Below are 56,110 nucleotides of genomic sequence, written 5' to 3' on the forward strand. Positions count from 1 at the left end.
GGCGAAGGCGGCGAGCGAGGACCACCGCACGCTGTACGTCACGGCCGAGGAGTCCGCCAGTCAGGTGCGTCTGCGCGCCGACCGGATCGGCGCGCTCAACGATCATCTGTACCTCACCGCCGAGACCGACCTGTCCGCCGTGCTCGGCCACCTCGACGCGGTCAAGCCGTCGCTCCTGGTCCTCGACTCCGTCCAGACGGTCGCCTCGCCCGAGATCGACGGCGCGCCGGGCGGCATGGCCCAGGTGCGGGAGGTCGCGGGCGCGCTCATCCGGGCGTCGAAGGAGCGCGCGATGTCGACGCTCCTGGTCGGTCACGTCACCAAGGACGGGGCGATCGCCGGTCCGCGCCTCCTTGAACACCTCGTCGACGTCGTGCTGTCCTTCGAGGGCGACCGGCACGCGCGGCTGCGGCTCGTGCGCGGGGTCAAGAACCGTTACGGCGCGACCGACGAGGTCGGCTGCTTCGAGCTGCACGACGAGGGGATCACGGGCCTCGCCGACCCGTCGGGGCTGTTCCTGACCCGGCGCGCCGAGGCCGTGCCGGGGACGTGCCTGACCGTCACGCTCGAAGGCCGCAGGCCGCTGGTCGCCGAGGTGCAGGCGCTGACGGTGGACTCGCAGATCCCCTCCCCCCGGCGCACCACCTCGGGTCTGGAGACCTCCCGGGTGTCGATGATGCTCGCCGTGCTGGAGCAGCGCGGGCGCATCACCGCCCTCGGCAAGCGCGACATCTACAGCGCGACGGTGGGCGGCGTGAAGCTCACCGAGCCCGCCGCCGACCTCGCCGTCGCCCTCGCGCTGGCCAGCGCCGCCAGCGACACCCCGCTGCCGAAGAACCTCGTCGCGATCGGTGAGGTGGGCCTCGCGGGCGAGGTCAGAAGGGTCACCGGCGTACAGCGCCGGCTCGCCGAGGCGCACCGTCTGGGGTTCACGCACGCGCTGGTCCCGGCCGATCCGGGGAAGGTCCCGGCCGGCATGAAGGTCACCGAGGTGGCCGACATGGGAGACGCCCTCAGGGTCCTTCCCCGTCGCACTCGCGCACAGGCCCCACAAGGCGAGGAACAGCGCCGGTAGACTTTGCCCTGGTCTCGCCCACCCGTACGAGTACGCGAGGCGAAGTTCAGTGCCCCAAGGGCACCGCAACCGTGTGACCGGAGGAGTGCAGTGGCAGCCAACGACCGGGCAGCAGCATCCGGGAAGTCCGGCGGAGGCTCGGGCACCGAAGCGCTGATGCGCGCCTCGCTGAGCGCCGTCGCGCCCGGCAAGGGGCTGCGTGACGGCCTGGAGCGCATCCTCCGCGGCAACACCGGCGGCCTGATCGTCCTCGGTATGGACAAAACCGTCGAATCCATGTGTACCGGCGGATTCGTCCTGGACGTGGAGTTCACCGCGACCAGACTCCGTGAGCTGTGCAAGCTGGACGGCGCGCTGATCCTCGACAAGGACATCACCAAGATCCTGCGGGCCGGCGTCCAGCTCGTGCCGGACGCGTCGATCCCCACCGAGGAGACCGGCACCCGCCACCGCACGGCGGACCGCGTGTCGAAGCAGTGCAACTTCCCCGTGGTCTCCGTCTCCCAGTCCATGCGCCTGATCGCGCTGTACGTCGACGGGGAGCGCCGCGTCCTGGAGGAGTCGGCGACGATCCTGTCGCGCGCGAACCAGGCGCTGGCCACCCTGGAGCGCTACAAGCTCCGCCTCGACGAGGTCGCGGGCACGCTGTCCGCCCTGGAGATCGAGGACCTGGTGACGGTCCGCGACGTGACGGCGGTGGCGCAGCGCCTCGAGATGGTGCGGCGCATCGCCACCGAGATCGCCGAGTACGTGGTGGAGCTGGGCACCGACGGGCGTCTGCTCTCCCTCCAGCTCGACGAGTTGATCGCGGGCGTGGAGCCGGAGCGCGAGCTGGTCGTGCGGGACTACGTGCCGGAGCCGACGGCGAAGCGTTCGCGCACGGTCGACGAGGCGCTGACCGAGCTGGACGCGCTGCCGCACTCCGAGCTGCTGGAACTGCCCGTGGTAGCACGGGCGTTGGGGTACAGCGGTTCGCCGGAGACGCTGGACGCGGCGGTCTCGCCGCGCGGCTACCGGCTGCTGGCCAAGGTGCCGCGGCTGCCGGGCGCGATCATCGAGCGGCTCGTCGAGCACTTCGGCGGCCTGCAGAAGCTGCTGGCCGCGAGCGTCGACGACCTGCAGACGGTCGACGGGGTCGGAGAGGCGCGGGCGCGCTCGGTCCGTGAGGGTCTTTCCCGCCTGGCCGAGTCGTCGATCCTGGAACGCTACGTCTGATCCGGCCGCCCTCGCGGCTGTCGCGGCGGGCGCCGTGTCGCGGTACGCCCCGGGCGGGGCGTACCGCCGCTGTCAGTCCTTCTTGAGGGTGAACGTCGCCGGGGACTTGGCGCCCGGCAGCTCCAGCAGATAGGTCCCGTCGTCGACCGTGGCGGCGGACGGCGTCGCGCAGCGCGGCGCGCTCTTCCTCAGGTCCCAGTCGACGGTGTGCGTGACGGTGCTGTGCGCGGGGACGCGGAGCAGCAGGTTGCCGGGTCCCTCGGGGCAGTCCTTGGAGGACCAGACCGTCTTGTTGTCGTCGTCGGTGATCGTCAGCACGGCGGCCTTCGGGCCGAAGTCCATCTTGCAGGCGGCGCCCGAGGTGTTCTCCGCGATCAGCTCGAACGTGGGCTTCTCGCCCGCCTCGTACTCGTTCTTCACGCTGCGCAGGGACAACTCCACCGTGGCCGCGTTGCAGTTGGGGAGGGTGGAGTTAGCCGGTACGCGCTGACCGCCGCCACCGCCGCCGCCGAGCGCGCTGCCGCCGCCCGCCCCGGAACCGCCGGACGCACCGGAACCGGAGCCCGAGCCGGAGCCGTCGCCCGCGCCGGCGTCGGCCGCGCCGTCACCGCCGCTGCCCGCGTCCGCGCCGGAACCGCCGTCCTCCCCGCCGCCACCGTCGCCGCCGCCGTCGCCGCCGCCGTCACCGCTGCCGCCGTTGTCGGCGCCCGTACCGCCCGCGTCGTCACGGCCGCCCGGGTCCTCGCTGATCGCGGGGCCCGAGGAGTCCGGTCCGGGGGTGATCGTGGAAGGGGCGGGAGTGGCGCCGCCGCGGGCGCCGTCGTTCTTCGCGTCCTCGCCTCCCGCGGACATGACGACCCATAGGATCACCAGTGCGATCAGCACCACCAGGGACAGCGCGACTGCCCTCCGGCGCCAGTAGATGGAGGAGGGAAGCGGCCCGACTGGATTGCGCATAGATCCCACGGCGCAAACTGTACGAGAGATCACGGCCAACTCCCGCCCCACCCGCCGCCCGTTCCCCAACTTTTCACGATCATCATTCCGGGACGCCGCGATCACCGCTGCCCTTCGTCGGGGTACGGCACGAAACGTGTCAGGATCGGTGGTGCCATGACTGCGACAAGCGAAACCCACCCGAACACCGCCACCGCCCTCCACACCCCCGTCATCGCGTGGTTCGACGCGAACGCGCGCGACCTGCCCTGGCGCCGCCCCGAGGCGGGCGCCTGGGGCGTGATGGTCAGCGAGTTCATGCTCCAGCAGACCCCCGTGAGCCGCGTGCTCCCGGTGTACGAGCAGTGGATGGAGCGCTGGCCCCGCCCCGCCGACCTGGCCGCCGACGCCCCCGGCGAGGCGGTCCGCGCCTGGGGCCGGCTCGGCTATCCGCGCCGCGCGCTGCGGCTGCACGGGGCCGCCGTGGCCATACGGGACCGGCACAGCGGCGAGGTGCCGAGCGACCACGCCCAGCTCCTGGCGCTGCCCGGGATCGGCGAGTACACGGCCGCGGCCGTCGCCTCCTTCGCGTACGGGCAGCGGCACCCGGTCCTCGACACCAACGTCCGCCGCGTGTTCGCCCGTACGGTCACCGGCGTGCAGTACCCGCCGAACGCCACCACCGCCGCCGAACGCAGGCTCGCGCGCTCGCTCCTGCCCGAGCAGCGGGCGACGGCGGCCCGCTGGGCCGCCGCCTCGATGGAACTCGGCGCGCTCGTGTGCACCGCGAAGAGCCCGGACTGCGGGGCCTGCCCGGTCTCGGAGCAGTGCGCGTGGCGGCTGGCGGGCAAGCCGGCCCACGTGGGGCCGCCGCGGCGCGGTCAGACGTACGCCGGTACGGACCGCCAGGTGCGCGGCAAGCTCCTCGCCGTGCTCCGGGAGGCGGACGAACCGGTTCCGCAGAGCGTGCTCGACGCGGTGTGGCACGAGCCGGTGCAGCGCGCGCGGGCGCTCGACGGGCTGGTGGCCGACGGGCTCGTGGAGCCGCTGGAGAACGGCGTCTACCGGCTGCCCACGAGCTGAGCACACCACCGTTACACAACCGATGGACAGCCGTGCGTCCGCCGAGGGCTGGACCGCACAGTGCCGTGACAACGCCTCCGTAGCGTCATCGCCGTAAGCAAGCAGGTCACGGGGTCTGTTTGGCAGTGGGACGGAGGCGGTTCAGACATGGCGCACGGCGAGGTGCTCGAATTCGAAGAGTACGTACGCACTCGGCAGGACGCCCTGCTGCGGAGCGCCAGGCGTCTGGTCCCCGACCCGGTGGACGCCCAGGACCTTCTCCAGACCGCGCTGGTGCGCACGTACGGCCGCTGGGACGGCATAGCGGACAAGTCGCTCGCCGACGCCTATCTGCGCCGGGTCATGATCAACACGCGGACCGAGTGGTGGCGGGCCCGCAAGCTCGAAGAGGTGCCGACCGAGCAACTGCCCGACGCGAGCGTCGAGGACGGCACGGAACAGCGCGCGGACCGCGCCCTGCTGATGGACGTCCTCGGCGTACTGGCGCCCAAGCAGCGCAGCGTGGTCGTCCTGCGACACTGGGAGCAGATGAGCACCGAGGAGACGGCCGCGGCGCTCGGCATGTCGGCGGGTACGGTCAAGAGCACGCTGCACCGGGCGCTGGCCCGGCTCCGGCAGGAGCTGGAGAGCCGCGCGCTGGACGCACACGCCCTGGAGCGTGCGGAGCAGGGTGACGAACGGGGGATGGAGCGTTGCGCGGCGGCCTAGGCAGGGGCGGCAGGTTCACCGTGGCGGCGGGTGGCACGGCGGTGGCCGGCGTCGCCGCCTTCTGCCTGTTCGTGGTGGCGTGCAACGCCGGGGGGACGGGCGCGCGCGACGCGGGTCCGGCGCGTACGGACCCGGTGGCCCGGGCCACTCCCTCGGTGGGCGAGTTGGCTCCGCCCGGCGCGAAGCGGGTGGACCCGGTGGCGCTGCTGCGCCGCGACCCCGAGGTCAGCGAGACGGTGAAGCGGGACCTGAAGCCGTGCGTGAGGGACGAGTACCCGGTCGACACGTCGTACGGCAAGCTGACCGGCGGGCCCGCCAACGACGTCGTGGTGAATGTGATGACGTGTGGGGACGCTGTGGGCGTCGGCACGTACGTGTACCGCGAGAAGGGGGACACGTACCAGAATGTGTTCGCGGCCGAGGCTCCCGCGGTCTACGCGGAGATCGACCGCGGCGACCTGGTGCTGACCAAGCCGGTGTACCGCAAGGACGATCCGATGGCGTACCCGTCCGGCGAAGAAGTGATCACGTACCGCTGGACGGGGGCCGGGTTCGTCGTGCGCGACCAGGTGCACAACGACTTCAGCCGCGCGGTGGGCGGGGACGGCGACGTGGACGCGTCCGAGCCCGGCGCGAGCGTTCCGACGGAGAACTGAGCAGCCCGAGACCCGAGACCGGGCCGAAGAGAGCAGAAGGCAGCGGAGATGGCCGAGACCCATGTCCTGTTCGTGGAGGACGACGACGTCATTCGCGAGGCGACCCAGCTCGCGCTGGAGCGCGACGGCTTCGTTGTCACCGCCATGCCGGACGGGCTGTCCGGTCTCGAGGCGTTCCGCAGGGACCAGCCGGACATCGCGCTGCTGGACGTGATGGTGCCGGGCCTGGACGGGGTGAGCCTGTGCCGGCGCATCCGGGACGAGTCGACGGTACCGGTGATCATGCTGTCGGCGCGCGCCGACTCGATCGACGTCGTCCTGGGCCTGGAGGCGGGGGCCGACGACTACGTGACGAAGCCGTTCGACGGTGCGGTGCTCGTGGCCCGCATCCGGGCGGTGCTGCGCCGCTTCGGGCACGCGGGCGGGCCGGCGGGCGGGTCGTACGACGACGGGGGCTCGCCGGACGGCGGGCTGCTCGTCTTCGGCGACCTGGAGGTCGACACCGAGGGCATGGAGGTCCGCAGGGGCGGCGAGCCGGTCGGTCTGACGCCGACGGAGATGCGGCTGCTGCTGGAGTTCTCGTCCGCGCCGGGCACGGTGCTGTCGCGCGACAAGCTGCTGGAGCGGGTCTGGGACTACGGGTGGGGCGGCGACACCCGGGTCGTGGACGTCCATGTGCAGCGGCTGCGCACCAAGATCGGCCAGGACCGGATCGAGACGGTCCGGGGCTTCGGCTACAAGTTGAAGGCATGACGCTCCCGCGCGTCCGCGCCCGCGTCCCTGCCCGCGCACGCGGCGCCCACAGCCGGGTCCGGACACAGAACGGGGCCCCCGCGCCATGCGTCTAGCCCTGCGCACCGGCGTCCGCTGGAAGATCAGCATCGCCATCGCCGCCGTCGGCGCGCTCATCGCCGTCGCGCTCAGCCTCGTCGTGCACAACGCCGCCCGCGTCTCGATGCTGGACAACGCGCGCGACGTGCAGATCGAGCGTCTGCAGTTCGCCCAGCGGTGGTACGAGTCGTCGCGCGAACCCCGGTTCGGCACCAAGCTCAACGACCCGGCCCTGCCCGAAGAGCTCAAGGCGAGCATGGCGAACGGCCGCCGGGCCACCTTCGTGTCGGACCGGCCGGGCGGCGTGCCCGACGTGTGGGCCGCCGCGCCCCTCGGCAACGGCGACGTGCTGTCGCTGCACACCCGCTTCACCGACCGCAGCGCGGCCATCATGGACGAGGTCGACCGGGCCCTGGTCATCGGTTCGGTGTCGGTGGTCTTCGGCGGCTGCGCGCTCGGCGTCCTGATCGGCGGCCAGCTCTCCCGCCGCCTGCGCAAGGCGGCCGCCGCGGCGGGCAAGGTCGCGCAGGGCAACACGCAGGTGCGGGTGCGGGACGCGGTCGGCGGTGTGGTGCGCGACGAGACGGACGAGCTGGCCCGCGCCGTCGACGCCATGACCGACGCGCTCCAGGAACGGCTGGAGGCGGAACGGCGCGTCACGGCGGACATCGCCCACGAGCTGCGCACTCCGGTGACCGGCCTGCTCACGGCGGCCGAGCTGTTGCCGCCGGGCCGCCCGTCCGAGCTCGTACGGGACAGGGCGCAGGCGATGCGCACGCTCGTCGAGGACGTGCTGGAGGTGGCGCGGCTCGACAGCGCGGCCGAGCGGGCCGAGCTCCAGGAGATCGCGCTGGGCGAGTTCGTCGGCCGCCGGGTGGCGCTCCTCCACCCGGACGCGGAGGTCCGCGTGGTGCACGAGTCGTGGGTGAACACCGACCCGCGGCGGCTGGAGCGCATCCTCGGCAACCTCCTCGGCAACGCCGCGAAGCACGGCCGGGCCCCCTTCGAGGTCACCGTCGAGGGGCGGGTCGTACGGGTGAGGGACCACGGGCCCGGGTTTCCCGAGGCGCTGCTCAGGGAGGGGCCGAGCCGGTTCCGTACGGGCAGCACCGACCGCGCCGGGCACGGGCACGGCCTGGGCCTGACCATCGCGGCCGGCCAGGCGCGCGTCCTCGGCGCGCGGCTGACGTTCCGCAACGCGCACCAGGAGGGCGGCGCCATCGCGGTGCTGTGGCTGCCGGAGCACGCGCCGACGGCGACGGGCAGCTTCCCGGCGGTGCGGCTGCCGGACGCCGAGCCGCGACGCTAGCGGCGGGACGGGTGTACGGGCCGTACCGCGGGGCACGGCGAGGACGGCACCGAACGCGCCGCGGCCCCCGGCATTCCGCCGGGGGCCGCGGCGCGTTTCCGTACCGATGGGACCGGCTCGGCTCAGGCGGCGCGCGTCACCCGCGTCCGCCCCGTCCGGCGGTGACGGCGCTCTCGCGGGACCCGTCACCGCCGGGCTCCGCGTCGGGCGGTGACGGGTCCGGCCCCGCGCCCCGCAGCGGCACCTCCTTGACGAAGAAGGCGGCCACGAACCCGGCGACCGCGATGATCCCGCCGAGCAGGAACGCCGCCTGCGTACCGGAGGCCACCGCGAACTGGTACGCCTCCCGCACGTTCTCCGGCAGCTTCGCCAGGCTTGCCGCGTCAAGCTGCGCCGACTGCTGGGTGGCGGCGCCCCCGCCCCGCTCGGCCATGGCGTCCTGCACCCGGCTGGTGAACAGGGCGCCCATGACCGAGACGCCGAAGGAGCTGCCGAGCGTACGGAAGAGGGTCGTCGAGGAGGACGCGACGCCCATGTCCTTCATCTCGACGCTGTTCTGCGCCACGAGCATCGTGATCTGCATCAGGAAGCCCATGCCGGCGCCGAGCACGGCCATGTAGAGGCCCGAGGTCAGCCGCGAGGTCCCGGTGTCCATCTGCGCGAGCAGCAGCAGGCCGGCGACCATCAGCCCGCCGCCGATGATCGGGAAGATCTTGTACTTGCCCGTGTTGGTGGTCATCCGGCCCGAGATCAGCGAGACGACCATCATGGACAGCAGCATCGGCAGCAGGAGCAGGCCGGAGTTCGTCGCCGAAGCGCCCTGGACGGACTGCTGGAACAGCGGAAGGAAGAGCACCGCGCCGAACATCACGAAGCCGGTCAGGAAGCCGATCACCGACATGAGCGTGAAGTTGCGGTTGCGGAAGATGTGCAGCGGCATGATCGGCTCGGCGGCCCGTGCCTCGACGAAGAGGAAGCCGACGAGTGCGGCGACACCGAGCGCGACGAGTTCCATGATGACGGCCGAGGACCAGGCGTACTCCGTACCGCCCCACGTCGTGACCAGCACGATCGCCGTGATGCCGACGGTCAGCAGCCCCGCGCCGAGGTAGTCGATCCGTGCCTTCGACCGCTCCTTCTTGGGCAGGTGCAGTACGGCGGTGACCATCGCCAGCGCGACCGCGCCGAGCGGCAGGTTGATGTAGAAGCTCCAGCGCCAGCCCAGGTGGTCGGTGATGGTGCCGCCGACCAGCGGCCCGCCGATCATGGCGAGCGCCATCACGCCGGCCATCATGCCCTGGTACTTGCCGCGCTCGCGCGGCGGGATGAGGTCGCCGATGATCGCCATGACGCCGACCATCAGACCGCCCGCGCCCAGTCCCTGCACGGCCCGGAACCCGATCAGCTGGCCCATGTCCTGGGCCATTCCGCTGAGGACCGAGCCGAGGAGGAAGACGACGATGGCGGTGAGGAATACGCCCTTGCGTCCGTACAGGTCTCCGAGCTTGCCCCAGATCGGCGTGGAGGCGGCCGTGGCCAGGGTGTACGCCGTGACCACCCAGGACAGGTGCGCCAGGCCGCCGAGCTCGCCCACGATGGTCGGCATGGCGGTGCCGATGATCATGTTGTCGAGCATGGCGAGGAGCATCGCGATCATGAGCGCGAGGAGCACGACGCGCACACTGCGCGGCTGAGCCGCCGCCGCCTGTTTCTTCTCTTCCCGCTGCTTCGCCCTGGCCTGCCGCTTCGTCGCGCCCATGATCCCCGTCCCCGGTCACTTACTTGCCGCCCGGCAAGCTGACTACACTCGGGGAAGGTAGACCCCTGACTAGCCGGGCGTCAAGTAAGTTTTCTTGGGAGAGCAGCGTGTCCAGAGGCAACACTCGTCAGCGCATTCAGGACGTCGCCATGGAGCTGTTCGCCGAGCAGGGCTACGAGAAGACCTCGCTGCGCGAGATCGCCGAGCGGCTCGACGTCACGAAGGCGGCGCTCTACTACCACTTCAAGACCAAGGAAGACATCATCGTCAGCCTCTTCCAGGACCTCACCCGGCCCATGGACGAGCTGATCGCCTGGGGGCAGGAGCAGCCGCGGACCCTGGAGACGAAGAAGGAGATCCTGGTCCGCTACAGCCAGGCCCTCGCCGCCGCCGCTCCCCTCTTCCGCTTCATGCACGAGAACCAGGCGACGATGCGCGACCTGAGCATCGGCGAGACGTTCAAGGAGCGGATGTTCGTACTCCTGGAGCTGGTGAAGGACCCGGACGCCGTGCTGACCGACCAGGTCCGCTGCGTCAGCGCGCTCTTCACGATGCACGCGGGGATGTTCGTGCTCAGGGACGCCGAAGGCGACCCCGAGGAGAAGCGCAAGGCCGCTCTCGAGGTCGCCATCGATCTGGTGAGCCAGGCGCACGGCCAGGCTCCGGGGGTCACGCGGTGACGGGGATCAGACGCTGACGCCCTCGGCACGCAGGAACGAGACCGGGTTGATCGCGGTGCCGTAGTTCGGCGTCGTACGGATCTCGAAGTGCAGGTGCGGGCCGCTGGAGTTTCCGGTGTTGCCGGAGAGGGCGATGCGCTCGCCGGTCTTGACCGTCTCGCCGAGGTTCACCTGGATCTTGGACAGGTGCGCGTACTGCGAGTACGTGCCGTTGGCGTGCTTGATCACGATCGCGTTGCCGTACGCCGGCCCGTCTCCGCCGCCGTTGGGGCCTGCCTTGACGACGGTGCCGCCGTGCACGGCGTCGACCGGGGTGCCGACCGGTACCGCGAAGTCCTGGCCGGAGTGCTTGCTGGCCCACATGCCGCCGCCCTTGCCGTACGTGGCGCTGAGCGAGTAGCGCTTGACGGGCTTCTCCCAGGCGCTGGCCTTCTTGGCCTTCGCCTTCTTCGCGGCCGCCGCCTTGGCCTTGGCCGCGGCCTTCTTCACGTCGGCTGCCTTCTTGGCGTCGGCGGCTGCCTTCTTCGCGCTGTCGGCGGCCTTCGCCTGCACCTGGGCCTGCTTCTCGACCGCCGAGGCGGCGGTCCCCTCGGCGGCGAACGCCACGCCTGCCGTGCCGAGCATCATCGACGCGCCGAGCCCGGCGGCCACGACGGCGTTGCGGCGGGTGCGGACGGACGAGGTGCGGGCGCGGGAGAACATGTCGAACTTCGTCATACGGGGGGAACCTCCGGGGTGAGTGAACCCGGCAGTCCGCCGGGCTGGCTTCACATTGGTAACCCGTGCTCCCGCCACTCCCAAAACGGCCCATCTACTACCAAGAGCCGTATGAGAGGCATCAACTATTCGACTCTTGACGCTATCTGCCAGACCTCTCCGAAGTATCGAAATAGGCTCACTTTGACCGGTTTAAGCCCATGCCAGAGGGGCCGAATCCGGCCACCCGCGCGGGCTCGCCCATCGCTGCCCCGCACCGCCCGAAGGTCCCGTCCCCCTTGGCCCGAAAGTCCCCCGCCGCACGGGCCCGGAGGCCACTAACGGCCTTCGTAGACCCCAAAACGCCTGTGCGCCTTGTCACCGCCGGACCCCCCGATACGCTGATCCACTGGACTGCACAGGCCCCGGGGGGACGGCGCGTGGATGCCGCAGCAATCGGTACGCGACTCGCATCGAGCGTGGTCGGACCGCTGGTCAAAAGCCTCTTCGTCACGGAGGGACCGGGGGCGGGCCTGGTCGACAGACCGGTCCGCCTGGCCGGGTACGTGTCCTTCCGGGGCGAGAAGCGCACCCTCACCCGCGCCGACCTGCGCAACCTCTCCGCCGAGCTGGTCCGCCAGGCCCTGCGCACGGGCGAGCGGCCCCTGCCCGCCGACGAGGAGCAGGCCGTCACCGACGCGCTGACCAGCACCCTGTACGCCCTCGGCGACCTCACGCTGAGCGACGTGGAGGCCGTGGAGCTCGGCCACAGCGCCCTGGCCCGCCGGCTGCGCCGGGAGAGCGACCGCCCCGAGCGCCACCTGTCGGCCGACGCGACCTACTTCTACGAGCGCCTGCTCGACGCCACCTGTCTCCACATCCTGCACTTCTTCACCCAGCGCTCGGCCTTCGTCGCGGCGACCCTCGTCACGCAGAGCCGCCGCCAGGGGGAACTGGTCGCCAAGGTGGACGAGCTCATCGCCCGGCATCCGCTGCCGGGCGCGCAGGACGTGGCGTTCGAACAGCGCTATCTCGCGTACGTGGCGAAGAAGCACGGCAAACTCACGATCTTCGGCATCGACCTCAGCAACTCACCGGGCAAGTGGCCGCTGGACGCTGCCTATCTGAGCCTGGAGGCGACCGCGCGTACCGTGCCCGGCGCCGGGCACGGGCCGCTCTCCGACGACGATCTGCACCGGCTGGTCCGGGAGTCCGCCGACCGCTACCGGGAGCACGCGGGTTTCGTGGCGGCCCGGCTCGGCCACGGACCCGCCCGGGACACGCGCCCCCCGCAGGACCCCTCCGGCCTGCTGCCTCCCACCGCCGTCACCCCCCGCCCCGCCGACCAGGCCCTCGCCGGCCACGAGCGCGTCCTGCTGCGCGGCGAGGCCGGCTCGGGCAAGACCACGCTCGTCCAGTGGCTCGCGGTCTCGGCCGCCCGCCCGGACCTGGACGACCGGATGGCCTACCTCCGCGACCGCGTCCCCTTCGTACTCCCCCTGCGCACCCTGACCCGCCACGGCGAGCGCCTCCCCGCCCCCAAGGACTTCCTGGCCGCCGTCGGCTCCCCGCTCGCGGGCGAGCAGCCCGCGGGCTGGGAGTCCCGCGTACTGCGGGCCGGGCGCGCCCTGGTCCTCGTCGACGGCATCGACGAGATCCCGGACAGCGAGCGGGCCCGCACCCGTGCCTGGCTGAGCGACCTGATCGACGCCTGTCCGGGCAACCGCTGGCTGGTCACGTCCCGGCCCTCGGCGGTACGGGAGGACTGGCTCGCCGAGGAGGACTTCACCGAGCTGACGCTGTCCTCGATGAGCCCGGCGGACGTCACCGCGTTCATCGAGCGCTGGCACGCGGCGGCCCGTACGGGCTCGGACGAGGACGACGCCGACCTGCTGTCGTACCGGACCCAGCTCCTCGCGGCCGTACGCGCCAAACCCGACCTGGGCCGCCTCGCCACCAACCCCCTGATGTGCGGCCTGATCTGCGCCCTGCACCGCGACCGCCGCGGCTTCCTGCCGCTGGGCCGCAAGGACCTCTACACGGCGGCGCTGTCGATGCTGCTCGTACGCAGGGACCGCGAGCGTGACATGGGCGTGCCGGAGCTGCGGGAGGAGCCGCAGGTCCAGCTCCTCCAGCGCCTCGCCTACTGGCTCATCCGCAACGGCCGTACGGAGATGGACCGTTCGCGGGCCGAGAGCGTCATCGCCGACAGCCTGCCCGCCGTCCCGGAGATGGCGGCGCTCGGCGACGCGAAGGCGGTCTTCGACCACTTCCTGCACCGCAGCGGCCTGCTGCGGCAACCCGCCCCCGGGACGGTCGACTTCGTCCACCGCACCTTCCAGGACTTCCTCGGCGCACGGGCCGCCGTCGACGAGGGCGACTTCGGCGTGCTCGTCGGGCACGCGGCGGACGACCAGTGGGAGGACGTCATCCGCATGTCCGTGGCGCACGCGCGCCCACGGGAGCGGGCGGAGTTCTTCACCGACCTCCTCGCGTACGGCGACCGGCACGCGGACCCCGCCGCCCGGACGCGCGTCCATCTCCTGGCGGCGGCCTGCCTGGAACACGCCGCCGAACTCGCCCCCGCCGTACGCCGGCAGGTCGAGAGCCGCGCGGCGGCGCTGATCCCCCCTGCCGACGCCGGGGCGGCACGCGAACTCGCCGCCGCCGGACCGGTCATCCTCGACCTGCTGCCGGGGCCGCAGGCCGTGGACGGCGACGCGGCGGCGCTCGTCGTCACCGCCGCCTCCCACGTCGGTTCGGACGCCGCGATCCCGTTCCTGGCCCGGTTCCGCGAGCAGAGCGCGAAGGCGGTCCGTACGCAACTCGTCTGGAGCTGGTACCGGTTCGACACGGACCAGTACGCCGACGAGGTCATCGCGCACCTCGACCCGCGCCAGCTGTACTTCACGGTCGCCTCCGACGCGCAACTGGCCGCTCTGACCCGGCTCGGCGGCCGGCCCTGGCTCGAAGCCAGGGGCGACCTCGCGCCGGACGGACTCGTCGCGTACGCGCGCACCACCGGACTGGACAGCGTCAGAATCCGGGAGAACGACCGGCTCACCTCCCTGGAGTTCCTCCGGGGGCAGAAGGACCTCGGCCACCTGGACATCTCCGACTGTCCGGCTCTCACGGACCTGTCGGCGCTGGCGGGGACGGGTCTGCACACCGTGTACCTCGACGAGGTCCCCCACGCTGACGTCGGCGTCCTGTCGTCGCTGAGCCGGCTGCACACCCTGCGGCTCGGCGGCGCCGGCCTCCCCCCGGTGGCCGGGCTGCCGGCCACCGCGTCCCTGGTCGACCTCAGCCTGCAGCCCGACGGCCCGCCGGCCGACGGCCTGCGCGGACTCGGCGGACTCCAGCGGCTCCAGGTACTGACGCTGGGACAGTTTGGCGGCCCGTACGGCGCGGCGGACTGGGAGGAGCTGGCCCGCCTGAAGGACCTGCGGCTCCTGCACCTGTACGCCCGGTACCTGGAGTCGGCGCCGTCCTCGTTCGCGGCGCCGGCGGTCCAGCAGCTCGTTCTGCGGGGGGCCGTCGTCCAGAGTGGCCTGGACAGCGTCGTGCGGTCCTTTCGCGGGCTCCGTACGCTGACCGTCGCCTCGCTGGAGAAGGAGATCGACGTGTCGCCGCTGGCCGCGCTGCCCGGCCTGCGGCGCATCGCCTTCCCGTTCGGGGACAGGGACGGACGGCTCCGGGGCCTGGACTCGCTCGGCCCCGCCGTGGAGGTGACCGGCCTCGACGACGTCAGCGCCGACTGACCGCGCCCGGCGCGCGCCCCGCTGTGCCCACCACGCCCGGCACGCGCCTCCTTCCCCCCGCCACGCCCGTCCGGGATGCTCCTGAGCCATGAGTAGACCCGTGATCCGCGCCCCGCGCCGCACGATCCCCGCGTTCCGCTCCCCCTCCCCCACAGCCGTCCGCACCCGCCCGCGCGCCCGCACCCGCGCATGGACCCTGGCCGTCGTGCTCGCCGGTGCGCTGGCCTGGGGCTCGTCCGGCGCCACCGTCGCCGGGCCTTCCGACACCGGCCTCAAGGGCGCCATCGACACCATCCTCACCGACGCCCGCCTCGACGGCGGCGCCGCGAGCGTCGTCGTCGCCGACGCCGCGACCGGCAGAACGCTCTACCAGCGCGACAGCGGCGACCGGCTCATGCCGGCCTCCAACACCAAGCTGCCCACCTCCGCCGCCGCCATGGCCGTCCTCGGGCCCGACCACCGCTTCCGTACGGACGCCCTGGCCACCGGCGTCCGCCACGGCTCCGTGCTGCGCGGCGATCTCTACCTCCGCGGCTCCGGGGACCCCACCACCCTCGCCGCGGACTACGACGCACTCGCCGCCGAGGTGGCCGCCTCCGGCATCAAGCGCGTCACCGGCCGCCTCGTCGCCGACGACACCCGCTTCGACACCCAGCGCCTCGGCCGCTCCTGGGCCGCCGACGACGAATCCTCGTACTACTCCGCACAGATCTCCGCGCTCACCGTCGCACCGGACACCGACTACGACGCCGGCTCCGTCATCGTCGAGGCGGCCCCCGGCGCCGAACCGGGAGCCGAACCCGAGATGCGCCTCACCCCGCGCACCGACTACGTCGACCTCGACGTCCGCGCCACCACCGTCCCCGCGGGCCGGCCCGACACCCTCACCGTCGAGCGCGAGCACGGCTCGAACACGATTGTGGTCAGCGGTGACATCCCCGTCGGCGCCGACCCGGCCAAGGAGTGGGTCAGCGTCTGGGAGCCGACCGGTTACGCCGCCGCCGTCTTCGCCGACGCGCTGAAAGCCCACGGCGTACGCGTCAGCGGCCCCACCCGCCTCGGCCGCGCCACCCCCGCGAACGCCGAGCCGCTCGCGTCGCACACCTCCATGCCGCTGAGGGAGATGGTGCGCCCCTTCATGAAGCTGTCCAACAACATGCACGCCGAGGCCCTCACCAAGGCCATCGGCTACGAGACGACCGGCCGCGGCACCTGGAGCGCCGGCCTCGCGGGCATCTCCGCGTACCTGAAGAAGGAAGGCGTGAACACGGCCGCCCTCCGTCAGGTCGACGGCTCCGGCCTCTCCCGCATGAACAACATCCCCACCGCCCAGCTCACCGAGCTGCTCCTCGCCGTGCGCACCGCGCCCTGGTACGCCGACTGGTACGCGTCCCTCCCCGTCGCCTGCGCCCCGGACCGCGCGACCGGCGGCACGCTGCGTTCGCGCATGTGCAAGACCCCCGCCGCCCTGAACGCCCGGGCCAAGACGGGCACCCTGACCGGCGCGTCCGGCCTCTCCGGGTACGTCACGGACGCGGGCGGCCGCGAGCTCGTCTTCAGCATCGTCCTCAACAACCACCTGGCGGCGTCGGTGAAGTCCATCGAGGACGCCATCGTGACCACCCTCGCCTCCTCGACCACCGACCGCACCGTCCTCGTGCGCCCGACCGCCCCCCGGGCTGTCGCTCCCCCCGCCGTCGGGGCCGCCGACGCGTCCCTCGAATGCTCCTGGCGCAAGCCCGCCCTCTGCTGAGCGGAACGCCAAAAACGCCAAAAAAGGGGTGGCCCCGGAACTCTCGTTCCGGGGCCACCCCTTCAGGCGCTCAGAGCGCGGTCACGCGTCCTTCGACAGGTTCGGGCCGGCGCTGCCGCCCGTGGCCTGCTCGATCGGGGGGACGTCGGGCAGAGCCGACTTCTCCTCGCCGCGGAAGGTGAACTTCTTCGCTTCACCCTCGCCCTCCACGTCGACGACCACGATGTGGCCGGGACGCAGCTCGCCGAAGAGGATCTTCTCGGACAGGATGTCCTCGATCTCCCGCTGGATCGTCCGGCGCAGCGGCCGGGCGCCCATGACCGGGTCGTAGCCCTTCTTCGCGAGCAGCGACTTGGCTTCCGAGCTCAGCTCGATGCCCATGTCGCGGTCCTTCAGGCGCTCGTCCACCTTGGCCAGCATGAGGTCGACGATCTGGATGATGTCTTCCTCGGTGAGCTGGTGGAAGACGACCGTGTCGTCGACACGGTTGAGGAACTCGGGACGGAAGTGCTGCTTCAGCTCTTCGTTGACCTTGTTCTTCATCCGCTCGTAACCGGTCTTGACGTCCCCCTGGGCGGCGAAGCCCAGGTTGAAGCCCTTGGAGATGTCCCGGGTCCCGAGGTTGGTCGTCATGATGATGACCGTGTTCTTGAAGTCCACGACCCGGCCCTGGGAGTCGGTCAGGCGACCGTCTTCCAGAATCTGGAGCAGGGAATTGAAGATATCGGGGTGGGCCTTCTCGACCTCGTCGAAGAGAACGACGGAGAACGGCTTGCGGCGCACCTTCTCGGTGAGCTGTCCGCCCTCTTCGTATCCCACGTAACCGGGGGGAGAACCGAAGAGACGGGAAACCGTGTGCTTCTCGCTGAACTCCGACATGTCGAGGGAGATCAGTGCGTCCTCGTCGCCGAAGAGGAATTCGGCGAGCGTCTTGGAAAGCTCGGTCTTACCGACACCGGACGGACCGGCGAAGATGAACGAGCCACCGGGGCGCTTCGGGTCCTTCAGACCGGCTCGCGTACGGCGGATCGCCTGCGAGAGGGCCTTGATGGCGTCCTTCTGGCCGATGACGCGCTTGTGGAGCTCGTCCTCCATGCGCAGCAGGCGGGAGGACTCCTCCTCGGTGAGCTTGAAGACCGGGATGCCCGTGGCCGTGGCCAGGACCTCCGCGATCAGTTCCTCGTCCACCTCGGCGACGACGTCCATGTCGCCGGCCTTCCACTCCTTCTCGCGCTTGGCCTTGGCCGCGAGGAGCTGCTTCTCCTTGTCGCGCAGGGAAGCCGCCTTCTCGAAGTCCTGCGAGTCGATCGCGGACTCCTTGTCCCTGCGGACACCGGCGATCTTCTCGTCGAACTCACGGAGGTCCGGCGGTGCGGTCATCCGGCGGATGCGCATCCGGGAACCGGCCTCGTCGATCAGGTCGATCGCCTTGTCCGGCAGGAAGCGGTCCGAGATGTAGCGGTCGGCCAGGGTGGCCGCAGCGACCAGCGCCGAGTCCGTGATGGACACGCGGTGGTGCGCCTCGTAACGGTCGCGCAGGCCCTTGAGGATCTCGATCGTGTGGGGGAGGGAAGGCTCCGCCACCTGGATCGGCTGGAAGCGGCGCTCGAGGGCCGCGTCCTTCTCGAGGTGCTTGCGGTACTCGTCGAGCGTCGTGGCGCCGATGGTCTGGAGCTCACCGCGGGCGAGCATCGGCTTCAGGATCGAAGCCGCGTCGATCGCGCCCTCGGCGGCGCCCGCACCCACCAGGGTGTGGAGCTCGTCGATGAACAGGATGATGTCGCCGCGGGTGCGGATCTCCTTGAGGACCTTCTTCAGGCGCTCCTCGAAGTCACCGCGGTAGCGGGAACCGGCGACGAGCGCGCCGAGGTCGAGGGTGTAGAGGTGCTTGTCCTTGAGGGTCTCGGGCACCTCGCCCTTGACGATGGCCTGCGCCAGGCCCTCGACGACCGCCGTCTTTCCGACGCCGGGCTCGCCGATGAGGACCGGGTTGTTCTTGGTACGGCGGGACAGCACCTGCATGACCCGCTCGATCTCCTTCTCGCGCCCGATGACCGGGTCGAGCTTGGATTCGCGGGCGGCCTGCGTCAGGTTGCGGCCGAACTGGTCCAGCACGAGGGAGGTCGAGGGCGTGCCCTCGGCCGGACCGCCGGCGGCGGCGGTCTCCTTGCCCTGGTAACCGGAGAGCAGCTGGATGACCTGCTGGCGCACCCGGTTCAGGTCGGCGCCCAGCTTCACGAGGACCTGGGCGGCGACGCCCTCGCCCTCGCGGATCAGGCCGAGCAGGATGTGCTCCGTACCGATGTAGTTGTGGCCGAGCTGGAGGGCCTCGCGGAGCGAAAGCTCCAGGACCTTCTTGGCACGGGGGGTGAAGGGAATGTGACCGGACGGGGCCTGCTGGCCCTGACCGATGATCTCCTCCACCTGCTGGCGGACCGCCTCGAGCGAAATCCCGAGGCTCTCCAGGGCCTTAGCGGCGACACCCTCACCCTCGTGGATAAGGCCCAGGAGGATGTGCTCGGTGCCGATGTAGTTGTGGTTGAGCATCCGGGCTTCTTCCTGAGCCAGGACGACAACCCGCCGCGCGCGGTCGGTGAACCTCTCGAACATCGTTAATCGCTCCTCAGAGCGGTCGGTCAGTGAGGGGTCGGTCCCCTCCCAGTCCTTCCGCATGCTAGTCCCGCAGGACGGGACAGCTCATTCCAACTGCCGACATCCGTCCGGATCACCCCCGCATCCGCGGGGAATCGAGCTGCCGAACAGCCGACACCTGCTCCAACCTGATGGTGGGAGACGATGTTCCCGCAGGCCAAACAGATACCCGTTCATCCACTACGCCCATGGCGAACGTGAGACGGTTCAGCAGGCGTGTCGACCCTTCCCACTAGGAATGTCTTACCCGTGGGCACTGACACTCCATGCGGCGCGCGCCGGTTCCCTCAGCTACGGGCGAACATCCTTGCGCCGCCGAATGCCCCTGCACGCCCCCGCGAGATCAACGCACCGCAACCGTTGGGCCACCGAGCGTAACCCCGGAGCCGTTCAGGAGTTGGTCCGGACATGACGCCCACGGTCCCGTTCCCGCGCACGCCGCCGTCACAGCCGCCGCCGTCGCAGCCCCTGACGCCCGACGGTGTCGCGCGCTGGTACGAGAACGAGCTCGGCTGGGCCACCGCGGCGAGCGCCGACGGCCGCACGGTGCGGCTGCTGACCGGCCTGCGCTTCGACGTGCTGGAGCTTCCCGCGGACGCGGGTTTCGCTGTACTGCGGCGTCACGCGGGGCTCACGGGTCCCGTCGCGCTCATGGGACGGCGGATGCGGCTGCTGGTGGCCGCGGGGAGCGCCGAGGAGCTCCCCGGACTGCTCGACTGGCTGGAGTGGGGCGGCGTGGCCCTCGACCTGCGGGCGCTGGGAGCGGGCGGGCGGATGACCGCGCCCTCACCGCCGGGCCGGGCCTGCGCGCAGGGGGCCGCCGTATGGCTGCGGCCCCCCGAGCCGCGGCACGAGGTGGAACCGACACTTCCGGTCATCGCCGGACTCGGGTGTCGTGGGGAAACACCCGATCTCGTACGTCTTGTGGGCACGGCGGCGACGGAATGCCACCGGGCCCGGTTGTCGCGTACGAATTCCGCTCACGCGAATGCTCAGCCGTTGGCCTTCTCGTAGGCCTCACGGATGTCGGCCGGGACGCGGCCGCGGTCATTCACGTTGTAGCCGTTCGCCTTGGCCCACTTACGGATCTCGGCGGTGTTCTGGTTGCCGCCCGTCGCGGCGCGCGTCTTGCCGCGACCGGAAGCCGCACGGCCACCGGTGCGCCGGCCGCTCTTGGTGTACGGGTCGAGCAGACCGCGGAGCTTGTCCGCGTTCGCGGTGGTGAGGTCGATCTCGTAGGTCTTGCCATCCAGAGCGAACGTCACGGTCTCGTCCGCCTCGCCGCCGTCGAGGTCATCGACAAGAAGGACCTGAACCTTCTGTGCCACCGGATTTCCTTTCATCGAAAATGCAGTACGCGGAAAGGAAACCGCTTTTCTCTGGAAAACACAAACCCCTGGTGGAGGTTCAGTACCGCGAGAAGACGGGAAACGTGCGCGTTTCGGACATAGGGCTCCGTCGGCTTCTGACGATCACAGGTGCAGAAGCATCCGACTGTTGCCCAAGGTGTTCGGCTTCACCCGTTCGAGACCCAGGAACTCCGCCACGCCCTCGTCATAGGAACGCAGCAGCTCGCTGTAGACATCTCCGTCGACCGGAGCCTCTCCGATCTCGACGAAGCCGTGCTTCAAGAAGAACTCGACTTCGAAGGTGAGGCAGAAAACCTTGCGGACTCCCAGCCAGCGCGCGGTCTGGAGCAGCTTGTCCAGCACCTGGTGCCCCACTCCGGCGCCCTTGAACGCGGGATCGACGGCGAGAGTGCGCACTTCGGCGAGGTCTTCCCACATCACGTGCAGCGCGCCGCAGCCGACCACGGCGGCGTCCTCGTCGCGTTCGGCGACCCAGAACTCCTGGATGTCCTCGTAAAGCGTCACGTTCGCTTTGTCGAGCAGGATCCGCTTCTGCGCGTAGGTGTCGACGAGACTGCGCACGGACGGCACATCACTGGTCCTCGCACGCCGGACGGTGATGGCTTTTCGCTCTGACGGCATACGTCGACGCTATCGCCCCGGACCCCCGGGGCTCTCGTCACCCTCTGCGGGTGCGCCGCCCTCGGCGGGCGCCGCGGGTTCGGCGGCTGCAGGGGCTGCAGGGGCTTCTACCGGATCGGTGCGCTGTACGACGCGCATCGCGTCCTCCAGCGCCTCGCGCTGCTCCGCCGACATCATGCCGAAGAAGGCCACCAGTGCCGCCGCGGGGTTGTCACTCGTCGACCAGGCTTCGTTCATCAGTGCGGCCGAGTAGGCGGCACGGGTGGAAACAGCCGTATATCGATAGGCGCGGCCTTCGACTTCCCTGCGGACCCAGCCCTTCTGATGGAGATTGTCCATTACGGTCATGACCGTCGTGTAGGCGATGGACCGTTCCTTCTGAAGGTCTTCCAGGACTTCCCTGACGGTGACCGGACGGTTCCACTGCCACACGCGCGTCATGACGGCGTCTTCCAGCTCTCCCAATTGGCGAGGCACAGCGCCACCATAGTAGGAGAAATCGGTAATGGCTGGTTATTTGCGCAGCGAAAAGGGCGTACGACTCGAAATGAGCCGTACGCCCTCGTGAGGCAAGGGACCGGTCAGGCGTCGCCGGGGGTCGGCCGGCCTGCCTGGCGGGTGCTCTCCGCCCGGGCGAGCGCGGCGTCCACGGCCGCGTCCTCCTTGGCCTTGTGGGAGCCGCCCTGCGTCTTGACGATCGTCGTGACCAGAGCGATGAAGAACGCGGCCATCACCACGGGGGGCAGGAGCGCGGAAACGTAGTCCATGCGGTCCAGGGTAGCTACCCCGCCGCCCTCCGCTGCCGCGGGGGCTCGGGGCGCTTGCGGGGCGGGAAGACCTCGGAAGGCTTCGGCATAGGGCGCTCCAAAGGATCGCGGGAGGGCTCCGGCTGCTTGGGCTTCGGCGGCTCGTCGGCGCCCGGGGCGCGGCCGCCCGCGATGGCCAGCAGCCGGGTGCGCGGGAGGGGCGCGGCGGTGCGGCCGGCCAGGCGCGCCCGCACGGACCGCTCGGCGACGGCCCGGCAGCGGTCGAGGAGCGCCGCGCCGGCCGGCGTGCCGCGCAGCCCGCGCAGGGCCACGAGATCCTCGGGGACGGGCTGGTAGCCGGTGGCCAGGGCGTCCTGGAGCAGCCCCAGATAGCCGCCGGCGGCCGCGGGGAGTGCGTCGCGGTAGCGGACGAGGTCGGCGAGGAGGAACGCGCGCAGCCGGTCCGCCTCGCGGACCGCCTCGTCCAGGGAGCCGGCGAGGCGCAGGCAGTCCTGGACGTCTTCGTCGGAAAGTGACGCGGGATGGAGGGCGATGGCGAGGGCGCGTCGGAGCACACGCAGCTCGTCCGCGCCGAACGCCATTCCGCCACGTGATCCGTAGGGCGTGGGCATGAGGTGACAATACGCACCAAACGGACAAAATCGGTTTAATGGATCTACGACGGCGCGGCGCGGCCGCCCGGCCGGGGCAGGGGCGGACGCCGCCCGCCACCACCCCCGCCGGGGTCACATCCGGGAGACGTTCCGCTCGTACACCAGCCGCAGGCCGATCAGGGTCAGCCACGGCTCGTGCTCGTCGATCTCCGAGGACTCGCCGAGCACCATCGGGGCCAGGCCGCCCGTGGCGATGACGGTCACGTCGTCCGGGTCGCCGTCGGGCCCCACGAGCTCGCGGGCCATGCGCCGCGTCACGCCGTCGACCTGGCCCGCGAAGCCGTAGACGATGCCGGACTGCATGGCCTCGACGGTGTTCTTGCCGATCACGCTGCGCGGCCGGGCCAGCTCGATCTTGCGGAGCTGGGCGCCCTTGACGCCGAGCGCCTCGACCGAGATCTCGATGCCCGGGGCGATGACGCCGCCCGTGTACTCGCCGCGCGCCGACACCGCGTCGAACGTCGTCGCCGTACCGAAGTCCACGACGATCGCCGGACCGCCGTAGAGCTCGACCGCCGCGACCGCGTTGATGATGCGGTCCGCGCCGACCTCCTTCGGGTTGTCCATCAGGATCGGCACGCCCGTCTTGATGCCGGGCTCGACGAGCACGGCGGGGACGTCCCCGTAGTACCGGCGGGTCACCTCGCGCAGCTCGTGCAGCACGGACGGGACGGTCGAGCAGATCGCGATGCCCTCGATGCCGTCGCCCAGTTCGTCGCCCAGCAGCGGGTGCATGCCCATCAGGCCCTGGAGGAGTACGGCGAGCTCGTCGGCCGTGCGGCGGGCGTCGGTGGAGATGCGCCAGTGCTCGACGATCTCCTCCCCGTCGAACAGACCGAGGACGGTGTGCGTGTTGCCGACGTCGATGGTGAGCAGCATGGGTTACTTCGCCTCGCGCAGGTCGAGGCCGATGTCGAGGATCGGGGAGGAGTGCGTGAGCGCCCCGACGGCGAGGAAGTCGACACCCGTGTCCGCGTACGCGCGGGCGTTCTCCAGGGTCAGGCGGCCGGAGGACTCGAGGATCGCGCGGCCGTTCACGAGAGCGACCGCCTCGGCGGTCTGCTCCGGGGTGAAGTTGTCCAGGAGGATCAGGTCGGCGCCCGCCTCCAGGACCTCGGTCACCTGGGCCAGCGTGTCGACCTCGACCTCGATGGGGACCTCGGGGAACGCCTCGCGCACGAGCGTGAACGCCTCGGCCACGCCGCCCGCCGCGACCACGTGGTTGTCCTTCACGAGCGCCGCGTCCGAGAGGGACATGCGGTGGTTGACGCCGCCGCCGCAGCGGACCGCGAACTTCTCCAGGGCGCGCAGCCCGGGGGTCGTCTTGCGGGTGTCGCGGACCTTGGCGCCGGTGCCTTCGAGGGCGTCCGCCCACGCGCGGGTGGCCGTCGCGATGCCCGAGAGCCGGCACAGCGCGTTGAGCGCGCTGCGCTCGCCGGTGAGCAGGTCGCGGGTGCGGGTGGTGACGCTGATGAGCTTCTGCCCGGCCTCGACCCGGTCGCCGTCCTCGACGTGCCGCTCGACCTCGAACTCGTCGGTGCAGATGACCGAGAGGATCGCTTCGGCGACGCGCAGACCCGCCACGGTGCCGGCCTCGCGGGCCGTGAAGTCGCCGGTCGCGACGGCGTCCTCGGGGACGGTCGCGACACTCGTGACGTCCACCCCGTGCGCCAGGTCCTCGGCGAGGGCGACGTTCGCGATGTCCTCGACCTCCAGCGGGTCGAGGCCCGACGCGACGAGGAGCTGCACGAGGTCGGGGTCGAGGCCGCACTCGGCGGTGTCGAGTTCGTACGTCTCCTCACCGCCGCAGCCGCAGGCGTCGCCGCAGCCGCCGGAGGCGGTCGGCAGGAGCTGGGGGTTGTCGGGCGTACTCACGGTTACTGCTCCCTCTGAGCTGGTACGGGGCCGGGTTCTACGGGCGGGAACGATGCGGTTTCGGTGCGGTGCACGGCGAGCGTGCGGCCGGGTGCGAGCCGTACGACGAGGTGGCGGCGCCAGGTGTCGTCGTCGCGGTCGGGGCGGTCCTCGCGCCAGTGGCAGCCGCGGGTCTCCTCGCGGGCGCGGGCGGCGGCGACCAGGACGCGCGCCACGAGGAGGAGGTTGGTGGCCTCCCAGGCATCCACGCCGGGTTCTGCGTCCTTGGCGTCATTGGCGTCGCTCCCGTGCTCCCGGTCCGCCGCCGCGGCGTCTCCTCCGGCCGGGTCCGCCGCGGTCCGGTACAGGAGCTCCAGGGCGTCGGCCGCGTGGTCGAGGCTGTCGGCGGAACGCAGCACTCCGGCGCCCGCCGTCATGATCCGCTGGATCCGGATGCGGGTGGCCGGGTCGAGGAGCGGGCCGGGGGCCTCCTCGCCGCCCACCGCCGGGCCGGGCGAGGCGGGGTGGGCCGCGATGTCGTCGGCGATGCGCTCGGCGAAGACCAGGCCCTCCAGGAGGGAGTTCGAGGCGAGCCGGTTCGCGCCGTGCACGCCCGTGCAGGCCACCTCGCCGCACGCGTAGAGCCCCGGGACCGTGGTGCGTCCGTGGAGGTCCGTGCGTACGCCGCCGGACGCGTAGTGCGCCGCCGGGGCGACCGGAATGGGCTGGGTGACGGGGTCGATGCCGTGCGAGCGGCAGGCCGCCAGGATGGTCGGGAAGCGGTTCTCCCACATCTCGGCGCCGAAGTGGCGGGCGTCGAGGTACATGTGCTCGGCGCCCTGCTCGCGCATCCGCCGCATGATGCCCTTGGCGACGATGTCGCGCGGGGCCAGCTCCGCGAGCTCGTGCTGCCCGACCATGAAGCGCACGCCGTCCGCGTCGACGAGGTGGGCGCCCTCGCCCCGTACGGCCTCCGACACCAGGGGCTGCTGGCCCTCCGCGTCCGCGCCCAGGAAGAGCACCGTCGGGTGGAACTGGACGAATTCGAGGTCCGAGACCTCGGCGCCCGCGCGCAGCGCCAGCGCGACGCCGTCGCCGGTCGAGACGGACGGGTTCGTGGTGGCCGAGAAGACCTGCCCCATGCCGCCGGTCGCGAGGACGACGGCCGGGGCGCGGACGGCGCCGACGCCGTCGTGCTGGCCCTCGCCCATGACGTGCAGGGTGACGCCCGCCGTACGACCGTCGGCGTCCGTCAGCAGGTCCAGGACCAGGGCGTTCTCGATCGTACGGAGGGACGCGAGCCGTACGGCCTCGACGAGCGCCCGGGAGATCTCCGCGCCCGTGGCGTCGCCGCCGGCGTGGGCGATGCGGCGGCGGTGGTGGCCGCCCTCGCGGGTGAGCTGGATGACGCCCGACTCGGGGTCGGTGTCGAAGAGGGCGCCGGTGTCGATCAGGCGGCGCACGGCGTCGGGCCCCTCGGTGACCAGGGCCCGTACGGCCTCCTCGTCGCACAGGCCCGCGCCCGCGACGAGGGTGTCGTCCAGGTGCTGTTCGGGGGTGTCCCCCTCGCCGAGGGCGGCGGCTATGCCGCCCTGCGCCCAGCGCGTGGAGCCGTCGTCCAGGCGGGCCTTGGTGACGACGACCGTACGCAGGCCGGCGGCGGCGCACCGCAGGGCCGCGGTCAGGCCGGCGACGCCGGAGCCGACGACCACGACGTCCGCGTCGACGGTCCAGCCGGGGGCGGGGGCCTTCAGCCGTATACCGGTTCGGGTCATGCCGGGGCTCCCTGCTCGCGGGCTTCGCTGTCTGGGCCGGCCTCGTGGACGAAGGTCAGCGGGATGTTGTCGATGAGGCGCGTGGCGCCGACCCTGGCGGCCACGGCGAGGATCGCGTCGCCGCTGTAGGCGTCGGACACCTCGGTGAAGTCGGACGGGTCGACCAGGGCGGCGTAGTCGAGGACGAGCGGCGGGTCGAGGCGCGCCGCCTCGTCGAGGACGGCGGCCGCCGCCGCGCGGACCGCCGCCGGGCCGCTGAGGTCCGCGTGGCCCGCCTGCTCGACGGCGTGCGCGTCGGCCGCCGCGCGGGCCTCCCCGAGGCCGGCGAGGGCCGCCACCCGCGCGGGGGTCGTCGGCGCGCCCTGGGCCGCCGCGCGCGCGTGCAGGGCCTCGAGGGCGATGAGCCGGTCGCGGGAGGCGAACAGCGCGCGGGAGAGGGCGAGCGCGGTGCGGCGCTCGTCGGGGGCGAGGTAGCGGTTGCGGCTGGACAGGGCCAGGCCGTCCTCCTCGCGGACCGTCGGTACGCCGACGATCTCGACGGGGAAGTTCAGGTCGCGCGCCATGCGGCGGATCAGGGCGAGCTGCTGGGCGTCCTTCTGGCCGAAGAAGGCGACGTCGGGCGCGGTCAGGTGCAGCAGCTTCGCGACGACGGTCAGCATGCCGTCGAAGTGGCCGGGGCGGGACGCCCCTTCGAGCCGCTCGCCCATCGGGCCGGCGGTGATACGGACCTGCGGTGCGCCGCCCGGGTACACCTCGTCGGCGGACGGGGCGAACACGGCGTTCGCACCGGCCCGTTCGGCGAGCGCGAGGTCGGCGTCGAGGGTGCGCGGGTAGCGGTCGAGGTCCTCGCCGGCCCCGAACTGGAGCGGGTTGACGAAGACCGTGACGACGACGAAGCCCGTGGGCCCGACGTGCCGCCGCGCGGTGCGGATCAGCGTCGCGTGGCCCTCGTGCAGGGCGCCCATGGTCATGACGACGGCGGTGCGGCCGGGCGCGCCGGAGTGCTCCAGCGCGTGGCGGAGGTCCTCGCGTGTGGGGACCAGCTCGAAGGCGGCGCTCATCGGTCCTCTCCCCCGGCCCCGTCGGCCGTGTCCCCGTCGGGGCCGGTGGCGCCCCCGTCGGCCAGTACGTCCAGCAGGTCCTCGGCCAGCTCCGCCTTGAGCAGGCCGTGCGCGAGGGCGCGGTCGGCGGTCGTACGGGCCATGGCGAGGTATCCCGCGACGGCCTGCGGCGCATGCTCGCGCAACTGCGCGACGTGCGCGGCGACCGTTCCCGCGTCCCCGCGGGCGACGGGGCCGGTCAGGGCCGCGTCGCCGGAGCGCAGCGCGTTGTCGAGGGCCGCGCCGAGGAGCGGTCCGAGCATCCGGTCGGGCGCCTCGACGCCCGCGGTGCGCAGCAGTTCCATGGACTGGGCCACCAGGGTGACCAGGTGGTTCGCGCCGATGGCGAGGGCGGCGTGGTAGAGCGGGCGTGCCTCCTCGGCGATCCATTCGGGCTCGCCGCCCATCTCGATGACCAGGGCCTCGGCCGCGAGGCGCAGCTCCTCGGGTGCGGTGACGCCGAAGGAGCAGCCCGCGAGCCGCTGCACGTCGACGGACGTTCCCGTGAACGTCATCGCGGGGTGCAGGGCCAGGGGCAGCGCGCCGGCGCGCAGGGCGGGCTCCAGCACGCGCGTTCCGTACCGTCCGGAGGTGTGCACGAGGAGCTGTCCGGGGCGTACCGCGCCGGTCTCCGCGAGCCCCTCGACGAGGCCCGGCAGGGCGTCGTCGGGAACGGTCAGCAGGACGAGTTCGGCGCGGGCCAGGACTTCGGCGGGGGTGACGAGCGGGACGTCGGGCAGGAGCGCCGCCGCTCGGCGTACGGACGCGTCCGAGACGCCGGAGACGGCGACCGGGCGGTGGCCCGCGAGCCGCAGCGCGGCGGCGAGGGCGGGGCCCACCCTGCCCGCGCCGACCACGCCCACGGTGAGGCGGGCTGGGCGGTTCCTGGCATCCAGGGGCTCATGTGCTGCGTGTGGTGCGTTCACGTTCACGCGGGGACGGCCTTCCGTTCCAGTCCGCGGGGGGTACCGGACGATTTCTGGTCATGCTACGCCAGCGTTTCGTCCGATTGCCTCGCTGTCCACAGGCTGTGGGCAGGGGCCGCACGGTACGCGATGATCGTCCGATGACGGACAGCAGCGAGCAGGACGAGCGCCGGCGCAGGCTCACCGCCTGGAGAAAGTCCGGGCGCACTCTCTGGCGTGCCCCGGTCGAGTCGACGGTGGCCGAGCGGCTGGCGGCGCTGGCGGACGCCGGCGGCGTGTACGACCTGGACGAGTGGTCCGACGTGTACGGCGACGGCGTGGTCGCCGAGCTGGAGCGGCGCGTCGCGCGGACGCTGGGCACGGAGGCGGCGGCGTACTTCCCGACCGGCACGATGGCGCAGCAGGTGGCGCTGCGGTGCTGGGCGGGGCGTACCGGCAGCGCGACGGTGGCGCTGCATCCGCTGTCGCACCCGGAGGTGCACGAGGGCGGCGCGCTGTCGGCGGTGAGCGGGCTGCGCACGACGCATCCGACGGTCGCGCCGCGTCTTCCCACGGCGGACGAGGTCCGCGACTTCGACGAGCCGTTCGGCACGCTGATGCTCGAACTGCCGCTGCGCGACGCCGGTTTCGTCCTGCCGTCGTGGGAGGAGCTGACGGCGGTCGTCGAGGCGGCGCGGGAGCGGGATGCGGTGGTGCACTTCGACGGCGCCCGACTGTGGGAATGCGCCCCCCACTTCGGGCGCGCGCTCCCGGAGATCGCGGAGCTGGCGGACAGCGTGTACGTGTCGTTCTACAAGTCCCTGGGCGCCATGTCAGGGGCGGCGCTGGCCGGACCGGCCTCCCTGGTGGCGGAGGCGCGCGTGTGGCGGCACCGGTACGGCGGGCAGGTCTTCCAGCAGTACCCGGCGGCGCTCTCCGCCCTGATCGGCCTGGAGCGGGAGCTGCCCCGGCTGCCGGAGTACGTCGCCCACGCGAAGGTGGTGGCCGCGGCGCTCGCCGACGGATTCCGGGCGGCGGGCGTGCCGTGGTTCCGGGTGCACCCCGAGCCGCCGCACACGCACCAGTTCCAGGTGTGGCTGCCGTATCCGGCGGATGTCCTGACGGAGGCGTCGGTGCGGCAGGCGGAGGAGACGGGCGTGACGCTGTTCCGGAGGTGGTTCGAGGACGCGCCGCCGGGGCTCTCCTGCACGGAGGTGACGGTGGCGGCGGCCGGTTTGAAGTGGACGGCGCGGGACGTTTCGGCGGCGGTGGCGGACTTCACCCCACGCCTGGCGCCGGCCGGCGGCGCCTCCTAGCCGCACGGACGCGGCGTCCCCGCGCCCACCGGGCGGGGGCGGCGTGCCGTGCGGGCGCCGGCGGAGGCGAGCAGGGCGGCGAGGGCGGTCCGCAGCCGACAGGCGCGCGGCGGCCGGCCCTCGACCACCGCCCACAAGCGCCGGTACTCGCGGACCTCGCGCACCGCCTGCCAGTCGTGGCGGCCGGGCGCCGGGGGCGCGGGGGCTGCGAGACGGGCGGCGCGGTGGACGTCGAGCATGTGCTGCTGGATGGCGTTCATGTCCTCCACCCTGCGCGGGCCGCCGCCCGCGGCGCGCTTCGTTTGACGAGCCCCGTCAATCGGCGGCCGTCCGGTCGGCGACAGCGGGCACGATGGGCGCATGAGCGTGTCCATCGACATCACCGGCCTGCCCCCCGAGCGCATCACCTTCGAGACCTCCCCGCTGGCGGAGCTCGGCATGGCCCTGCACGCGCTGTCCGAGCCCGGCCACCACCCGGGGCTGCACGGCTGGGCGACCGCGGCCGCCGCGTCGCTGAAGCCGGACCTCGCGGACCGGATGAGCGAGGCGGAGTTCCTGTGGCGCAGCACGTTCTCGGACGTCTTCATGCCGTTCGCCGGGGTGCGCGGCGGGGACGGCAGGACGGGCGCCACGCTCGCCGAGGACCTGGACGCGCTGGACCGGCTGGACGACGAGCGGTTCGTCTCGGCCGCGCTGGAGTTCACCTGCTCCAGTACGTACGGCATCGCGGGTCCCTCCCCGCTCGTGGACGCGGCGACGCGCGAACGGGCCCTGGACCTGGCCGCCGCGCGCGGCCCCCGGCAGACGGACTTCGCCCGGCGGCTGCTGGCCGACCCCGCCTCCGTACGGGCCTGGCTGCGGCGCCTGTTCGAGGACTGCGACCAGGCGTTCTTCGCGGACACCTGGCACCGGACACGGGTCCAGCTGACCACCGCCGCGCGGCATCACGGCGAGGTGCTGCGCCGCAAGGGACTCGCGGAGGCGCTGCGCGCGGTGTCCCCCGCGCTGACGCTGGAGACGGGCGGCAGCCCGGGCGGGGCGAGGACCCGTATCCACGTCGACAAGCTGGCCGAGGGCCGGACGAGCGCCGTCGAGCCCGGCGTCGGCGCGGGGCTCACCCTCGTGCCGTCGAGTTTCGGCCGGCCGCACCTGTCGGTCCTGCACGCGCCCGGCTGGCGCCCGGTGATCCACTATCCGGTCGGCGCACCCGAGCTCTCCTCCCCCGCCTCGGTCGACCTGCTGAAGCTGCGGATGGAGGCGCTGGCGCACCCGATGCGCATGCGCCTGTGCCGCAATCTGGCCCGCTCGCCGTACACGACGGGCGAGCTGGCCGACTCGCACGGCATCACCGCGCCCGAGGTCTCGCGCCATCTGACCGTCCTGCGCAAGGCCGGGCTGCTGACGACCCGGCGCCGTGGCCGCTACGTCCTGCACAGCCTCGATCTCCAGGTCGTGTCCCGGCTGGGCAGCGACTTCCTGGAGGGCGTGCTGCGCTAGCCGGTCACTTGTCGATGTCGCCGACGACGAAGAAGAGCGATCCGAGGATCGCCACCATGTCGGCGACGAGCGTGCCCGGCAGCAGTTCCACCAGGGCCTGGATGTTGTTGAAGGAGGCGGAGCGCAGCTTCAGGCGGTACGGCGTCTTCTCGCCCTTGGAGACGAGGTAGTAGCCGTTGATGCCGAGCGGGTTCTCGGTCCAGGCGTAGGTGTGGCCCTCGGGGGCCTTCAGCACCTTCGGCAGCCGCTGGTTGATGGGGCCGGGCGCCAGGTCCGCCATCCGGTCCAGGCAGGCGTCCGCGAGGTCCAGGGCGTTGTGGGTCTGTTCGAGCAGGACCTCGAAGCGGGCGAGGCAGTCGCCCTCGGTGCGGGTGGCCACCTTCAGGGTGTCCTGGAGTTCGCCGTACGCGAGGTACGGCTCGTCGCGGCGGAGGTCGAAGTCGACCCCGGAGCCGCGGGCGATGGGGCCGCTCACTCCGTACGCGTGCACGGCCTCGCGCGACAGGACGCCGACGTCGCGCGTGCGGCCGCGGAAGATCTCGTTGCCGGTGACCAGGTCGTCGTACACGTCCATGCGGGACCGGACGTCCGCCACGGCCGCGCGGGCGCGGCCGAGCCAGCCGGCGGGGAGGTCCTCCTTGAGACCGCCGACCCGGTTGAACATGTAGTGCATGCGGCCGCCGGAGACCTCCTCCATGACCGCCTGGAGCTCCTCGCGCTCCCGGAACGCGTAGAAGACCGGGGTGATGCCGCCCAGTTCGAGGGGGTACGAACCGAGGAACATGAGGTGGTTCAGGACGCGGTTCAGCTCGGCGAGGAGCGTACGGGTCCAGACGGCGCGCTCGGGGACCTCCATGCCGAGCATGCGCTCGACGGCCATGACGACGCCGAGCTCGTTGGAGAACGCGGACAGCCAGTCGTGGCGGTTCGCGAGCATCACGATCTGGCGGTAGTCACGGGCCTCGAAGAGCTTCTCCGCGCCGCGGTGCATGTAGCCGATGACCGGCTCCGCGTGCTGGATGCGTTCGCCGTCGAGCACGAGCCTGAGGCGGAGGACGCCGTGCGTGGAGGGATGCTGGGGGCCGATGTTGAGCACCATGTCGGTGCTCTCCGCCGCGCCGCCGATGCCGACCGTGGTCTCCGTCATGCGGCCAGTATCCCCTGTACCGGCAACGGCCCGGGCTCCGGCCCAGGGGGCGGACGCGGGACGTCTCCCCGGGTGCCGAACCTTCGGGCAGCGCCGCGGTCCGAAGGCGGCGGTTGCGTTCGACACCCTGCGGGGAGCGCCCCGGCACGTCCCTTCCGCCACTGGTCGAGAAGGCCGGGCGGGCCGGCGGTCATCGGGGAATCGGCTGCCTCAGCCAGGTGAAGTCGCCCAGGCCGCCGCGGGCCGTCAGCTCCGCCGCCTCACCGGCCGCCGACAGCGCCCGTACGTACGCCGCCGGGTCCGTGCCCGCCAGCGCCAGCGGCGGGCGGGCGGCCGTCACGCCCAGCCGGTGCAGCGCCTCGCGCTGCGACACCAGCTCGGCGCCCGGCAGCGCGCAGGCGTCCAGGGCGACGTGGGAGGTGAGGTCGCAGGTGCCGTCCGGGACCGGGCGCACCTCGCGGCCCGCCCGGAAGCCCGTCAGCGTGCCGAAGGGGGGCCGCGCCGCGCTCTCGTGCGCGTAGTCCACCGCGACCGCGAGGCCGGCGTCGAGTGTGGCCACCGCCGCCGCCCACGCCGCGTCGCGGGGGCGGCCGATCTCGGCCCGCAGCCCCGGTTCGCCGCCCGGCGCGAGAGGCCACCAGCGCGCGAGCCAGTCCGCGTCCGGACCGGCCACCGGGTCGCCCAGGCGCTCCTCGCCGTCCTCACGTCGTACGAGGACGTACCGCGCGACGCCCGCCGCGTCGGTCTCGGCCACGTCCACCGGGACGTTGTCCAGCCACTCGTTCGCGAACAGCAGCCCGCTCACGCCCGCCGGGGGCTCGGCGAGCCACTCGATGCGGTGATCGAGGCCCGGTGGCCGGGGCGCGCGTTCCACGCCGTACGCCCTCACCCGCGCCGCCGCTTCCGCCGGCAGCGCCGCCAGGACCGCCGACAGCAGCTCGCCCCGCCCCGCCCCCACGTCGACCAGCGCGATCTCGGCCGGCCGCCCGAGCGACGCGTCCACCTCCGTGAGCAGCCGCGCGACCGCCCCCGCGTACAGCGCGGACGCGTGCACCGACGTACGGAAGTGGCCGGCCGGCCCGCTGCCCCCGGACCGCACGTAGAAACCGCCGGGGCCGTAGAGCGCCTGCTCCGCGGCTTCACGCCACCCCTGCCACTCATCCGTCACGGCACCAAGTCTCCACCTTGGGGAGTAGGCTCCGGCCCACTGGATCGCTCCTCCGGTTGACCCCTGCACCCATCTGCTTTCCTTACGCTGGGTTACGTGCAACGCCTCTACGATTTCCTCCGCCGGCACCCGACGACTGTCGACAGCTTCTGGGCTGTGATGCTCCTCGGGTTCTCCCTGGTGTGGGCCGTACAGGCGTCGATGGGGACCGAGCCGCGCATCGCGGCCGTCCCGATCGTCACGCTGCTGTCCCTCGTGGTGGCCCTGCGCCGCCGCGCTCCGGAGAAGATGCTGCTGCTGGCCGTCCTGATGGGCGTGGCGCAGCTGGTGCTCGACGTGGAGGTCAATCCCGCCGACTGGGCGATGCTCGTCATCATCTACACGGTCGCCGCGAGCGACGGGCCCCGCTGGGCCTCCCGCGTCGCGCTCTTCGGCGGTCTGACGGCGGCGCCGCTGGCGGCCCTGCGCTGGCCCGCCGACAGTGGCGGCGGCTCGGTCCTCGCGTCGGTCTTCTTCGTGATCGTCATGGCGCTGCCGTTCGCGCTGGCGTGGGTCCTCGGGGACTCCATGCGCACCCGCCGGGCGTACTTCGCCGAACTGGAGGAGCGCGCCGCCCGGCTGGAGAAGGAGCGCGAGGCGCAGTCGCAGGTGGCCGTCGCCGCCGAGCGGGCCCGTATCGCCCGCGAGCTGCACGACGTCGTCGCGCACAACGTCTCGGTCATGGTGGTGCAGGCGGACGGCGCGGCGTACGTCATGGACGCCTCGCCCGCGCAGGCCCGGCAGGCGCTGGAGACGATCTCCACGACCGGCCGCCAGGCGCTCGCCGAGATGCGGCGGCTGCTGGGCGTGCTGCGGACCGGTGAGCACCAGGAGAGCGGCGAGTACGTGCCCCAGCCGGACGTGGAGCAGATCGAAGATCTGGTCGAGCAGGTCCGCACGGCCGGGCTGACCGTCGATTTCAAGATCGAGGGCACGCCGAGGCCGCTGCCGAGCGGGGTGGAGCTCACGGCGTACCGCATCGTTCAGGAGGCGCTCACCAACACGCGCAAGCACGGCGGGCCGGAGGCTGGCGCGAGCGTGCGCCTCGTGTACTTCGACGACGGGCTCGGCCTGCTCGTCGAGGACGACGGGCGGGGCGCGGCGCACGAACTGTACGAGGACGGCGGCGCGGACGGGCGGGGCCACGGCCTGATCGGCATGCGCGAGCGCGTCGGTATGGTCGGCGGCACGCTCGACGCCGGGCCGCGGCCGGGCGGCGGCTTCCGGATCAGCGCGCTGCTGCCGCTCAAACCGGCCCACTGAGGCCACCCGTCCATGACTCGCTACGCCGACGAAAGGCACCCCACCCCATGTCCATCCGCGTGATGCTCGTAGACGACCAGGTGCTGCTGCGCACCGGCTTCCGGATGGTCCTGGCGGCCCAGCCGGACATGGAGGTCGTCGCGGAGGCCGGTGACGGGGCGGAGGCGATCGAGGTGCTGCGGTCCACGGCGGTGGACGTCGTCCTGATGGACGTACGCATGCCGCGGCTCGACGGCGTGGAGGCGACGCGGCGCATCTGCGCGGCCCCCGACGCGCCCAAGGTGCTCATCCTGACCACCTTCGACCTGGACGAGTACGCCTTCTCCGGGCTGAAGGCGGGGGCCAGCGGATTCATGCTGAAGGACGTGCCGCCGGGTGAACTGCTGGCCGCCATCCGGTCGGTGCACAGCGGCGACGCGGTCGTGGCGCCGTCCACGACGCGGCGTCTGCTGGACCGGTTCTCCCCGATGCTGCCGAGCACGGGCAAGGAGACGCGGGCCGCCGACACCGCGCTGGCGCGGCTGACGGAGCGCGAGCGCGAGGTGATGCTGCTGGTGGCGCAGGGCCTGTCGAACGGGGAGATCGCGGCGCGGCTGGTGCTGTCGGAAGCCACGGTCAAGACGCACGTCGGCCGCATCCTGACCAAGCTCGGCCTGCGCGACCGGGTCCAGGTGGTGGTGCTGGCGTACGAGTCGGGACTGGTGCGCGCGGGCGGTGGCGGCGCCCTGTCGTAGGCCGCGTCGCCGCCTTTCCCCCGGTCCGCGCGGTCTCGCGGACCGGAGGCCCGTGCCGGCGGTCGCGGACCGGAGGCCCGTGCCGGGTTACGAGATCGCGCTGCGCAGGACGGCCACGTCCAGCTGTTCCGTTTCGTCATGGGCCGTCAGGTCGATGACCTGTCCGGCCGCCCGGCTCCCGACCGGTCCGTCCTGCCCCCGGCGCGCGTCGGCCAGCGCCTCCTCGCCCACCACGTCCGCGAGGTCCTCGTTCTGCACCGCTTCGATCGCCGCGGCGGCCGACTTCTGGTTGCCGAAGAAGTCGAAGCCCCCCTGGGCGCGCGAGGCGCGGCGGCGCTCGGCGGAGTACGGGACGACGGCGGACGACGGGCGGGCGCGTCCCGGGGCGGGCGCGGCGTCGCTACCGGCGGCCGCCTCGTGCTTCCCCTCCGGCTCCGCCACCCCGCGGTCCTGTGCCTCGCGCGCCTGGCGGGACGCCTGCTCCGCCGCGTTGCGCGACAGCTTGTCCAGCGCCATGGACGCGCGCAGGTACGCGGACGGCGTCGGCGAACTTCCGGCGGCCGGCAGCGCCTTCGCCGGAGCGGCGGCCTCGATCGCCAGCAGGCGCCGGCCTTCCAGGGCGCTGGCCCGCTCGGTCTCCGCCGTCGCGTAACGCCGCAGCAGCGCGGCGTGTTCGCCCCGCAGGGCTGCGAGTTCGACCCGCTTGGCGCGCAACCTGGCGTCGAGCCTGGCCCGCAGCTCGCGCGACTCCTCGATGTCCGACTCGAGGTCCGCGATGCGCTCCTCGGTCTTCCACTCGTCGCTCGCGCGGGCCCGCGTCAGCTCCGCCACCCGCCGGCCCGCCGCACGGTCCCAGCCGCGCATGAGGACCGCGCCGGTGACCGCCGCGGCGGCCGCCGCCGCGACCAGACCGCGCAACACCACCGGTTCCGTGAACAACCAGGCGCCGGCGGCGCAGATTATCGACGCGCCGGCGACCGCGGCAGGCGGAAGGATCCTGTGCAGGGGTGGCGAATGGCGGTGGCGTCCACGTGGCATGGCCTGAAATTTACCGTGCGTAGACGGCGGATGGGGCCCCGCCCGGCAAAGTGTTCCCGGGCGGTTACCCAATTCCTCGCAGGGGCTACTTCTTGATCAGCCCCTTCGACTCCAGGTACTCCTTCGCGGCGTCGGCAGGCTTCGCCCGGTCCGCGTCGATCCTGCGGTTCAGCTCGACCAGATCACCGGTCGTCAGCACCTTGGTGAGCTTGCCGAGAGCGTCCGCTATCTCCGGCGTTCCGGCGTCCTTCGCATTGACCACCGGCAGCACGTTGTCGGCGTTCTGCAGCTTCTTGTCGTCCTCCAGGAGTACGAGTCCGAACTCCTTCAGCGTCGCGTCCGTCGTGGTGGTCAGCACGAGCTGGTCGGCCCCGCCCTTCACCGCCTGCTTGGCCTGCGGGGTACCCACGCCCTTGGGGTCGACGCCGGTCACGTCGATCCCGTACTCCTTCTTCAGACCGGGCGCGCAGAAGGGCCGGACCTCGCACTCGTCGCCCGCCGCGATCTTCACCCCGAGCTTGGACTTACCAAGATCGGAAAGCGTCTTCAGGTTGTGCTTTCCGGCGTATTCCCTGCTCACCGCGAAGGCGTTCTGGTCGACCGCCTCACCGGCGGGCAGCACCTTCAGTCCGCGCGGCTTCGCGAGCTTCTCCAGCGCTTCGACGGTGGCGGTCACATCGCTGGACGCGACCGGATTCTTCTCCGGCGCCTTGGGCCCGTTCGTCTTCGCGTTGAGGAATTCCGCAAGCGTAGCGGCGTATTCCGGTACGACGTCGATCTCGCCCTTCTCCAGGGCGGGTTCGTACAGTTCGCGGTTCTCCACCGTCTTGACGGAGGTGGCGTATCCGGCCTCCGACAGGACCTGCGCGTACAGCTCCGCCAGCACCTTCGACTCGGTGAATCCGGCCGAACCGATCACCAGCGACGCCTTCTTCCCGCCGTCACCGGCCTTTTCCGCGCCGCCCTCCTTGCCCTTCTCCAGGCTGTCGCCGCCGCACGCCACCAGCCCGGCGGCCAGTGCGATCACGGCCACCGCCGCACCCGCCGTACGCGAGGTCCCGCTCATGAGGTTCACCATCCAAGACGAAGAAAGAAGGAACAGGGAGAGAAACCGTCAGGCCGTCCGCCGCACGGCGCCGCGCCCGCGCGTCGGATCGAGCAGCCGGTCGGCCGCCACCAGCGCGCCCTCCACGAGCAGCGCCAGCCCGGCGACCAGCAGCGCGCCGGCCACCACCTGCGGTGTGTTGTACGTGTTGAAGCCGGCCGTGATGATCCGGCCGAGGCCGCCCTCGCCCGCCATGGCGGCGAGCGTGGCGGTCGCGACGACCTGGACGGCGGACGACCGCAGCCCGGTCATCACCAGGGGATACGCGAGGGGCAGTTCGACCCGCAGGAACACCTGCCGCCCCGACATGCCCATCCCGCGCGCGGCCTCCACCACCGCCCGGTCCACCTCCCGCATGCCGATGTACGCGTTGGTCAGCAACGGCGGCACGGCGAACAGCACCAGCGCGATGATCGTCGGCAGGTCGCCCTGCTTCCCCAGGGGGGTGAGGGTCAGCAGGACCAGCACCGCGAGGGTGGGGATCGCCCGCCCCACGTTGGAGAGGTTGACCGCGAGCGCGCCGCCCCGCCCGATGTGCCCGAGCCAGAACGCCACGGGCAGCGCGATCAGGCAGGACAGCAGCAGGCACACGCCGCTGAAGTACAGGTGCTCGGCGAGCCGGTTCCAGACGCCGCTCTCGCCCTGCCAGTTGGCGCCCGTCGCCAGCCACGCGAACGCGTCCCCCATCGCTCCCACGGATCAGCCGGCCTTCACGAGTCGGGTGGCACGGACCGGCGCCCGGCCCGCACGGGCGCGCGGCGTACGCGCCCTGGTCCACGGGGTCAGCGCCCGCTGGAGGCCCAGCAGCAGCAGGTCGGCCGCCACCGCCAGCAGCACACAGATCACCGACGCCGTCAGCACCTGCGCCTTGAAGAGGGAGTCGAGGCCGTCCACGATCAGGGTGCCGAGGCCGCCGTACCCCACGATCGCGCCGACCGTCGTCAGCGCGACCGTGGACACCGTGGCGATCCGCACGCCCGCCAGCAGAGCGGGCAGCGCCAGCGGCAGTTCGACCTCCCACAGCAGCCGCACCCGGCCGTACCCCATGCCGAGCGCGGCCTCCCGCGCCTCCGCCGGCACCGCTTCGAGCCCGGCCAGGATGTTGCGCACGAGGACGGTGAGCGAATAGAGGACGAGCCCCGTGACCACGACGGCCGCCGACAGCCCGAACACCGGCAGCAGCAGCGAGAACATCGCCAGCGAGGGGACCGTGTAGAGCACGGTCGTGAGGCCGAGGACCGGCCCCGCGAACCGGGACCGGCGGCCGTCGCGGCCGCGCGCGAGCAGCGCCAGCGGGAAGGCGATCAGGAGTCCGATCACCACGGAAACCAGGGTGATCCAGACATGCTGGACGGTCGCGTCGGTCAACTCCTGGCTGCGGGAGCGGACGTACTCCGCGCAGATCCAGTCGTTCGCCGTCAGACAGCTCCGGCCGCTCATGCCGCCCACCTCCCCCGAGAACCCGAACTCATGTACTCATGCACTCGTTCCGACGACCCTATCCCCGGCCACCGACAGCCGCCGGAATCCGCCACGTTCCCGCAACATGGTCGTGACACCGGACCGGCCACAATGGGGACTCATGATCCGATTCGAGCACGTCACCAAGCGGTACGCCGACGGCACCACCGCCGTCGACGACCTCTCCTTCGAGGTCGCCGAGGGCGAACTGGTCACGCTCGTCGGACCCTCCGGCTGCGGCAAGACCACCACCATGAAGATGGTGAACCGCCTGATCGAGCCCACCGAGGGCCGGATACTCCTCGACGGCGAGGACATCTCCACCATCGACCCCGTCCGGCTCCGCCGCCGTATCGGCTACGTCATCCAGCAGGTCGGCCTCTTCCCGCACAAGACGGTCCTGGACAACACCGCGACCGTTCCCCACCTTCTCGGCGTCAAGCGCGCCAAGGCCCGCGAGCGCGCCGCCGAACTCCTCGACCTGGTGGGCCTCGACCCGTCGGTCCACGGCGACCGCTACCCCGACCAGCTCTCCGGCGGCCAGCGCCAGCGCGTCGGCGTGGCCAGGGCGCTGGCCGCCGATCCGCCCGTACTGCTCATGGACGAACCGTTCGGCGCGGTCGACCCGGTGGTCCGCGAGCACCTGCAGAACGAGTTCCTGCGGCTCCAGTCCCAGGTGCGCAAGACCGTCCTCTTCGTCACCCACGACATCGAGGAGGCCGTCCGGCTGGGCGACCGGATCGCCGTCTACGGGCAGGGCAGGATCGAGCAGTTCGACGCCCCGGCCGCCGTCCTCGGCGCTCCCGCCACCCCGTACGTCGCCGACTTCGTCGGCGCCGACCGGGGCCTGAAGCGGCTCTCCGTCACGCCCGTCGAGCCCGGTGACCTGGAGCAGCCGCCGGTCGTCCACCTCGACGACCCGGTCGGGCGGGCGGCGGCCGAGCTGACCGCCGGGGGCGCCCGCTGGGCCGTCGTGCTCGACGCCTCCGACGACCTGCACGGCTGGATCTCCGCCGAGCAGCTCCGCACGGCCACCGGGACCGTACGGGAGCACGCGCGCCGGATGGAGGCGTGGCTGCCCGTCGGCGCCTCTCTGAAGCAGGCGTTCGCCACGATGCTCCAGCACGACGCCGGCTGGATCGCGGTCGTCGACGAGGAGAGCGCGGGCCGCTTCCTCGGCGTGCTCACGCCCGCCCGGCTCCACGAGGCGCTGCGCCGGTCCATCGACGCCGACGCGCAGGACGTTCCCCGTACCGCCGTCGCGGTGGAGTCGGTCAGCTCGCCCTGAGCCGGTCGCTGATCCACTCCATGGCGGCCGGTATCTCGCGCCGCCAGGTGCCGAAGTTGTGGCCGCCCCTCTCCAGCGTGATCGAGGAGACCCTGGCGGGCGGCCGCACCTTCCCGACGAACTTCCGTGTGTCCTTCAGATTGCCCTCGCCCTCCTCGGAACTGGTCACCAGGAAGGACGTGTTCGACGGCTCGACGTGGTCCAGGCTCCAGAACAGGTCGGCCCGCCTGCGCTCGCCCTCGTCGCCGTGGAAGAGGTCACCGGTCGTCGCGTCCTCGGCGGCCCGGTAGTACGCGGACAGCCCGGCGCCCGCGCCGAACGTCCCGGGGTGGTGGATGGCGAACTTCAGGGCGCAGTAACCGCCGGTGGAGTTGCCGATGACGCCCCAGTTCCGCGCCCTGGTGCCGACCCGGTAGGTCTCCGACACCGCTTTGGGGATGTCCACGGCCAGGAAGGTCTCGGTCTGCGGGCCGTGCGGCACGTCCACGCACTCGGTGTCCCGCGGGGGCGCCACGGTCGGCCGGAGCATGACCAGGATCATCGGCTGCATCCGGCCCGCCTCGGCCTGGTGGTACGCGGTGCGCGGGTAGCGCAGGCCCTTGAGGAGGTTCTCGGGCGTGCCCGGGTACCCGGTGAGCACCAGGGCCGCCGGGAAGGTCTTCCCGGCGTACCGCGGTTTGAAGTACTCGGGCGGCAGGTACACGTACGCCTGGCTGGCTATCCTCGATTTCTCACCGGCTATGACGATCTTCTGGATCTGCCCGCCCACCGTCGGCTTCGTTCCTCCCCGCACGTCCATGCCCTGCTTGTCGACGACGGTGATGTCCCTGGCGGCGGCCGAGTGGTCGACCACCACACCGAGTTCGGTCTCCTGGCCGAAGAGGTCGGTCCATGAGCCGTAGAAGAGGAAGGACTTGTTGGCCGCGAGTCCCAGCGTGGCGAAGAGCAGCAGCTGGGTCACGAGGAGCAGAGCGACACGGCCCAGCACGGAACGCCAGGTGCGGCCGGCGAGCCGGGGCCAGAGCAAGACTGTGGCGAGGAACAGCACCACCGCCAGGGAGGCGGCCAGTGCCAGAACCGTGTTACTCGTGAGGCCCATGATGAGGAGAAAGCTTTCTGCCTGGATATTTCCTTCGGAGCGAGTAAACCCGCTCGCCGGGTGCGCCGTCCTAGAGGGAGCAAATTGTCCGGATGCCTCGGCCCCAGGACAGAAAATATTTCGCGAAGCCACGGGAAGCGATGTCTATCAGGCTAGATGGGGATGAAACCGGAGTGGTTCCCGGTCGGGTTCGGCGGATCCTGCGCGGTCCGCGGCCCGATCGCGTGCCCTCCCTGGTTGGTACGGCCTGCGCCGTCGTGGGCCTCCTCGACATCGCGGCCGGTGTCTTCCCGCGCTTCCGGCAGAGCAGGATGCACGCGGTCGCGGAGGTGCTGCCCGGCGCGGTCGGCCCGTTCGCGGCCGCGCTGGCGATCAGCGCCGGCGTCCTGCTGCTGCTCCTCGCGCACGGCCTCAAGCGCCGCAAGCGGCGCGCCTGGCGGGCGGCCGTGGTGCTGCTGCCCGCCGGAGCCGCGGCGCAGTTCACGTACCGGCCCTCGGTTCTCGGCGTACTGATCTCGCTGACGCTGCTCGCGCTCCTCCTGCGCCACCGGGGCGAGTTCGCGGCCCTGCCCGATCCGCGCAGCCGGTGGATGGCGCTCGCGAACTTCGTGCTCGTCGGCACCGGCTCCCTCGGGCTCGGCCTCGTCATCGTCAGCTCCCACCCGGCGGGGGTCGTCGGTGACCCGAGCGTCGCGGAGCGCCTGGAGCACGTCCTGTACGGGCTCTTCGGCTTCGAGGGCCCCGTCGAGTACGCCGGCCGGGTCTCCTGGACCGTCGGCTACTCGCTCGGCGCGCTGGGCCTGCTCACCGCCGTCACCACCATGTACCTCGCCCTGCGGCCCGAGCACCCGGCGGCCCGCCTCACCCCGGACGACGAGCGGCGGCTGCGCGACCTGCTGGCCCGGCACGGCGGCCGCGACTCCCTCGGCCACTTCGCGCTGCGCCAGGACAAGGCCGTCGTCTTCTCCCCCAGCGGCAAGGCGGCCGTCACCTACCGCGTCGTCTCCGGGGTGATGCTCGCCAGCGGCGACCCGATCGGTGACGTGGAGGCGTGGCCGGGCGCCATCGAGCGCTTCATGGACGAGGCCAAGGCCCACTCCTGGACCCCGGCCGTGATGGGGTGCAGCGAGACGGGCGGCGAGGTCTGGACCCGGGAGACCGGACTCGACGCCCTGGAGATCGGGGACGAAGCGGTGGTGCGCGTGCCGGATTTCTCCCTCGCCGGGCGCGCCATGCGGAACGTGCGCCAGATGGTCAGGCGCATTGAGCGCGCCGGCTACGAGACCCGGGTACGACGCGTCCGCGACCTCGGCGACGCGGAACTCGACCGCATCCGGCGCGCCGCCGCCGACTGGCGCGGCACCGACACCGAGCGCGGCTTCTCCATGGCACTCGGCCGCATCGGGGAGCCCGGCGACGGGGACTGCGTGATCGCGACGGCCCACAAGGCGGGCGGGTCCTACGGCGCGAACTCGCCGTACGGCGACCTGAAGGCCGTACTCCACTTCGTCCCGTGGGGCACGGACGGGCTGTCCCTCGACCTGATGCGCCGCGACCGCTCGGCCGACCCCGGCATGAACGAGCTGCTCATCGTCGCCGCCCTCCAGGCGGCTCCCCGGCTCGGCGTCGCGCGCGTGTCGCTGAACTTCGCGATGTTCCGCTCGGCGCTCGCGCGCGGCGAGAGGATCGGCGCGGGGCCGGTGCTGCGCGGGTGGCGCGGCCTGCTGGTGTTCCTCTCCCGCTGGTTCCAGATCGAGTCGCTGTACCGGTTCAACGCCAAGTTCCGGCCCGAGTGGGAGCCGCGCTTCGTCGTCTTCCGGGCCGCCCGCGACCTGCCGCGCATCGGGTTCGCCGCGATGCAGGCGGAGGGCTTCGTCACGCTGGCCCTGCCCCGCCCGTTCGCCCGGCGCGCCCCGGCCGCCCGGCGGCGGCCGTGCGCCCACCTCGAACAGCTGCGGGTGCGCCGCGAGGCCGAGCAGCCGGCCGCCTGACTCCCACCACCGGGTCAGCCGACGCTGACGGCGATCTTGCCGCGCGTGTGGCCCTCCATGCTCAGCCGCTGGGCCTCGGCGGCCTGCTCCAGCGGGAAGACGGCGGCGACCTCCACGCTCAGCGCGCCGCGTTCGGCCAGCTCGGCGAGTGCCGTCAGGTCGGCCGCGTCGGGACGCACGAAGACGTACGAGCCGCCGAGCGCCAGGACCGCGCCGTCCGCGATCGACGCGAGCCGGCCGCCGGGCGCGAGCAGCTCCGGCGAGACCTTGAGCGCGTCGCCGCCGACGAGGTCGAGCACGGCGTCGACGCCTCCGGGCGCGAGCGCCCGCACGCGGCCGGCCAGCCCCTCGCCGTACGTCACCGGCTCGGCCCCCAGGGACCGCAGGAAGTCGTGGTTGCGCTCGCTCGCCGTGCCGATGACGCGGACCCCGAGGGCGCGCGCGATCTGCACCGCGAGGGCGCCCACACCGCCGGCCGCCGCGTGCACCAGCAGCGTGTCGCCCTCGCCGGCCTTCAGGTGGCGGGTGAGCGCCTGGTACGCGGTGAGGCCGGCCAGCGGCAGCCCCGCCGCCTCCTCGAAGGTGAGGCCGGCGGGCTTGCGGGCCAGGGTGCGGACGGGGGCGGCGACGTACTCGGCGAAGGTGCCGCGGGAGACGAAGTCCTCCCGTACGTACCCCATGACCTCGTCGCCCGGCGCGAACTCGGTCACGCCGACGCCCGCCTGCTCCACGACGCCGGCGACGTCCCAGCCCGGTACGACGGGGAAGACGGCGTCGAGCGCGGAGTCGAGGTACCCGGCCTGGATCTTCCAGTCGACCGGGTTGACCGAGGCGGCCCTGACGCGGACCAGCACGGAGTCGGGACCGAGCTTGGGGGCCGGCACCTCGGTGTACTCGAGGACCTCGGGGCCGCCGTACGTGCGGTAGACGATCGCCTTCATGGGGACACTCCTGAGAAGCTTGGGGACGAATGGCACTATCGGGACTGCTTGAGCATCTCAAGCAACAAGAAAGACCGTAGACCTAAAACTTTGAGATAGTCAAGCTTCACGGGGTAGGCTGGTGCCATGCCAGAGACGATCAGGACGATCCCCACGAAGGCCCAGCTCATGGAGCGGCTCGCCGCCTCCTTCAGCGGCTACTACGGCGACTTCTCGCTCGCCGCCGCCGACGCGGGCCTCAGCGCCAGCCAGGCCAAGACCCTCGGCGTGCTGCGCACCGCCCCCGCCTCGATGCGCGCCCTCGCGACGACCCTGGCCTGTGACGCCTCCAACATCACCGGCATCGTCGACCGGCTGGAGAAGCGCGATCTCGTACGCCGCGAGGTCAGCCCGACCGACCGCCGCGTCAAGAACGTCGTGCTCACCACCGCCGGGGAGGAGACCGTCGACGCCATCCGGGCCCGCATGCAGACCACCCACGCCGCCCTCGACGCCCTCGACGACACCGATCGGGCCGTCCTCTACGACCTCCTCGGCCGCGTCTTCTGTGGTGCGCGCGGTCCCCGCACCACCGGCTGACGCCTACGCTGGACGCATGAGTACGTTGCGCGAGCGTGGCCGGGTCGAGGGTCTGCCGGAGTGGGACCGCTGTGCGGTGATGGGGGTCGTCAATGTGACGCCCGACTCCTTCTCCGACGGCGGGCGCTGGTTCGACACGACCGCGGCGGTCAAGCGGGGCCTCGACCTCGTGGCCCAGGGCGCCGACCTGATCGACGTCGGCGGCGAGTCCACCCGCCCCGGAGCCTCGCGCGTCGACTCCGACGAGGAGCTGAAGCGGGTGATCCCCGTGGTCCGCGGCCTCGCGTCCGAGGGAGTCACCGTCTCCGTGGACACCATGCGCGCCGCCGTCGCCGAGCAGGCGGTCGCGGCCGGCGCGGTCCTGGTCAACGACGTCAGCGGCGGCCTCGCCGACCCCGCCATGATCCCGGCCGTCGCGGCGGCCGGAGCACCCTTCGTCGTCATGCACTGGCGCGGCTTCAGCGGGCAGATGAACAGCCGCGCGGTCTACGCCGACGTGGTCGGCGAGGTCGTGACGGAACTGCGCGCCCGGATGGACGCCGTCGTCGCGGGCGGCATCGCCCCCGAGCGCATCGTCATCGACCCCGGCCTCGGCTTCGCGAAGCAGGCCGCGCACGACCTTGCCCTGGTGGCCCGTCTCACCGAGCTGCGCGCCCTCGGCCGGCCCCTGCTGGTCGCCGCCTCGCGCAAGAGGTTCCTCGGCCACGTCCTCGCGGCCGACGCCGGCGAGGGCGCGACCCCGCCGCCCGCCCGCGAGCGCGACGCCGCCACGGCCGCCGTCTCCGCCATAGCCGCCCACGAGGGCGCCTGGGCGGTGCGCGTCCACGAGGTACGGGCGACGGCCGACGCCGTACGGGTCGCGCGGGCCGTAGAAGGAGCCCTGTGAGCCGCGCGCGGACGGACGTCGAGCAGGTCGAGCTGGCCAACACGGCGTTCTACGAGGCCGTGGAGCGCGGCGACTTCGAAGAGCTGTCGGTGCTCTGGCTGGAGGACGAGATCTCCTGCGTGCACCCGGGGTGGCCGGTGCTGTCTGGGCGGGGCGAGGTGCTGCGTTCGTACGCCCTGATCATGGCGAACACCGAGTACATCCAGTTCTTCCTCACCGACGTGAAGGTGACCGTCCTGGGCGACACCGCCCTGGTGGTCTGCACCGAGAACACGCTGAGCGGCGGGCCGGCCGAGGAGGCCGGTGAACTCGGTCCGCTGGTGGGCCAGCTGATCGTGGCCACGAATGTGTTCCGTCGCACGGACGACGGCTGGAAACTGTGGTCGCACCACGGGTCCCCCGTTCTGACCGAAAACGGTGAAGAAGAGGACGACGAGACACCCGCTTGAGTGGGTAGGGGCCTGTGGACGGTTGGCGTCCGGAGCTGTTGGGTAGGGGCGGCTACCAGCCCCAAGGCGTCTTGTCCATAGCCCCCGTGGGCGTCCGGTGTCAGTGCTCGCAGGTAGATTCGGGTGAGGGTGACGTGCCGACCGCACTCGGCGGGCGCCCTCGTTCTCTACAGACAGCAGGAGTGATTCGCGTGGATCGTGTCGCGCTGCGCGGCCTCAAGGCCCGTGGGCACCACGGCGTGTTCCCCCGGGAGCGCGAAGAAGGCCAGACCTTCATCGTGGACCTGGTTCTCGGCCTCGACACCCGCCCCGCGGCGGCCGACGACGACCTGGCGAAGACCGTGCACTACGGCGTCGTGGCGGAAGAGGTCGTGGACGTCGTACAGGGCGAGCCGGTCGACCTCATCGAGACGCTCGCCGAGCGGATCGCCGAGCAGTGCCTCAAGCACGCCGGGGTGAAGGAGGTGGAGGTCTGCGTCCACAAGCCCGACGCGCCGATCACCGTCCCCTTCGACGACGTGACCATCACCATCACCCGGAGCCGAGTATGAACCGCCCACAGAGCGACCCGACCGTGCAGCCGGTGCCCGCCTCCGTGGTGGAACAGGTGGACGCCGCGGACAGCACGCTGTCCAACCCCAAATGGGCCGTGATCTCCCTCGGCTCGAACCTGGGCAACCGGATGGAGACCCTCCAGGGCGCGATCGACGCCCTGGAGGACACTCCCGGGCTGCGGGTCAAGGCGGTCTCTCCGGTGTACGAGACGGAGCCCTGGGGGGTCGACCCCGGCTCCCAGCCGTCGTACTTCAACGCGGTCGTCGTCATCAGGACCACCCTCCCGCCGGCCTCGCTGCTGGAGCGCGGCCAGGCCATCGAGGAGGCGTTCGACCGGGTCCGCGAGGAGCGCTGGGGCCCGCGCACGATCGACGTCGACATCGTGGCGTACGCCGATGTCGTGTCCGAGGACCCGCTCCTCACCCTCCCGCACCCCCGCGCCCACGAGCGCGCCTTCGTCCTGGCCCCGTGGCACGACGTGGACCCCGAGGCGCAGCTGCCCGGCCGCGGCCCCGTCTCGGACCTGCTGACCGGCGTCGGCGCCACGGGCGTACTCGTCCGCCCCGACCTGGAACTCCGACTGCCCGAGTAGTCGTTAGGCTGACGGCCGGCACCGGCCGGACGAATCGACCGGTTGGACGATCATGACCGGCTGTGACATGAACCGACGTGAGGGGCGCTCTCGGTGAAGCAACTTCGGCTCGGGGTACTGGCCGGCCTCTTCGCCGTGGCGGGCGTCCTCTCGTGGGGCGGCGCCCGGCTCTGGGACACTTTCGGCAGCCTGCCCAGCGTGCCGCTGGCGGCGCCGGTCGTGCTGGCCGTGATCGCCGTCGTACTCCTGGCGACCGCCCTCTCCATCCGCTCCCGGCTGCGCGCCCAGCGCGAGCGCCGCCCGGGCGCGAAGGGCGTGGAGCCCCTGATGGCGGCCCGAGCGGTGGTTTTCGGCCAGGCGAGCGCGCTCGTCGCGTCACTGGTCTGCGGGATGTACGGCGGCGTGGGCGTCCACCTGCTGATGAACAGCCTGGACGTACCGGCCCGCCGCGACCAGGCCGTCTACGCGGGCCTTGCCGTGCTGGCGGGCGCGGGCGTCGTCGCGGCGGCGTTCTTCCTGGAGCGGGTGTGCAAGCTCCCGGACGACGAGGACAACGGCGCGGCTCCGACCGTCTGAGCCGGTCCCGGCCGTCCGGCCCCCCGTGCGGCACCTCTGCCGCGCGGGATCAGCGAGCCATGATCAGGCTCATCGCCTCGTTGCGGGTGGCCGAGTCGCGCAGCTGCCCCCGCACCGCCGACGTGATGGTCTTGGCGCCCGGCTTGCGGATGCCGCGCATCGACATGCACATGTGCTCGCACTCGATGACCACGATGACACCGCGCGGCTCCAGGATGTCCATCAGGGAGTCGGCTACCTGCGTGGTGAGCCGCTCCTGCACCTGCGGCCGGCGGGCGTAGACGTCGACCAGCCGCGCCAGCTTGGACAGGCCGGTGATCTTGCCGGTGGTGGCCGGGATGTAGCCGACGTGGGCGACCCCACGGAACGGGACCAGGTGGTGCTCACAGGTACTGAAGACCTCGATGTCCTTGACCAGGATCATCTCGTCGTGACCGAGGTCGAACGTCGTCGTCAGCACGTCTTCGGGCTCTTGCCACAGCCCGGCGAATATTTCCCTGTAGGCCCGGGCCACGCGCCCCGGCGTCGCCCGGAGCCCCTCGCGGTCCGGGTCCTCCCCGATGGCGAGGAGGAGCTCGCGCACGGCGTTCTCGGCCCGCTTCTCGTCGAACTCGCCGATGGAGCCCTCGCCGTCCAACGTCACCGGGTCGGTCATCTGTGCCTCGTTCCTTGTGCTTCACATGCCGCAAACGGGCGGCCGTACGAAAACGGCGCGCCGAAAAACGCCGCGTCCCCCAGGCTAAACCTGGGGGACGCGGCGTTCATTCCGGGCCCCGTGAGGAGCCGGAAACGATCAGCTTTCGGGGCGCTCCTCGGGGACCGCCTCGGTGGCCGGGGTGTCCACAGGGCCTGCCGTCACCGCGGGAGTCACACCGTTGGCCGTGGCGCCATTGGTGAGGGAGAGCTCCTTCGGGGAGAGCACCGGCGGCCGCGTGGACGGCATACGGCGGGAAGAACCGGTCCACGCGGGGCGGGCCGGACGCTTCACGATCGGGCTGAAGATCTCGGCGATCTCCTCCTTGTTCAGCGTCTCCTTCTCCAGGAGGGCCAGAACCAGGTTGTCGAGAACGTCGCGGTTCTCGACGAGGATCTCCCACGCCTCGTTGTGCGCGGTCTCGATGAGCTTCTTGACCTCTTCGTCGACGAGCGCGGCGACCTCTTCCGAGTAGTCGCGCTGGTGACCCATGTCACGGCCGAGGAACGGCTCGGAGCCGTCCTGGCCGAACTTGATCGCGCCGAGGCGCTCGGTCATGCCGTACTGCGTGACCATCGCGCGGGCCGTGGCGGTGGCCTTCTCGATGTCGTTCGAGGCGCCCGTGGTCGGGTCGTGGAACACCAGTTCCTCGGCCGCACGGCCGCCCATCATGTAGGCGAGCTGGTCCAGCATCTCGTTGCGCGTGGTCGAGTACTTGTCCTCGTCCGGGAGCACCATCGTGTAACCGAGGGCGCGCCCGCGGGACAGGATGGTGACCTTGTGCACCGGGTCGCTGTTCGGAGAAGCCGCCGCGACCAGGGCGTGTCCGCCCTCGTGGTACGCGGTGATCTTCTTCTCCTTCTCGCTCATGATCCGGGTCCGCTTCTGCGGTCCGGCCACGACGCGGTCGATCGCCTCGTCCAAGGAGTGGTTGTCGACCAGCTTCTTGTCCGTACGGGCGGTCAGCAGCGCGGCCTCGTTCAGCACGTTCGCCAGGTCGGCGCCGGTGAAGCCGGGGGTACGGCGGGCGACGGCCCGCAGGTCGACCTCCGGCGTGACCGGCTTGCCCTTGGCGTGCACCTTGAGGATCTCGAGGCGGCCCATCAGGTCCGGACGGTCGACCGCGATCTGCCGGTCGAAGCGGCCCGGGCGCAGCAGCGCCGGGTCCAGGATGTCCGGCCGGTTGGTGGCGGCGATCAGGATGACGCCGCCCTTCACGTCGAAGCCGTCCATCTCGACGAGCAGCTGGTTGAGCGTCTGCTCGCGCTCGTCGTGACCGCCGCCCATGCCGGCGCCGCGGTGCCGGCCGACGGCGTCGATCTCGTCGACGAAGACGATCGCCGGAGCGTTCGCCTTGGCCTGCTCGAAGAGGTCGCGCACCCGGGAGGCGCCGACGCCGACGAACATCTCGACGAAGTCGGAACCGGAGATCGAGTAGAACGGGACGCCGGCCTCACCGGCGACGGCACGCGCGAGCAGCGTCTTGCCGGTGCCGGGCGGGCCGTACAGCAGCACACCCTTGGGGATCTTGGCGCCGACGGCCTGGAACTTCGCCGGCTCCTGGAGGAACTCCTTGATCTCGTGGAGCTCCTCGACCGCCTCGTCGGCGCCCGCCACGTCGGCGAACGTCGTCTTGGGGGTGTCCTTGGTGATGAGCTTGGCCTTGGACTTCCCGAACTGCATGACCCGGGAGCCGCCGCCCTGCATCTGATTCATCAGGAACAGGAAGACGACCACGATCAGGACGAAGGGGAGCAGGGAAAGCAGGATCCCGACGAACGGGTTCTGCTTGGAGGGGGAGACCGTGTAGCCCTTGTCGATGTCCCCGCTGTCGAACTTCGACTGCAGCTTGTTGGCGAGCGCGACGCCCTGGTCGCCGATGTAGCTCGCCTGGATCTTGCTGCTGTCCTTGACCTTCTGGCCGTTCTTCAGCTCGACCTTGATGACCTGTTCGTCACCGGTCGTCAGCTTGGCCTGCTTGACCTGGTTCTTGTCGATCGCCTGGACGACCTCGGCAGTGTCCACCGTCTTGTAGCCGCCGGACGAGCCGACAACCTGCATCAACACGACCACGGCGAGGACGGCCAGCACGATCCACATGACCGGCCCACGGAAGTATCGCTTCACGTCCATCCATACGGGGCGGTAGTCGCCCCGTCCCTCCTGCCCGTAGGTAAATGCTGCTGTTTAAAAAGACTGTTCTTCGGACGGTACCCCAGCATTGTCACCCGCGACTGCCGGGGACGGCTGACGAACCTGCCTTCCCCTGCTCCAACGGCGGGGCAAGGGTGGAGGTTCCCGTTCTCAGCCGCCGTAGACGTGCGGGGCCAGTGTGCCGACGAAAGGCAGGTTCCGGTACTTCTCGGCGTAGTCGAGGCCGTACCCGACGACGAACTCGTTCGGAATGTCGAAGCCGACCCACTTCACGTCGAGCTGGACCTTCGCCGCCTCGGGCTTGCGCAGCAGCGTGCAGACGTTCAGGGAAGCCGGCTCACGCGAGCCGAGGTTCGACAGCAGCCAGGAGAGCGTCAGACCCGAGTCGATGATGTCCTCGACGATCAGGACGTGCTTGCCCTTGATGTCGGTGTCGAGGTCCTTGAGGATGCGGACCACGCCGGAGGACTGGGTGCCCGCGCCGTACGACGAGACCGCCATCCAGTCCATCGTGACGGGGGTGGAGAGCGCGCGCGCCAGGTCCGCCATCACCATGACGGCGCCCTTCAGGACGCCCACGATGAGCAGGTCCTTGCCCGCGTACTCCGCATCGATCTTCGCGGCCAGCTCGGCCAGCTTCGCGTCGATTTCTTCCTTGGTGATGAGCACCGACTTGAGGTCGGTGCCCATGTCCTTCTCGTCCACCGGGGTCACTTTCGTAGTGCTTCAGCGCATCAGCCCTGCCGGATGACCAGTCTGCCACCCTGCCGCTGCGCCTCCACCCGGCCGGGGAGGTTGATGACCCCCTGCCCGCGCCAGCCGGTGATCAGCCGGTCGACCTCTTCGAGGTGCCGTGCGAAGAGCGATCCGGGCGGTGAGCCCGCGGAGATGGCCGCCCGGCGCAGGACACGGCGTCGTACCGCCGGGGGCAGGGCGTAGAGCTTCACGCACTCCAGCTGGCCGGACGCGTCCCGTACGGACGCGTCCGCCTCGGCGGCCCAGTCGTCCAGGGCGTCGGCGTCGTCGCGGGAGAGCTGCGCCGTCCGGGCGAGGGCCTCGACGACCCCTTTGCCCAGCGCCTTCTCCAGGGCGGGCAGGCCGTCGTGGCGCAGGCGCGAGCGGGTGTAGGCCGGGTCGGTGTTGTGCGGGTCGTCCCAGACGGGCAGCGACTGCACCATGCAGGCCTTGCGAGCGGTCTGGCGGTCGATCTGGAGGAAGGGCCTGCGGTAGCGGCCCGCGCCGGTCACGGCGGCCATGCCGGACAGCGAGCGGATGCCGGAGCCGCGGGCGAGGCCGAGCAGGACCGTCTCCGCCTGGTCGTCGCGCGTGTGGCCGAGCAGGACGGTGGCGGCGCCGTGGCGCTCCGCGGCGGCGTCCAGGGCGGCGTAGCGGGCGTCGCGGGCGGCCGCTTCGGGGCCGCCTTCGCGGCCGACGGTCACCGCGACGGCCTCCACGGGGTCGAGGCGCAGCGCGGTGAGGCGGGCCACGACCTCGGCGGCCCGCAGGTCGGAGCCGGCCTGGAGGCCGTGGTCGACGGTGACGCCGCCGGCCCGGACGCCGAGCTTGGGCGCCTCGAAGGCGAGGGCGGAGGCGAGCGCCATGGAGTCGGCGCCGCCCGAGCAGGCGACCAGCACGAGCGGCGCGGGCGGCTCGTGCGCAGCCGCGCCCGGCGCGGTGCCCGCGCTGGTGCCCGCCGTGATGCGCGGGGTGATGTCGTTCAGTACGTCGTGGAGTACGCGGCGGACCGCCAGGCGTATCGCTGCGACCGCAGGATGGGGACCCATGTCCGGTGCCCTTCGGTGAAGTTGGGGGTGCCTCGGGAGGAGAAGCCAGTCACTCAGAGTGCGTCGATGGTGACAGAGACGGGCCATTCCCCGAGCATTGCACGCCTACCCAGCGCTCACGGTCCCTCGGATGGGTGATTGGTGGGGCGTACTCCTGCCGTCGGCCGCACCCGGCCTACGGCTCTGCCCTACGGTGCACCCGCGCGACCCAGTCCGCCGGTTTGGCGATCTCCGTCTTCGTCGGAAGCGTGTTCGGGGAGGTCCAGACCCGGTTGAAGCCGTCCATTCCGACCTCCTCCACCACGGCCCGCACGAACCGCTCGCCGTCACGGTACTGCCGGAGTTTGGCGTCCAGGCCGAGCAGTTTGCGCAGGGCCAGGTCCAGGCGCCCGGCGCCTTGGGCCCTGCGCTGCTGGAACTTCTCGCGGATCTCGGCGACGGAGGGCACCACGTCGGGTCCGACCCCGTCCATCACGAAGTCGGCGTGCCCTTCGAGCAGCGACATGACCGCGGTCAGCCGTCCCAGGATCTCGCGCTGCGCGGGGGTCTGGACGATCTCGACGAGGCTGCGCCCGCCGCCCTCGCCGGCCTCGCCCTCGGGGCGGCCGCCGGCCAGCGACTGGGCCGCCTCGCGCAGGCGCTCCAGGACGGTCATCGGGTCGACCTCGGTCTCGGCGAGGAACGACTGGATCTCGCCCTCCAGGTGGTCGCGCAGCCAGGGCACGGCCGTGAACTGCGTGCGGTGCGTCTCCTCGTGCAGGCACACCCAGAGCCGGAAGTCGTGCGGGTTCGCCTCCAGCTCCCGCTCGACGTGGACGATGTTCGGGGCGACGAGCAGGAGACGGCCGCCGCCGGAGCCGGAGGGCAGCTCGCGGGAGGGCGGGGCGAACGTCTCGTACTGCCCGAGGACGCGGGAGGCGAGGAAGGACAGCAGCATGCCCACCTCGACGCCGGTGACCTTGCCGCCGACCGTGCCGAGCACGGCGCCGCCGGGGCCGGAGCCCCTGCGTTCCTGCATCTTGCCGAGGAGCGGGCGCAGGACCTCGCGGAATCCGGCGACGTTCGCCCTGATCCAGCCGGCCCGGTCGACGACCAGGACCGGGGTGTCCTGTGGCTCGTGCCCTTCGGGCATCATCCGCGTGAAGCCGCGGACGTGCTCCTCCGAGGCCTTGGCATGCCGGCGCAGCTCGGCGACGACGGCGCGCGCCTCGTCCCGGCTCACGTCCGGACCGGGCCTCACCAGTCGGGTCGCGGTCGCCACCGCGAGGTTCCAGTCGACCATCTCCGCACCACCGATGCTCGTCATGCGTCAACCGTACGTTGTCGACCCGGCCCGCGGTGAGGTCTTGTGCGCCACCCGTACCCCTGATCTTCCTCGGGGTTCAGCTGCGGCCCGGTCGTCCGCCGGACGGTTCGCAGCCGCAGTTGGCGATCGCGGAGGCCAGCCGGTCGAGGGACGACTGGGCGGCGGCGGGGACCGCAGCGCCGGAGGTGAGGAAGGCGAAGGAGAGGAGCCGGCCGTCCGCGTCGACGACGGTTCCGGCCAGCGTGTTCACGCCGCGCAGGGTGCCGGTCTTGGCGCGGACCATGCCCGTGCCGGCGGAGTCCTCGGCGTACCGGCTCTTCAGGGTGCCGCTGAAGCCGGCCACCGGCAGGCCGGTCAGCACGGGCCGCAGCTCGGGGTGGGCCGGGTCGGCGGCGCGGGCGAGGAGGCCGGACAGCAGGGCGGCGGACATGCGGTCGTCGCGGTCGAGACCGCTGCCGTCGGCGAAGCGGGCGCCGGACACCGGCAGCCCGAGCTTCTTCAGCCGGGCCGCGACCGCCTTGCCCGCGCCTTGGAAACTGGCCGGTTCGCCCGAGGCGAGGGCCGTCTGGCGGGCGAGCGCCTCGGCGATGTCGTTGTCGCTGTGGGTCAGGGTGCGCTCGACGAGGGCGGACAACGGCGCGGAGAGGACCCGGGCGACCGGTTCGGCCCGGTCGGGGCCCTGGCCCGGCGCGGGGTCGCCCTTCCCCTTGACGCCGCGCTCGCGCAGCATGGCGGCGAAAGCGCGGGCGGCGTCGCCCGCCGGGTCCGTGCTGCGCGGAGCGGTGCCGCTGCGGGAACCGTCGAGGCGGCCCTCCTCGATCATCAGCGGGGTGACGGGGCTGATGTTCTCGTTGGGGCCGATGGGATGCAGTTCGGGTCCCGCGTACAGGGTGTCGTCGTAACTGAGCTCCGTCTCGGCCACGCCGCGGTCCCGCAGCGCCCGCGCGGTGTCGTCGGCCAGGGAGGCCAGGCCGTCCCGGTCCAGCGTCGGGTCGCCGCCGCCGACGAGGACGATCTTCCTGCCGTCGGGGGACGCCGAGACGGTGGTCGCGATGCGGTGGTCGGGGCCGAGGGCGGCGAGGGCGGCGGCCGCGGTCGCGATCTTGATCGTGGAGGCCGGAACCATCCCGTCCGCGTCCCCCTTCCCGTACACCTGCTCGCCGGTGGCGGTGTCTATCACGGACGCGGTGCGCGCCGAGCCGAGCGCGGGGTCGCGCAGCAGCGGGTCGAGGGTGTCCGCCAGGCCGCTGCCGGCGGGCGGCGGTACGGGCTCGCCGAGTGCGGCCAGGACGCCGGGCGCGCTGGGGGCCGGCGCGGGGGCGTCGGGCGCCGCGGGCTGGTGATGTGCGCCACCCATGGGGCTCTGGGAGGCGGCCCACGCCCGCTCGGCCTTACGCTGACCCGAGTCCCAGGGGCCTGCCGCGGCCACCGCCCCGGCGGAGAGGGCGAGACCGGCGACAGCCGCGATCGCCGCGAGCTGCCACGTTTTGCGCTCCGGCACCTCGGACCAGCCCCTTTCGCGATCACACACCTGCGTGAGGGACACTTAACCACTGCGTGTTGCCGGGAGCATGACGCCCCGGCTCGTCCGGCCTACCGAACCGGCCGACGGTCCGGGGGTCGCCCCCCGGAAGGACGCAGCGCCATCCGGAGTTTGTGCTGATCATGGAGGAACCACCCGTGGAGTTCGACGTCACCATCGAGATTCCGAAGGGTTCGCGGAACAAGTACGAGGTGGACCACGAGACCGGCCGGATCCGCCTGGACCGTCGACTCTTCACTTCCACGAGCTACCCGGCGGACTACGGCTTCGTCGAGAACACCCTCGGCGAGGACGGCGACCCGCTGGACGCGCTCGTACTGCTCGACGAGCCCACCTTCCCCGGCTGCGTCATCAAGTGCCGCGCGATCGGCATGTTCCGGATGACGGACGAGGCCGGCGGCGACGACAAGCTGCTGTGCGTCCCGGCGTCGGATCCGCGGGTGGAGCACCTGCGCGACATCCACCACGTGTCGGAGTTCGACCGCCTGGAGATCCAGCACTTCTTCGAGGTCTACAAGGACCTGGAGCCCGGCAAGTCCGTAGAGGGCGCCGACTGGGTCGGCCGCACCGAGGCCGAGGCCGAGGTCGAGGCCTCGTACAAGCGCCTCCAGGCGCAGGGCGGCAGCCACTGACGAGCCCTCTCGGCTCGGTTCTGACAGCACGGCGGGCGGTGCATCCCCACGGGGGGGTGCACCGCCTTCCGCGTGTTGGGCGGCGCGCGAGGGGAAGGCGTCCGTCCGCATACT

Annotated in this window: 53 protein-coding genes (1 of these 53 running past the window's edge); 24 read left to right on the forward strand and 29 right to left on the reverse strand. The window is 71.9% G+C overall.

The window, feature by feature from the left end; genetic code table 11:
* Together radA and disA are read left to right on the forward strand one after the other, a co-directional pair.
* Positions 1–1,075: the 3' portion of a DNA repair protein RadA gene (gene radA, locus AC07FK_RS14885; protein WP_479105277.1), read on the forward strand. 341 nt of this gene lie to the left of the window's left edge; 1,075 of the gene's 1,416 nt are visible here — the last part of the coding sequence; its start codon lies off the left edge, out of view; it ends in the stop codon at positions 1,073–1,075.
* 90 nt (positions 1,076–1,165) lie between these two features.
* The gene (disA, locus tag AC07FK_RS14890) at positions 1,166–2,290 is read left to right on the forward strand and encodes a DNA integrity scanning diadenylate cyclase DisA (RefSeq protein ID WP_453407375.1); all 1,125 of its coding nucleotides are present in this window, start codon (positions 1,166–1,168) and stop codon (positions 2,288–2,290) included.
* A gap of 72 nt (positions 2,291–2,362) precedes the next feature.
* On the opposite strand, the gene AC07FK_RS14895 is transcribed toward disA, so the two are convergent.
* Positions 2,363–3,256 (reverse strand): hypothetical protein, encoded by an 894-nt coding sequence (locus AC07FK_RS14895; protein WP_479105278.1) that lies wholly within the window; start codon positions 3,254–3,256, stop codon positions 2,363–2,365.
* 147 nt (positions 3,257–3,403) lie between these two features.
* Here AC07FK_RS14895 and AC07FK_RS14900 point away from each other — a divergent pair, with 147 nt between their 5' ends.
* The 5 genes from AC07FK_RS14900 (at position 3,404) to cseC (ending at position 7,813) form a co-directional block, all read left to right on the forward strand.
* A complete protein-coding gene (locus AC07FK_RS14900) occupies positions 3,404–4,309 on the forward strand; it encodes an HhH-GPD family protein (RefSeq protein WP_479105279.1) in 906 nt (301 codons plus the stop codon).
* A gap of 147 nt (positions 4,310–4,456) precedes the next feature.
* A complete protein-coding gene (locus AC07FK_RS14905; RefSeq protein ID WP_479105280.1) occupies positions 4,457–5,017 on the forward strand; it encodes a SigE family RNA polymerase sigma factor in 561 nt (186 codons plus the stop codon).
* Positions 5,002–5,673: a hypothetical protein gene (locus AC07FK_RS14910; RefSeq protein WP_479105281.1), complete on the forward strand. Its 672-nt coding sequence runs from the start codon at positions 5,002–5,004 to the stop codon at positions 5,671–5,673. Before AC07FK_RS14905 ends, AC07FK_RS14910 begins: the two co-directional genes overlap by 16 nt.
* A gap of 48 nt (positions 5,674–5,721) precedes the next feature.
* On the forward strand, positions 5,722–6,426 hold the full coding sequence (cseB, locus tag AC07FK_RS14915; protein WP_479105282.1) for a two-component system response regulator CseB: 705 nt from the start codon (positions 5,722–5,724) through the stop codon (positions 6,424–6,426).
* An 85-nt stretch (positions 6,427–6,511) separates the two neighbouring features.
* Entirely contained in the window at positions 6,512–7,813 is a 1,302-nt protein-coding gene (gene cseC, locus AC07FK_RS14920) for a two-component system sensor histidine kinase CseC (protein ID WP_479105283.1), read from the forward strand.
* Between the two features lie 136 nt (positions 7,814–7,949).
* Here cseC and AC07FK_RS14925 read toward each other — a convergent pair whose 3' ends face one another.
* Positions 7,950–9,572, reverse strand: coding sequence for an MDR family MFS transporter (locus AC07FK_RS14925; RefSeq protein ID WP_479105284.1), 1,623 nt, complete (start codon positions 9,570–9,572; stop codon positions 7,950–7,952).
* Positions 9,573–9,721: 149 nt separating this feature from the next.
* Between AC07FK_RS14925 and AC07FK_RS14930 the strand changes: the two genes are divergently transcribed.
* Positions 9,722–10,252 carry a TetR/AcrR family transcriptional regulator gene (locus AC07FK_RS14930; protein WP_479105467.1) on the forward strand — a complete coding sequence of 177 codons (531 nt, stop codon included), beginning with the start codon at positions 9,722–9,724 and terminating at the stop codon, positions 10,250–10,252.
* Positions 10,253–10,258: 6 nt separating this feature from the next.
* Here AC07FK_RS14930 and AC07FK_RS14935 read toward each other — a convergent pair whose 3' ends face one another.
* Positions 10,259–10,969, reverse strand: a complete 711-nt coding sequence (locus AC07FK_RS14935) for a M23 family metallopeptidase (RefSeq protein WP_479105285.1) — start codon at positions 10,967–10,969, stop codon at positions 10,259–10,261.
* Between the two features lie 419 nt (positions 10,970–11,388).
* Here AC07FK_RS14935 and AC07FK_RS14940 point away from each other — a divergent pair, with 419 nt between their 5' ends.
* Together AC07FK_RS14940 and dacB (AC07FK_RS14945) are read left to right on the forward strand one after the other, a co-directional pair.
* A complete protein-coding gene (locus tag AC07FK_RS14940; RefSeq protein WP_479105286.1) occupies positions 11,389–14,709 on the forward strand; it encodes an NACHT domain-containing protein in 3,321 nt (1,106 codons plus the stop codon).
* A gap of 88 nt (positions 14,710–14,797) precedes the next feature.
* Positions 14,798–16,462: a D-alanyl-D-alanine carboxypeptidase/D-alanyl-D-alanine endopeptidase gene (dacB, locus tag AC07FK_RS14945; protein ID WP_479105287.1), complete on the forward strand. Its 1,665-nt coding sequence runs from the start codon at positions 14,798–14,800 to the stop codon at positions 16,460–16,462.
* Between the two features lie 81 nt (positions 16,463–16,543).
* Here dacB (AC07FK_RS14945) and AC07FK_RS14950 read toward each other — a convergent pair whose 3' ends face one another.
* The gene (locus tag AC07FK_RS14950) at positions 16,544–19,072 is read right to left on the reverse strand and encodes an ATP-dependent Clp protease ATP-binding subunit (protein WP_479105288.1); all 2,529 of its coding nucleotides are present in this window, start codon (positions 19,070–19,072) and stop codon (positions 16,544–16,546) included.
* 450 nt (positions 19,073–19,522) lie between these two features.
* Between AC07FK_RS14950 and AC07FK_RS14955 the strand changes: the two genes are divergently transcribed.
* Entirely contained in the window at positions 19,523–20,128 is a 606-nt protein-coding gene (locus AC07FK_RS14955) for an SCO3374 family protein (RefSeq protein ID WP_479105289.1), read from the forward strand.
* On the opposite strand, the gene AC07FK_RS14960 is transcribed toward AC07FK_RS14955, so the two are convergent.
* From AC07FK_RS14960 to AC07FK_RS15005, 10 genes are all read right to left on the reverse strand, one after another.
* Positions 20,107–20,442, reverse strand: a complete 336-nt coding sequence (locus AC07FK_RS14960) for a histone-like nucleoid-structuring protein Lsr2 (protein ID WP_138897888.1) — start codon at positions 20,440–20,442, stop codon at positions 20,107–20,109. The two genes, AC07FK_RS14955 and AC07FK_RS14960, sit on opposite strands and share 22 nt — an antisense overlap.
* Positions 20,443–20,586: 144 nt before the next feature.
* Positions 20,587–21,105, reverse strand: a complete 519-nt coding sequence (locus AC07FK_RS14965; protein ID WP_479105290.1) for an amino-acid N-acetyltransferase — start codon at positions 21,103–21,105, stop codon at positions 20,587–20,589.
* A 9-nt stretch (positions 21,106–21,114) separates the two neighbouring features.
* Positions 21,115–21,582 carry a BlaI/MecI/CopY family transcriptional regulator gene (locus AC07FK_RS14970; RefSeq protein ID WP_479105291.1) on the reverse strand — a complete coding sequence of 156 codons (468 nt, stop codon included), beginning with the start codon at positions 21,580–21,582 and terminating at the stop codon, positions 21,115–21,117.
* A gap of 104 nt (positions 21,583–21,686) precedes the next feature.
* Positions 21,687–21,872, reverse strand: coding sequence for a hypothetical protein (locus tag AC07FK_RS14975; protein ID WP_479105292.1), 186 nt, complete (start codon positions 21,870–21,872; stop codon positions 21,687–21,689).
* A gap of 14 nt (positions 21,873–21,886) precedes the next feature.
* Positions 21,887–22,453: a hypothetical protein gene (locus tag AC07FK_RS14980; protein WP_479105468.1), complete on the reverse strand. Its 567-nt coding sequence runs from the start codon at positions 22,451–22,453 to the stop codon at positions 21,887–21,889.
* A 144-nt stretch (positions 22,454–22,597) separates the two neighbouring features.
* The gene (locus tag AC07FK_RS14985; RefSeq protein ID WP_453407455.1) at positions 22,598–23,404 is read right to left on the reverse strand and encodes a type III pantothenate kinase; all 807 of its coding nucleotides are present in this window, start codon (positions 23,402–23,404) and stop codon (positions 22,598–22,600) included.
* A 3-nt stretch (positions 23,405–23,407) separates the two neighbouring features.
* Complete coding sequence (nadC, locus tag AC07FK_RS14990) at positions 23,408–24,400, reverse strand: carboxylating nicotinate-nucleotide diphosphorylase (protein WP_479105293.1); 993 nt, start codon at positions 24,398–24,400, stop codon at positions 23,408–23,410.
* 2 nt (positions 24,401–24,402) lie between these two features.
* Entirely contained in the window at positions 24,403–26,154 is a 1,752-nt protein-coding gene (locus AC07FK_RS14995; RefSeq protein ID WP_479105294.1) for an L-aspartate oxidase, read from the reverse strand.
* Entirely contained in the window at positions 26,151–27,215 is a 1,065-nt protein-coding gene (gene panC, locus AC07FK_RS15000) for a pantoate--beta-alanine ligase (protein WP_479105295.1), read from the reverse strand. Before panC ends, AC07FK_RS14995 begins: the two co-directional genes overlap by 4 nt.
* Positions 27,212–28,180 carry a Rossmann-like and DUF2520 domain-containing protein gene (locus AC07FK_RS15005; protein WP_479105296.1) on the reverse strand — a complete coding sequence of 323 codons (969 nt, stop codon included), beginning with the start codon at positions 28,178–28,180 and terminating at the stop codon, positions 27,212–27,214. The genes panC and AC07FK_RS15005 overlap by 4 nt, the downstream gene beginning before the upstream one ends.
* A gap of 140 nt (positions 28,181–28,320) precedes the next feature.
* On the opposite strand from AC07FK_RS15005, the gene AC07FK_RS15010 reads away from it, so the two are divergent.
* Positions 28,321–29,475, forward strand: coding sequence for a threonine aldolase family protein (locus tag AC07FK_RS15010; protein ID WP_479105297.1), 1,155 nt, complete (start codon positions 28,321–28,323; stop codon positions 29,473–29,475).
* On the opposite strand, the gene AC07FK_RS15015 is transcribed toward AC07FK_RS15010, so the two are convergent.
* Positions 29,472–29,735 (reverse strand): hypothetical protein, encoded by a 264-nt coding sequence (locus AC07FK_RS15015; RefSeq protein WP_479105298.1) that lies wholly within the window; start codon positions 29,733–29,735, stop codon positions 29,472–29,474. The two genes, AC07FK_RS15010 and AC07FK_RS15015, sit on opposite strands and share 4 nt — an antisense overlap.
* Before the next feature lie 106 nt (positions 29,736–29,841).
* On the opposite strand from AC07FK_RS15015, the gene AC07FK_RS15020 reads away from it, so the two are divergent.
* Entirely contained in the window at positions 29,842–30,972 is a 1,131-nt protein-coding gene (locus AC07FK_RS15020; protein WP_479105469.1) for a DUF5937 family protein, read from the forward strand.
* A 4-nt stretch (positions 30,973–30,976) separates the two neighbouring features.
* Here the strand turns inward: AC07FK_RS15020 and AC07FK_RS15025 are convergent, their stop codons facing one another.
* Together AC07FK_RS15025 and AC07FK_RS15030 are read right to left on the reverse strand one after the other, a co-directional pair.
* Entirely contained in the window at positions 30,977–32,119 is a 1,143-nt protein-coding gene (locus AC07FK_RS15025) for an NADH-quinone oxidoreductase subunit D (RefSeq protein WP_479105299.1), read from the reverse strand.
* 190 nt (positions 32,120–32,309) lie between these two features.
* Positions 32,310–33,287: an SAM-dependent methyltransferase gene (locus AC07FK_RS15030; RefSeq protein ID WP_479105300.1), complete on the reverse strand. Its 978-nt coding sequence runs from the start codon at positions 33,285–33,287 to the stop codon at positions 32,310–32,312.
* A gap of 96 nt (positions 33,288–33,383) precedes the next feature.
* On the opposite strand from AC07FK_RS15030, the gene AC07FK_RS15035 reads away from it, so the two are divergent.
* The gene (locus tag AC07FK_RS15035; RefSeq protein WP_479105301.1) at positions 33,384–34,589 is read left to right on the forward strand and encodes a sensor histidine kinase; all 1,206 of its coding nucleotides are present in this window, start codon (positions 33,384–33,386) and stop codon (positions 34,587–34,589) included.
* A gap of 47 nt (positions 34,590–34,636) precedes the next feature.
* Positions 34,637–35,323, forward strand: a complete 687-nt coding sequence (locus tag AC07FK_RS15040) for a response regulator (protein ID WP_479105302.1) — start codon at positions 34,637–34,639, stop codon at positions 35,321–35,323.
* Positions 35,324–35,410: 87 nt separating this feature from the next.
* Here AC07FK_RS15040 and AC07FK_RS15045 read toward each other — a convergent pair whose 3' ends face one another.
* From AC07FK_RS15045 to AC07FK_RS15060, 4 genes are all read right to left on the reverse strand, one after another.
* Complete coding sequence (locus AC07FK_RS15045; RefSeq protein WP_479105303.1) at positions 35,411–36,361, reverse strand: hypothetical protein; 951 nt, start codon at positions 36,359–36,361, stop codon at positions 35,411–35,413.
* A gap of 85 nt (positions 36,362–36,446) precedes the next feature.
* Entirely contained in the window at positions 36,447–37,427 is a 981-nt protein-coding gene (locus tag AC07FK_RS15050) for an ABC transporter substrate-binding protein (RefSeq protein ID WP_479105304.1), read from the reverse strand.
* A gap of 48 nt (positions 37,428–37,475) precedes the next feature.
* A complete protein-coding gene (locus AC07FK_RS15055) occupies positions 37,476–38,153 on the reverse strand; it encodes an ABC transporter permease (RefSeq protein WP_479105305.1) in 678 nt (225 codons plus the stop codon).
* A 12-nt stretch (positions 38,154–38,165) separates the two neighbouring features.
* Complete coding sequence (locus tag AC07FK_RS15060) at positions 38,166–38,906, reverse strand: ABC transporter permease (protein WP_479105306.1); 741 nt, start codon at positions 38,904–38,906, stop codon at positions 38,166–38,168.
* A 142-nt stretch (positions 38,907–39,048) separates the two neighbouring features.
* Here AC07FK_RS15060 and AC07FK_RS15065 point away from each other — a divergent pair, with 142 nt between their 5' ends.
* Positions 39,049–40,215: an ABC transporter ATP-binding protein gene (locus AC07FK_RS15065; RefSeq protein ID WP_479105307.1), complete on the forward strand. Its 1,167-nt coding sequence runs from the start codon at positions 39,049–39,051 to the stop codon at positions 40,213–40,215.
* Here the strand turns inward: AC07FK_RS15065 and AC07FK_RS15070 are convergent.
* Positions 40,202–41,314, reverse strand: a complete 1,113-nt coding sequence (locus tag AC07FK_RS15070; RefSeq protein ID WP_479105308.1) for an alpha/beta hydrolase — start codon at positions 41,312–41,314, stop codon at positions 40,202–40,204. The genes AC07FK_RS15065 and AC07FK_RS15070 overlap by 14 nt on opposite strands.
* Before the next feature lie 140 nt (positions 41,315–41,454).
* Between AC07FK_RS15070 and AC07FK_RS15075 the strand changes: the two genes are divergently transcribed.
* On the forward strand, positions 41,455–43,305 hold the full coding sequence (locus AC07FK_RS15075) for a phosphatidylglycerol lysyltransferase domain-containing protein (RefSeq protein WP_479105309.1): 1,851 nt from the start codon (positions 41,455–41,457) through the stop codon (positions 43,303–43,305).
* 14 nt (positions 43,306–43,319) lie between these two features.
* Here the strand turns inward: AC07FK_RS15075 and AC07FK_RS15080 are convergent, their stop codons facing one another.
* On the reverse strand, positions 43,320–44,246 hold the full coding sequence (locus AC07FK_RS15080) for an NADP-dependent oxidoreductase (protein ID WP_479105310.1): 927 nt from the start codon (positions 44,244–44,246) through the stop codon (positions 43,320–43,322).
* Positions 44,247–44,372: 126 nt separating this feature from the next.
* Here AC07FK_RS15080 and AC07FK_RS15085 point away from each other — a divergent pair, with 126 nt between their 5' ends.
* The 6 genes from AC07FK_RS15085 (at position 44,373) to AC07FK_RS15110 (ending at position 47,883) form a co-directional block, all read left to right on the forward strand.
* Complete coding sequence (locus AC07FK_RS15085) at positions 44,373–44,825, forward strand: MarR family winged helix-turn-helix transcriptional regulator (protein ID WP_479105311.1); 453 nt, start codon at positions 44,373–44,375, stop codon at positions 44,823–44,825.
* Positions 44,826–44,841: 16 nt separating this feature from the next.
* The gene (folP, locus tag AC07FK_RS15090; protein WP_479105312.1) at positions 44,842–45,711 is read left to right on the forward strand and encodes a dihydropteroate synthase; all 870 of its coding nucleotides are present in this window, start codon (positions 44,842–44,844) and stop codon (positions 45,709–45,711) included.
* Positions 45,708–46,160: a nuclear transport factor 2 family protein gene (locus tag AC07FK_RS15095; protein ID WP_453407475.1), complete on the forward strand. Its 453-nt coding sequence runs from the start codon at positions 45,708–45,710 to the stop codon at positions 46,158–46,160. Before folP ends, AC07FK_RS15095 begins: the two co-directional genes overlap by 4 nt.
* Positions 46,161–46,351: 191 nt before the next feature.
* A complete protein-coding gene (gene folB, locus AC07FK_RS15100; RefSeq protein WP_479105313.1) occupies positions 46,352–46,711 on the forward strand; it encodes a dihydroneopterin aldolase in 360 nt (119 codons plus the stop codon).
* Complete coding sequence (gene folK / locus AC07FK_RS15105; protein ID WP_479105314.1) at positions 46,708–47,307, forward strand: 2-amino-4-hydroxy-6-hydroxymethyldihydropteridine diphosphokinase; 600 nt, start codon at positions 46,708–46,710, stop codon at positions 47,305–47,307. The genes folB and folK overlap by 4 nt, the downstream gene beginning before the upstream one ends.
* A gap of 93 nt (positions 47,308–47,400) precedes the next feature.
* A complete protein-coding gene (locus AC07FK_RS15110) occupies positions 47,401–47,883 on the forward strand; it encodes a DUF3180 domain-containing protein (protein ID WP_479105315.1) in 483 nt (160 codons plus the stop codon).
* Positions 47,884–47,932: 49 nt separating this feature from the next.
* On the opposite strand, the gene folE is transcribed toward AC07FK_RS15110, so the two are convergent.
* The 6 genes from folE to dacB (AC07FK_RS15140) form a co-directional block, all read right to left on the reverse strand.
* Complete coding sequence (gene folE, locus AC07FK_RS15115; protein WP_479105316.1) at positions 47,933–48,538, reverse strand: GTP cyclohydrolase I FolE; 606 nt, start codon at positions 48,536–48,538, stop codon at positions 47,933–47,935.
* 138 nt (positions 48,539–48,676) lie between these two features.
* A complete protein-coding gene (gene ftsH, locus AC07FK_RS15120; protein ID WP_479105317.1) occupies positions 48,677–50,710 on the reverse strand; it encodes an ATP-dependent zinc metalloprotease FtsH in 2,034 nt (677 codons plus the stop codon).
* 171 nt (positions 50,711–50,881) lie between these two features.
* Positions 50,882–51,421, reverse strand: coding sequence for a hypoxanthine phosphoribosyltransferase (gene hpt, locus AC07FK_RS15125; RefSeq protein WP_037647340.1), 540 nt, complete (start codon positions 51,419–51,421; stop codon positions 50,882–50,884).
* A 44-nt stretch (positions 51,422–51,465) separates the two neighbouring features.
* Complete coding sequence (tilS, locus tag AC07FK_RS15130; protein WP_479105318.1) at positions 51,466–52,515, reverse strand: tRNA lysidine(34) synthetase TilS; 1,050 nt, start codon at positions 52,513–52,515, stop codon at positions 51,466–51,468.
* A gap of 175 nt (positions 52,516–52,690) precedes the next feature.
* Positions 52,691–53,821 (reverse strand): zinc-dependent metalloprotease, encoded by a 1,131-nt coding sequence (locus tag AC07FK_RS15135; protein ID WP_479105319.1) that lies wholly within the window; start codon positions 53,819–53,821, stop codon positions 52,691–52,693.
* Positions 53,822–53,897: 76 nt separating this feature from the next.
* Positions 53,898–55,322 (reverse strand): D-alanyl-D-alanine carboxypeptidase/D-alanyl-D-alanine endopeptidase, encoded by a 1,425-nt coding sequence (dacB, locus tag AC07FK_RS15140; protein ID WP_479105320.1) that lies wholly within the window; start codon positions 55,320–55,322, stop codon positions 53,898–53,900.
* A gap of 179 nt (positions 55,323–55,501) precedes the next feature.
* On the opposite strand from dacB (AC07FK_RS15140), the gene AC07FK_RS15145 reads away from it, so the two are divergent.
* A complete protein-coding gene (locus AC07FK_RS15145; RefSeq protein WP_069930540.1) occupies positions 55,502–55,996 on the forward strand; it encodes an inorganic diphosphatase in 495 nt (164 codons plus the stop codon).
* Positions 55,997–56,110: the final 114 nt, after the last annotated feature.

The sequence above is a fragment of the Streptomyces sp. NPDC046122 genome, from assembly GCF_056429965.1.

Excerpts from the sequence above, each read along its gene's own strand:
- AC07FK_RS14900 (WP_479105279.1), top strand. The coding sequence starts at position 3,404 with ATGACTGCGACAAGCGAAACCCACCCGAACACCGCCACCGCCCTCCAC.
- AC07FK_RS14905 (WP_479105280.1), top strand. The coding sequence starts at position 4,457 with ATGGCGCACGGCGAGGTGCTCGAATTCGAAGAGTACGTACGCACTCGG.
- cseB (WP_479105282.1), top strand. The coding sequence starts at position 5,722 with ATGGCCGAGACCCATGTCCTGTTCGTGGAGGACGACGACGTCATTCGC.
- cseC (WP_479105283.1), top strand. The coding sequence starts at position 6,512 with ATGCGTCTAGCCCTGCGCACCGGCGTCCGCTGGAAGATCAGCATCGCC.
- AC07FK_RS14925 (WP_479105284.1), bottom strand. The coding sequence starts at position 9,572 with ATGGGCGCGACGAAGCGGCAGGCCAGGGCGAAGCAGCGGGAAGAGAAG.
- AC07FK_RS14930 (WP_479105467.1), top strand. The coding sequence starts at position 9,722 with ATGGAGCTGTTCGCCGAGCAGGGCTACGAGAAGACCTCGCTGCGCGAG.
- AC07FK_RS14935 (WP_479105285.1), bottom strand. The coding sequence starts at position 10,969 with ATGACGAAGTTCGACATGTTCTCCCGCGCCCGCACCTCGTCCGTCCGC.
- dacB (WP_479105287.1), top strand. The coding sequence starts at position 14,798 with ATGAGTAGACCCGTGATCCGCGCCCCGCGCCGCACGATCCCCGCGTTC.
- AC07FK_RS14950 (WP_479105288.1), bottom strand. The coding sequence starts at position 19,072 with ATGTTCGAGAGGTTCACCGACCGCGCGCGGCGGGTTGTCGTCCTGGCT.
- AC07FK_RS14955 (WP_479105289.1), top strand. The coding sequence starts at position 19,523 with ATGACGCCCACGGTCCCGTTCCCGCGCACGCCGCCGTCACAGCCGCCG.
- AC07FK_RS14965 (WP_479105290.1), bottom strand. The coding sequence starts at position 21,105 with ATGCCGTCAGAGCGAAAAGCCATCACCGTCCGGCGTGCGAGGACCAGT.
- AC07FK_RS14975 (WP_479105292.1), bottom strand. The coding sequence starts at position 21,872 with ATGGACTACGTTTCCGCGCTCCTGCCCCCCGTGGTGATGGCCGCGTTC.
- AC07FK_RS14980 (WP_479105468.1), bottom strand. The coding sequence starts at position 22,453 with ATGGCGTTCGGCGCGGACGAGCTGCGTGTGCTCCGACGCGCCCTCGCC.
- AC07FK_RS14985 (WP_453407455.1), bottom strand. The coding sequence starts at position 23,404 with ATGCTGCTCACCATCGACGTCGGCAACACGCACACCGTCCTCGGTCTG.
- AC07FK_RS14995 (WP_479105294.1), bottom strand. The coding sequence starts at position 26,154 with ATGACCCGAACCGGTATACGGCTGAAGGCCCCCGCCCCCGGCTGGACC.
- panC (WP_479105295.1), bottom strand. The coding sequence starts at position 27,215 with ATGAGCGCCGCCTTCGAGCTGGTCCCCACACGCGAGGACCTCCGCCAC.
- AC07FK_RS15010 (WP_479105297.1), top strand. The coding sequence starts at position 28,321 with ATGACGGACAGCAGCGAGCAGGACGAGCGCCGGCGCAGGCTCACCGCC.
- AC07FK_RS15015 (WP_479105298.1), bottom strand. The coding sequence starts at position 29,735 with ATGAACGCCATCCAGCAGCACATGCTCGACGTCCACCGCGCCGCCCGT.
- AC07FK_RS15025 (WP_479105299.1), bottom strand. The coding sequence starts at position 32,119 with ATGACGGAGACCACGGTCGGCATCGGCGGCGCGGCGGAGAGCACCGAC.
- AC07FK_RS15040 (WP_479105302.1), top strand. The coding sequence starts at position 34,637 with ATGTCCATCCGCGTGATGCTCGTAGACGACCAGGTGCTGCTGCGCACC.
- AC07FK_RS15045 (WP_479105303.1), bottom strand. The coding sequence starts at position 36,361 with ATGCCACGTGGACGCCACCGCCATTCGCCACCCCTGCACAGGATCCTT.
- AC07FK_RS15050 (WP_479105304.1), bottom strand. The coding sequence starts at position 37,427 with ATGAGCGGGACCTCGCGTACGGCGGGTGCGGCGGTGGCCGTGATCGCA.
- AC07FK_RS15055 (WP_479105305.1), bottom strand. The coding sequence starts at position 38,153 with ATGGGGGACGCGTTCGCGTGGCTGGCGACGGGCGCCAACTGGCAGGGC.
- AC07FK_RS15060 (WP_479105306.1), bottom strand. The coding sequence starts at position 38,906 with ATGAGCGGCCGGAGCTGTCTGACGGCGAACGACTGGATCTGCGCGGAG.
- AC07FK_RS15065 (WP_479105307.1), top strand. The coding sequence starts at position 39,049 with ATGATCCGATTCGAGCACGTCACCAAGCGGTACGCCGACGGCACCACC.
- AC07FK_RS15070 (WP_479105308.1), bottom strand. The coding sequence starts at position 41,314 with ATGGGCCTCACGAGTAACACGGTTCTGGCACTGGCCGCCTCCCTGGCG.
- AC07FK_RS15075 (WP_479105309.1), top strand. The coding sequence starts at position 41,455 with ATGTCTATCAGGCTAGATGGGGATGAAACCGGAGTGGTTCCCGGTCGG.
- AC07FK_RS15080 (WP_479105310.1), bottom strand. The coding sequence starts at position 44,246 with ATGAAGGCGATCGTCTACCGCACGTACGGCGGCCCCGAGGTCCTCGAG.
- AC07FK_RS15085 (WP_479105311.1), top strand. The coding sequence starts at position 44,373 with ATGCCAGAGACGATCAGGACGATCCCCACGAAGGCCCAGCTCATGGAG.
- folP (WP_479105312.1), top strand. The coding sequence starts at position 44,842 with ATGAGTACGTTGCGCGAGCGTGGCCGGGTCGAGGGTCTGCCGGAGTGG.
- folK (WP_479105314.1), top strand. The coding sequence starts at position 46,708 with ATGAACCGCCCACAGAGCGACCCGACCGTGCAGCCGGTGCCCGCCTCC.
- folE (WP_479105316.1), bottom strand. The coding sequence starts at position 48,538 with ATGACCGACCCGGTGACGTTGGACGGCGAGGGCTCCATCGGCGAGTTC.
- ftsH (WP_479105317.1), bottom strand. The coding sequence starts at position 50,710 with ATGGACGTGAAGCGATACTTCCGTGGGCCGGTCATGTGGATCGTGCTG.
- hpt (WP_037647340.1), bottom strand. The coding sequence starts at position 51,421 with ATGGGCACCGACCTCAAGTCGGTGCTCATCACCAAGGAAGAAATCGAC.
- tilS (WP_479105318.1), bottom strand. The coding sequence starts at position 52,515 with ATGGGTCCCCATCCTGCGGTCGCAGCGATACGCCTGGCGGTCCGCCGC.
- AC07FK_RS15135 (WP_479105319.1), bottom strand. The coding sequence starts at position 53,821 with ATGACGAGCATCGGTGGTGCGGAGATGGTCGACTGGAACCTCGCGGTG.